Genomic DNA, 57030 nt, shown 5'->3' with positions numbered 1-57030 from the left:
GCGCGGCCTCATATGGAAGTGGGACCCCCGGCTCGTCCCCGTGATGTCCGACGCCCACGTCCAGGCCGTCGCCCGACGCATCGCCGGCCTCGCCGCCGACCACGACGGCAAGAACACCGGCCACCCGTACGAGATGTTCACCTATCTGCACGCGGTGGCCTACCACGACTTCTCGCACGGCGAGATCGACACCACCGACGAGCCGACCGTCAACGCGGTGCGCGGCGCGGTCGACGCGTTCGGTGCCGCCGCCCACACCTTCGACGTCACCCGGGAGAACGCCGACACCCTGCGCGAGGCGCTGTACGGCGTCGGCCCCGGCGGACGGCAGTACCAACTCGGCCTGATCCAGAAGATCCTGGCCACCATGGACCCGGACCACACCGCCACCCACAAGGACCGCTCCTGGGGCAACGCCGCCCTCGCCGCGCTCATCACGAGCTACCTGGGTGTCTACCCCGGCAACCAGGACACCGCCTTCCAGCGGGCGGTCACCGCCGACCCCCGCTACCGCGCCGTCTTCAAGGCCTTCGCGAACCACACCCACCTCAAGGGCACCGACAACGCGTGGGTGGTGCGCGACGCGCTCAGCGAGTACGGGCGGTTCGGTCAGATCGAGGCCCTGAAGGGCGAGATCGTGCCGGCCCTCGGCGGGCTGCTGGACCTCGTCACACGCAACTTCGGCGAAGGCGGCGAGCCCTGGGGCAAGGTCGTCACCTGGCTGATCGAGTTCGACGCCTGCAAGCCGTACAAGGTGTGCAAGGAGGACATCGAGCGCCGCCTCTTCCCGAACACCTACCGCTACGACAAGGGCGGGGTGGAGGTCCGCACCGCCCTCGACCGCAACACCGTCGACCAGCTGTACTACGCCGGCAAGCAGGTCAAGGCGCAGTTCCACCGGGTGCTCGGCACCGACGAGGCACTGGCCGGCGACACCAACACCACGCTCCACGTCGTGCTGTACGCCTCCCGCTCCGACTACCGGATCTACCAGCCGATCCTCACCGGCCTGAGCATCGACAACGGCGGGATGTACATCGAGCAGGGCGCGACCTTCTACACCTACCAGCGCCGGGTCCCCGAGGACTCCGCCCTCACGCTGGAGGAGCTCTTCCGCCACGAGTACACGCACTACCTCAACGGCCGCTGGGCGGTTCCCGGGCTCTTCGGCCAGGGCCCGTGGTACGAGGGCGACCGGACCACCGCGATGGACGAGGGCACGGCCGAGTTCTTCGACGGCGGCACCCGCGACGACGGCGTCAAGGTCCGCAAGTCCCTGGTCCGGGGCATCATCAACGACACCTCGGGCGGCGGCCCGCGGATGACCGTCGACCAACTGCTGCACGCCACCTACGCCGGGGACGGCTTCCGCTTCTACAACTACGCCGGCACGTTCTTCGAGTTCCTGTGGTCCGAACGCCCCTCGCTGCTGCGGGAGATGTACGGCTACGAGCGTGCCGACGACCCCGCGGGCTTCGACGCCTGGCGGGACCGGATGGGCAAGGACGCCGGCCTGCAGAGCGCCTACGACGCCTTCCTCGACCAGCAGATCGCCCATGTCGGCGACCTCTTCGTCCCGGACACGAAGTTCACCCCCGTCGGCTCGCTGAAGCTCGCCGGCGCCGCACAGGTCCGAAGCGCGTTCGCCGCCGCCACCTCCCACACCCCCAAGTGCAGGGACAACGGCGACCCGGCGTACGGCCGCTTCGTCTGCACCGGCAAGATCAGCGCCGACCTCACCGACCCCGGCAGCCCCGACAAGGTCTTCAAGGACATGTCCGAGGCCGTCGACGCCACCCTCCTCGACCGCACCGCGTCCGTCGCCGACAACTTCGCCGATATGAACTGCTCCTTCGGCGCGGTCACCGTCCGCTCGCGGGGCCGGTCCGGCACCGCGCACTACACCTGTGAGGGACCGCTGCGGCGGTGACGCGCGACGCGGCCGCGATGACGCGGTTCAGCCGTCCGGCATGTCGAGCCGCCGGGTCGTACCCGGCGCGATGCTGAACGACCGCTCCCGCAGCCGCACCCGCACCGCCGCCTGCTCGGACTCCGGCACCGCGATCCGCACCTGCTCGGCGCTGATGCGCAGGTCGATGTCCCAGTGGCGGCGGTAGCGGATGCGCACGTTGAACTTCGAGAGTTCGGGCAGCGGGGCCGGGTCGAGCCACAGGGCCCGGTCCCGGGTCTCCAGACCCGTAAGGCCCCGCTGGACCAGGTCCAGCGAGCCGGCCATCGCCCCCAGATGGATGCCCTCGGCCGTGCTGCCTCCGTGCAGGTCCGCGACGTCCCCGGTCAGCGCCTCCTCGCAGTACGTCCAGGCGTCCGGACGCTGCACCCGGGCCAGGACCCAGGCGTGGACCAGGGCGCTGAGGGTGGAGCCGTGGCTGGTGCGGTGCAGGTAGTAGTCGACGGTGGCGTGCCAGGTGTCGTCGTCCAGCGGATAGCCCAAGTGGCCGAAGACCGAGGCGAGTTCGGACGGCGAGAAGAGGTAGCCGAGCATCAGCACATCGGCCTGCTTGGAGGCCTGGTAGTGGTTGACGGTGTCGCCCTCGGCCTCCAGGATCCGGTCCAGCCGGCGGATGTCGCCGTACCGCTGCCGGTAGCCCTCCCAGTCCAGCTCGGCCAGGTCCGCGTAGCCGGCGAACTGGCTGATCACGCCCTGGTGGAAGGGCACATGGAGCAGCCGTGCGACGTCCTCCCAGCGCTCCGGCTCGTCCGGGGTGAGCTGGATGCGCTCGTAGAGCTGCCGCTGATGCGCCTCGGGCAGCGACCGGGACAGCTCCAGGGCGCGCAGCAGGACCCAGGCCGCGGTGACGTTGGTGTAGGCGTTGTCGTCGACGCCCGGCTCGGCGGCCCCCGGATAGCCGTCGTGGTACTCGTCGGGGCCGACCACGCCCCGGATGCGGTAGCGGCCGAGGTCGGTGTCCCAGGCCGCGGCGGCCGCCCAGAAGCGGGCGACCTGCAGCAGCATCTCGGCACCCTTGGTGTGCAGGAACTCCGTGTCGCCGCTGGCCTGTCCGTACTGCCAGACGTTGTAGGCGATCGCCGATCCGACGTGGTGCTGCAGACGGGAGTGGTCGGGCAGCCAGCGGCCGGAGCGCGGGTTGAGATGGAGCTGCTGGGTCTCCTCCCGGCCGTCGCCGGCGCTCTGCCACGGATACATCGCCCCCGCCCGGCCCGCCTCCTGCGCCGCGCGGCAGGCCGCGGGCAGCCGCCGGTAGCGGTAGTCGAGCAGCGCCCGGGAGACCTGGGGGAGGTGCAGGTTCAAGAACGGCAGCACGAACAGCTCGTCCCAGAAGACATGCCCGCGGTACGCCTCGCCGTGCAGGCCCCTCGCCGGCACCCCGACATCGAGTTCGGCGGTGTGCGGCGAGAGGGTCTGCAGCACATGGAAGAGGTGCAGCCGCAGGATCCGGCCCGCGTCCCCGGGCACCTCCAGCTTCGCCTGCCGCCACAGGTCCTCCCAGGCCCGCCGGTGCGAGGCCATCAGCTGCCGGAAGTGCGGGGCCCGCGCCACACAGTCGACGGCCGCGTGCCGGGGGCTTTCGATCGCCGGGTCGCGGGAGGTGTACAGCGCCACCGTCTTGTCGACGACCACCGTCGCCCCGGAGGTCACCGGCAGTGACAGGGTGTGGAAGGCCCGCAGTACCGCGATCCGGGTGCGCGGCGTTCCGCCCCGTCCGGGGGTGGCCCGGATGCGCGCGGCCAGCGCGATCTGGATGTCCGAGTCGGTGGTGCGGCAGCTCAGCCACACCGTGTCGGTCCGCTCGGCGCCGGTCTCCCAGCCCCGCAGATGCTGGTCGGCCAGCCCGCGGTAGCGCTCGACGCCGGTGTTGCGGACCGCGCCGTCGATGCCCGACTCCACCTCCACCGCGCCCGCCCAGCCGTCGGCGGTGAACGAGGTGCGCATCGCGGCCAGATGGGGCTCGCCCATGTGCACCAGGCGGCGCTGCTCCACGCGCAGCCGCCGGCCGGCCCCGTCCTCGTAGACCGACCAGCGGATCAGGGTGCCGTGCCGCAGGTCCAGGGTCTGCCGGTGCTCCGTCAGCTGCGGGTGGCCGGGCGTGAGCCAGGGCCCGGGAGGCGCGTCGGCGGGGCAGATGCGGTAGCGCAGCGGCAGCCAGTTGGGCAGGTTGACCATGTCCTCGTTCTCGACGGGCTGGCCCGCCACGGTGGAGGTGAGCCGGTTGTAGCAGCCGGCCGCGTAGGTGCCGGGGTAGTGCGCGGGCCCCGAGAGCACCTCGCTGGCCGCGCCGCGGGTGACGAAGTAGCCGTTGCCCAGGGCGCAGAGCGTCTCGCGCAGCCGTTCCGCGCCCGCGTCGTACCCCTCGTACGACCAGGTCCACGCGTTGCCACCGGTCGGCATCAGCCCTCCCCGCAGGTCAGCAGCTCGCCGGGATCGGTCACCACCACATCGGCGCCCCGGCGGCGCAGCGCGGCGGCGCCGTCCGCCCCGGGCGACCGGTGCACGCCCACCACCAGGCCGAACCCGCCGCGCCGGCCGGCCTCGACACCGGCCAGCGCGTCCTCCACCACGGCGGCATCCCCGGGCCGCACACCGAGGCGGCGCGCCGCTTCCAGGAAGAGCGCCGGGTCCGGCTTGCCCGGCAGCCCGAGCCGGCCCGCCTCCCGGCCGTCCACCACCGCCGCGAGCAGCGGGAGCAGCCCGGCCGCCGACAGCAGCTCGGTGGCGTGCCGGGACGCCGAGGCGGCGGCACACGGCATCCGCGCGTCCCGCAGCGCGTGCAGCAGGCGTACGGTGCCGGGCCAGACGGCGACGCCGCCTTCCCGCAGGCGCGCGGTGAACAGCTCGTCCTTGCGGGCCGCGACGGCCCGGACGGTGTCCGTCCCCGGCCCGTCGTCCGGGTCGCCGAGCGGCAGGTCCAGGCCCCTGGACGCCAGGAACGCGGCCGCGCCGTCCTGCCGCGACCGGCCGTCGACCAGGCGCAGGTACTCCTCCACCGGGTCGAAGGGGCGCCGGTCGCCCGCGGCCGCCAGACAGGGGTCGAAGGCCTCCTTCCAGGCCGCGGCATGCAGGCCCGCGGAGTCGGTGATGACCCCGTCGGTGTCGAAGACCACGGCCCGCAGTGAGCGCAGGCACGCGGCCAGGGACGGCGCACCGGTCATGGTGACGGTTCCGTTCGTCGGTGTGTCCATTCCATGGCACCACGGCTGATGGCCCGGGGCGCGGTCGCGTCCCTGGCGGGCGCACCGCGGCGGCGCGACGATGGAAGACACCACCGTGGCGATCGACGACACCTCGTGGCGACGGTGGGCACCACCGGAACCGGCGACCGGGAGGAAGGCGGTGGCGGAGATGGAGCGGTCCCTGGTCGTGGGCGTCGACGGCTCGGACTCGGCCCTGCGGGCGCTCGACTGGGCGGTGGACGAGGCGGCCCGCCGCAAGCTCCCGCTGGACGTGCTGCACGCCTCGGCCTGGGAACGCTTCGAGGGCACCGCGCAGGGCCCCGAACGCCCCGGTGAGCAGGTCCTCGCGGAGGGCGTCGTGCAGTCCGCCGCCGCACAGGCCCGCTGTCGCAACCCGGACCTCAAGGTCGTTGCGCAGGTGGTGGCGGACGACGCGGTCACGGCCCTGCTGCGGGCCGGTCACTATGCGTCGGTGCTGGTCCTGGGCTCGCGCGGGCACGGCGAGATCGCCGGTCTGCTGCTCGGCTCGGTCGGGATGGCGGTGGCGGCGCGGGCCCGGTGCCCGGTGATCGTGGTGCGCGGGGACGCGGCCGGGATGGCCGGGACGCACCGGTGCGTGCTCCTGGGCGTCGGAGACCCGGAGAAGGGGGCGGCCGTCCGTTTCGCCTTCGAGGAGGCCGAGGTCCGCGGCTGCCTGCTGAAGGCCGTACACGCCTGGCGCCGCCCCGCACACGAGACGGCCGACCCGCCGCTGCTGGCCGATCAGGCCCAGAGCCACCACGAGAAGCAGGCGGCGGCGCTGCTGGACGAGGCCCTGGAGGAGGCGGCCGGCGCGCATCCGTCCGTGCACGTGCGCCGCACCACCGTCGAGGGCCCCACCCACAAGGTGCTGGTGCACCGCGCCGCCGCCGCGGATCTGCTCGTCATCGGCGCGGGCCACCGCCACGGCCACTTCGGGTTGCCGCTCGGGCGGGTGGCGCACACCGCGCTGTGCCACGCCGACTGCCCCGTGGCGATCGTGCCGCAGCGGGCCTGACGCGGCACGGCCAGAGCTCTAGGCATGCATACGGAACGGAGCCAGCATCTCCCGCTCGGTGCGCCGCCGTACCCGGTCCGTCAGGACCGACAGCCGGTGCGAGACCATCGCCCGTACCGGCTGCGGCGACCGGATGCGCCGGGCCGTCGCGGGCAGCTCGGCGAGATCCTCGGTGAGCCGCTGGTGGGCGTCCTCCAGCCGGCCGCGCGGGGTGCTGCGCTCACCGCCGCGCATCATCGTCTCCAGCAGCGGCGTACTGTCCGCCGGGGCCGGCTCGTCGGCCAGGCCGATCACGTCGAGGCAGCCGGGGCGGCGGAAGATCTGCTTGCTCCCCGGGGAGGTGGCCTTCGCCGCCGACAGCTTCATCACCGGCCGGCCGTCGTAGGAGACGAGCTTGTACGCGGAGTCCAGGTAGGGCGCGTCGGCGCTCACCCCGACCCGGGTGCCGACCGCGAAGGCGTCGATCGGCGCCCCCGAGGACGTCAGGTCGTGCACGCCGTATTCGTCCAGTCCGCCGCTGGCGATGATCCGCACCTGCGGCAGGCCCGCGTTGTCGAGCATCGCCCGTGCGCGGCGGGACAGTCGTGCCAGGTCGCCGCTGTCCAGCCGGATCGCCGAGCCGTCCCCGCGGCCCAGCGCGGCGAGCACGCGGGCGGCCGCCGCGACCCCGGACGCGGTGTCGTAGGTGTCCACCAGGAACGTCACGGGCCCCGGATGGCAGAGCGCGAACGCGGTGAACGCGGTCTCCTCGTCCTCGAACGCCTCGATGTAGGAGTGCGCCATCGTGCCGACCGCGGGCAGATCCTCGGCGTGCGCCGCCGCGACGTTGCTGGTGCCCGCGAAACCGGCCATGGCGCCCAGCCGGGCCACCTGGTGGGCGACCGCGGTGCCGTGGGTGCGCCGTAGCGAGAAGTCCACGACCGGGTGGCCGCGCGCGGCGATCACACAGCGGGTGCACTTGGTCGCGAGGGCCGTCTGATGGCTGAGCTGATTGAGCACGAACGTCTCGACGAGCTGCGCCACGGGGAGCGGCGCGGTGATCTCCAGCAGGGGCTCGTTGGCCAGTACCACCCGGCCCTCCGGCACCAGCCGGGCCTCGCCGGTGAAGCGCAGGTCCAGCAGCGGGGCCAGGTCCGCCGACGGCCGCTGCAGGACCTCGGCGAACACTTCGACGTCCTCGCGGCTCACATGGAACCCGGCGAGGTAGTCCAGGACCGTCTCGGCGCCGGCGGCGACCAGGAAGCCCCGCTCCGGCGGTAGTTCCCGTACGAAGCAGCTGAAGGTCGCCGGCTGCTCCATGCCCTCCCGGAGGAACGACAGGGCCATGGTCACCTCGTACAGGTCGGTGATCGTCGCATCCGACATAGCCGACTCCTTCCACGGCCGTGGCACCGTCCGCCACGGCCCCGGCCTCACGCCATCGCATCCGTCCAGCCGTAGGCGACGCGGGTCTGCCGCCGCGGCGGGGCGGCACCGACGCCTTCGAGTTCCTCGTCCGCCACCCGCAGCAGCTGCCCGGCGAGGTCCCGCAGGGCCCGGCCGGCCGCGATCTCGTCACCGATCTCCGGGATGTCCCGGTCCTCGGGGCTGCACCGGGCCGTGCCGTGCCCGGTGAAGGTGGTGGTAGCGGTGGTGAGCACCGCCCGCGCCGTGGTCGTGCCGTCCTCCTCGACGAGGGTGAGACGGACGGGCCACTCGACTGTGTTCGCCATGGCTTACCCCAGCTTCCTCGTGCCCTCTGTCGTCATCATCCGCCTTCTCACTCGTACGGCACCACCGCCACCGGGCACGGAGCGTGATGGACCACCGCCTGTACGACATGGCCGATGCGCGGCGCCGGCAGCACCCGCCGGTGCCGTCGCCCGACGACCAGCAGCGCCGCGCCGGCCGTGTCGCGCAGCAGCGCCGGCGCCGCGCTCTCCATCTCCACCCGCGCGTCCACCCGCAGATCCGGGTACTTCTCCCGCCACGGCTGGAGCGTCTTCGCCAGCTCGTCCCGAGCCACCTGCGCCGCCTCCTCCGCGGCGTACGGCTCCACACCGCCCCCGCGGTTGTACGCGAACGACGGCAGATGCCGGCCGTGTACGGCGCGCAGCGGGACACCGCGTCGCACCGCGCTGTCGAAGGCGAACGCGAGCACCGCCTCGGAGGGCTTGCGCAGGCCGACGCCGACCACCACCGGACCCGCCGGCCCGGCCGTCGAGCCGCCCTGCCGGGTGCGCACCAGCACCGTGGGGCAGTCGGTGTGCGCCACCAGCTGCAGGCCGAGTTCGCCCAGGACATAGCGCGTCACCGGGCCCAGGTTCCGCGAACCGAGGACCAGCAGATCGGACTGCCCGGCGGCGTCCTTGAGGGCCTCGTAGGGGTCCTTGGCCACCAGGTCCCGCGTCACCGGCAGATCCGGGCAGCGGGCCCGGACGGCCGCCTCGGCCTCGTCCATCATCCGGTGGGGCCAGTAGTTCTGGTCTTCCTCCGTGAGGGGATGGGGCACCGGTTCCGGGGCGAGCAGCACCCAGGCGTGCAGCAGCCGCAGCCGCGCCTGCCGGGTGTGCGCCTCCTGCGCCGCCCACTGGACGGCGGACAAGGACTCCGGCGTACCGTCCACGCCGGCGGTGATGACGTCCTTCATCGGCTCGCTCCTCTCCTGCGCCGGCCATGGCCGGGCCGGTGTGCGCCGCTACCCCTCCAGCGTCCGCCCGGGTCCGCCCCGCGCGCACGGCGACCGGGAAGCGCGGCCTGCCGGGGCGCCGGGCCGCTCACCGCTCACACCCGCCCGTGTGCCCGCTGCGCCCGCCGGGACAGCGAGTCGATGACCACGGCCAGCAGCAGCACCCCGCCCGTGATCATGAACTGGACGGCGGTCTGGATGCCCATCAGCGCCACACCGGAGGCGATCGACTGGATGACAAGGACGCCGAGCAGCGCGGACCAGGTCCGGCCCCGGCCGCCGAACATGCTGGTGCCGCCGATGACCGCGGCGGCGATCGCGTCCATCAGCAAGATGCCCGAGCCCGAGGTCTGGGTGGCCGAGGTGACGCGCGAGGCCAGGAACAGCCCGCCGATCGCGGCCATCGTCCCGGACACCATGAACACCGAGATCCGCACCCGGTCCACATTGAGTCCGGTGCGGCGGGCGGCTTCGACGCTGCCGCCGAGCGCGAAGATCATCCGTCCGTAGCGGGTCCGGCGCAGCACCTGGTCGAGGCCGACCAGGAAGACCAGGAAGATCAGCAGCGCCAGCGGCAGCCCCTGGTACTGGTTGAGCACCCAGGCCGCGGCCAGGGAGATCACCGCCAGCACACCGGTGCGCACCGCGATCTCGCTCAGCGGCCGCACCGGGACCCCGGCGGCCCTGCGGCGCCGTACGTCCTGGTAGGAGGCGAGGAAGTACCCCGCGGTGCCGATCACCGCCAGGCCGTACGCGGCGGCGACATTGGTGAAGTAGAAGCTGGTCAGCATGGCGACCAGGCCCTTGTCGTCGAGGTTGACGGTGCCGCTGTAGCCGAGGATGTAGAGCATCAGCCCGTTCCAGCCCAGCAGACCCGCGAGGGTGACCACGAACGCGGGCACCCCGACCTTGGCGAAGAAGAACCCCTGCACGGCCCCGATCACCGTGCCGGCGAACACCGCGATCAGCAGGGCGATCGGTTCCGGCACGCCGTGCTGCACGTTCAGCACCGCGAAGGCGGCCGCCGCCAGCCCGCTCACCGAGCCGACGGACAGATCGATCTCACCGAGCAGCAGCACGAAGACGACGCCGATCGAGATCATCCCGATGCCCACGATGTCCACGCTCAGGTTGGACAGGTTGCGCGGCGAGAGGAAGTTCTTGTTGAGGCTCTCGAAGATGATCCACACCACCAGCAGTCCCAGGACGACCGGGACCGAGCCGAGCTCACCGGCGTGGAACCGGCGCCGGAGGATCTGCAGCGGGTTCGGTCCGCCGCCGCTGCCCGGCGGCCCGCCGTCCGGGCGGGCCGCCGGCTTCCCGCGTCGCGCCGCCTCCCAGAGGCGGCTCACCGCTCCGCCTCCCAGCCCTGCGCCTTGCGCCGGGTCACCGCGTTGTCGGTGGCCCCGGTGATGGAGGAGATGATCTGTTCGTGGGAGGTCGTACCCACGTCGAAGAAGCCGTTGTTGCGGCCGAGCCGCAGCACCGCGATCCAGTCCGCGACGGCCTTGACGTCCCCCAGGTTGTGGCTGATCAGCAGCACCCCGAGCCGGCGCTCACGCAGCTGCTCGACCAGGTCGAGGACCTGCGCGGTCTGTTCGATGCCCAGGGAGGCGGTGGGCTCGTCGAGCAGCACGAGCCGGGGCTCGCCGAGCATCGACCGGGAGATCGCGACGGTCTGCCGCTGGCCCCCGGACAGCGAGGCCACCGGGATGCGCACGTCGGGGAGCCGGATGGCGAGGGCCTGGAGCAGCTCCAGGGTGCGGCGCTCCATCTCCACCTCGTTGAGGATCCCGGCCCGGTGGAGCTCCCGGCCGAGGAAGACATTGCCGACCACGTCGAGGTTGTCGCAGAGCGCGAGGTCCTGGAAGACGGTGGCGATGCCCAGGTCCTGGGCCTCATGGGGCCGGGTGATCCGGACCGGGCGGCCGTCCCACTCGACGGTGCCGGTATCGGCCGGGTCGACCCCGGAGATCACCTTGATCAGTGTGGACTTGCCCGCCCCGTTGTCTCCGACCAGAGCGACCACCTGGCCGGCGCGCACCTCCAGCTCGACATCGGCCAGGGCCTGGACCGCGCCGTACCGTTTGAAGACCCCGCGCAGTGCCAGCAGGGGCGGTGCTGTCATGGGGTACCTGCCTTACCTGGTCAGCCCGGCCTTGGCGCACAGCAAGGCTGTCTAAGGACACACACAATCCACGTTACTGTCGATAAGGCAGCAAACCAGACAGCAGGGATCAGAACGTGATCGAAAGGCTGTATGACGGGTGCGGTAAGTGCCTCGTCGGGCTCCGCCGACTCTCCCGCAAGACCGACGCCACCTCATCCCCCGAGCGTCGGCGCGATCACGTCCTAGCAGTGACGAAGGAGTACGGCGGGCACATCATCGCGTGGGCCGACGACTGGGAAGTCAGCGGCGGAACCGACCCCATGACACGCCCCGCCTTCGGCCCCTGGCTCCGAGGCGAACGCGGCTCCGCTCAGTTCGAGCTGCGCGCCATCCAGCGCAGGAACCGGGACCAGGCGGCAAAGGCCCGTGCCGCTGGCCGCCCACACGGCAAACCCTCCTACGGCTACGAATACGTACGGTTGTCGCCCACCAGCGGAGTGGACCACGTCCGCCTGAGCCCTGACGCTGCTGCAACCCGCCGGAGTCTCGCCAAGCGCATCCTTGCCGACCCCGAGAGCGTCTCACCGTGGACCGAAGCGGCCAGGCTCACCCGTGCTGGCGTCTTGGCGCCCAGTGACCACGTGCGCGTCCTCCACGGAAGAGAGCCCAAAGGCACACCGTGGTACGGCTCCACAGTGACGCGGCTGCTCTTGAGCAAAGCAGCACTCGGCTACCTCATGCACAAGGGGGAGCCCGTTGTGGGCGACGACGGGCACCCTGTGCGGCTTCCTGGCGCCGATGGGCAGCCCGTAGAGCAGCTGTGGGACTACCCAACACACTTGCAACTGGTCGAGGTTCTCTCACGCCGTGCCCAGCCGGGCAAACGGCGCACCAAGGGAGTACGTCTGTTGTCGGGACGGGTGCTCTGTGGCGTCTGCGGCAACCTCATGAAGATCAACAGCAGTGGGACATTGGAAAAGGGGGACGTGCGGCGCCGGTACATATGTGAGGCGCGCCTGCGTGGCTACCCTAACGCTGACCACTGCCGACCTGCTCCGGGAATCACAGCATCGATGCTGGACGAAATTGTGACGCACTGATTCTTGGGCAACTGGGGCGAGTCCATGTTTATGGAGACGGTCTACGATCCGGGCATCACGTGCCGGGCGAGGACCGTACGCATTGACGCCGATCGATGGGCGCCGCAACAGAGAGAGTCGAGCCCGCCACGGATTCGACTCTCTCTCACGTTGAGCTAGCGCCGGCTGAGCAGAGCGTGACCAAGAGGAGGCTTTCAGGGCAGAAAAAGTGTCCTGGAGTCCTTCTTTGGTAGAGCGTCCGCCTGTCGAGCGGAGGGGCGCCGGTTCGATTCCGGCCGGGACCGCAAAGGCCACCTGCGGAGGGTCTCTGCCCGTTCCGCTAGGCCCTTTCGATGGTGCATTCCTCGTACGTGATGGTCACTTGTTCGGTAGCCGGGCTGGTGCTGCTGGCGTCCAGATCCACGCCCTGGAGTTGGCTAGCCCACGCGTTGGTGAGGTGGTAGCGGATCACAGGCTTCTTGTTGACGTCGTACTGGACGATGGTGACGTTCTGGCGGGCGGAATCGATGTCCCTTTGTTCGAGGGATGTATTGATCCATTCCGTGAACGCCCGGCTCTTGTCCATGCCGCGAGTGACCGTGATTTCGCCTGACTGTGGGTGTGGAGCGGGCTGCTTGCGGACGACAGGTTCGCCGGTGGCGCTGATCTGGCCTGTCTCCACTACGTCCAATTGCGACGTTGGAGGGGTGACGCTCTGAACTGTCTCCACTTGGAACTTACCCAGTTCAACGCTGAAGAGATTTGTGGAGTACACGTCGCCAATGGCCATGCCGTTGCTTCCTTACGGGGTGGTTGTGATGACTCGGCGGCTGGTTCGAATCGTGCGTGTAGTGCCCAAGCCAGCGCGTGAACATGCGCTCATCACCCGAATGAGGTGGAGCAGAAGCGATCGCCCATGCCCCATAAGCCCCGACCCCATGCAGTGTCCCGGGATGCCCCGAGCTGATCACGGGGGGGCGCTGTGAGGCTCACCGGCGCGAGGCCGAGCAGCACGGAGAGGAGTTTCCTTGTCCTGGTGAGCAGTGACCGACGGTCCCGACTCCCCAGCAACTGGCCCGTGCTACGTCTGTCCGTGCTGAAGCGGGACGGCTTCCAGTGCGTGGCCCTGCTGCGGGACACGGGGGCGCGCTGCACGGCACCGGCCACGGACGTGGACCACATCGTCCCGGGCGACGACCACGACCCGGCGAACCTTCAGGCTTTGTGCCGGTGGCATCACGCGCGGAAGTCGAGCGCGGAGGGCGCGGCGGCTCGGCGGAGGTGGGTGTCCAGGCGGAGGCCGACGGAGCGACATCCGGGGGATTTGAGGTAGGGGAGAGTGGGGACTGCACCGCTCGTGGGCGCCCCGTTCGTCAGGGTGCCGCTAGGGCGTGGGCGGTGCAGTCTCCTAGCTGGCTACAGATGGGCGCACATGGCGTACGAGCCCACGTCACCGTCTTCGGCGGCGATCCTCCAGCCGCTTCCGTCGGCCAGCGGGTGGTTGGCCGTGATGTTCACGATGGCAGTGCGGGGCATTCGTGTGTGTGCCGACTCGTTTACCTCGTAGCCGCCGCCGACAACGCGAGTTCCTACGGGGCACTTGGCGATGCTCTCGTCCCACTGATTACGGTCCCGTTTAGCTGCCGGCCCCTTCACGATGATGGGGTCCCCAGAGTCGGCCGCATGCACGGGGATGACGCTCGCCCCGGCGAGTACGCAGGCGCCGAGGACGATGGAGAGGCCGAGTGAGCGCTGAGCGCTGATCTTCTTCACACTGAAGGTAGCGAAGCGACGCATGAACCATCCATTCGCGTAGGAGGATTGCGGTACAAACGCACTGCCCATGCCGCAGGTCTGCATGTCTTCGGTCCCTCGTGTGAGGTATGCAGTATCGATCCCCCGCTTTGCTGTTCGGAGGTGCCCCATGCCTAGAAGGTCCCGCCCCGTTGTTCTGTCCCCGGTGCCCCCCGCTGCCGCGGGCCGGAGGTCGCTGCAAACGGAATCGTCGCGAGGCTGAGCGGCAATGGGGATGGTGCCCTCGCCCTGAATCGCGGCTCGGAATCTGTACGGGTTCCAAGGTCGTCAGTGGCACGGCTGAGGGGAAGGTGTCGGGCCAGGTGTCGTCGGTGACGCGGTGCGTCTCGCCGTGACGGCGGTCTGACGATGTGTCGATGCCCCGTCAATCCGGAGACTGACGGGGCATCGAAGCTGAATGTCGTGCGAGGCGCTAAGCCCTTCCGGCTTGGCCGGAGATTCCACGCGGCGCGTTACGCCTTGTCCATCACTTGGGGTGGGGCTGTGGTGTGGAAATGGCGGTACGGTGCCAGGTGCGCTGCCGTAGGCGCCAGCTATGCAACCGGGTCACTTTGTCCCGCGCCGACCGGTGCGGCGGAACTCCTGACGACCCCGCAAGCAGCTTCTCTACGCCACGGCCTTCTTCCAAGGTCCTGCGCAAGGACCTTCCTTATTCCCCTTGCCCAGGCAGGTCCTGATCCAGAGCTTACGCCCCTCTTTTATGTTGTGCCGAAAGAACTTCCTTACCCCATCCCCGCTGGCTACGAACTTGAAGTCGTAGCTGCTGTGGGAGCCCGCGGGGGCAACGTCAACTTCGAGCCAGGCGCTGTAGCCGTCCGCGCAGGAATCCTCGACCCAGAATTCGTCGCCATAGTGTCGAAACCTCCCCACGGCGTTATAGTAGCTCGGACCGTCTTGGCAGTCGCTGCTCCAGTCGACTACCGAAAGAGCCGAGTCCTCGCCAGCATATGCTGTCGTTGTGGAAATGTTCACTGCCGCGATGGCGGCAACTCCGACGGTAAGGAACCGTCGAAGCAATGTATTCGAACGCAATGCTTCCCCCTCTATACCCTTCGGGTTTCTGCCATAGGGGGCGCCGAAAGTCGACGGCGATGCAGGAATGCGTGCTGCGCTGAAGGCTCCCCCGAGGCCGTGTTGATCATATTAGTGCCAGCAGGGACAGTCCAATCTGTAAATCAGCCAGCCTATGGCCACCACGGTCCTACCCCGAGTCTTCGCGCTCGTGCCTCATCGACGGGAGGTGACACCATGCCGGGCCCTGTCCCGAAACGCAGTGACCAGCGCCGCAGGCGCAACGAGCCAGCCGGGCCGGCCCCGGTGAAGGCGGAGGCCGGTAAGACCCCGGCCGTTCCGCGGGCGTCCGGAGACTGGCACCCCATCGCGAAGCGGTGGTTCCAGAGCCTGAAGGACTCTGGGCAGGCCCAGTTCTACGAACAGTCCGACTGGCTCACGGCGGTGTACGTGGCGGAGGCCATGAGCCGGAACCTTGGCCAGTCCAAGTTCTCCGCCCAGCTCTTCCAGGGCGTGATGTCCGCAATGACGGACCTCCTGACCACAGAGGGCGCCCGGCGTCGAGCCCGCGTGGAATTGGAGCGCGAGGTCAGCGGGGAGGGCCCGGCGGAGGCGGCCCGCGTGACTCTCATGGATGCGTATCGGAAGGCGGCTGGCGGTGGTGGCACGACTTGAGCCCGTGCGCACGTGTCCGGACACCGTTCCGGACCCGACGCGGACCCTGGGCTGGGACGTGCTCCTGTGGACCTCCCGCTACCTCCTCCAGCCGGACGGCCCCGACGCGGGCCAGCCCTGGCGGTTCACCCCGGAACAGGTCCGGATCGTGCTCCGCTGGTTCGAGATCAACGGCGCCGGGGAGTTCACCCGGCGGCAGGGCGCCATTCGGCGCCTGAAGGGCTGGGGGAAGGACCCGTTCTTGGCGGCCCTGTGTGCCGTGGAGTTCGTGGGCCCCTGTCGGTTCGGCGGCTGGCGGGAAGACGGGACTCCCATCGTGGTGCCGCACCCGGCTCCGTGGGTCCAGGTCTGCGCCGTGTCGAAGGACCAGACCCGTAACACCATGCGGCTCTTCCCCGGCATGTTCTCTGCAGAGTGCATCGCGGAATTCGGTATCGACCTGGGCAAGGAGATCATCTACGCCCGCAGTGGGGCGGTGATTGAGGCCGTCACCAGTTCGCCCCGCGCGCTGGAGGGCGGCCGATTATCGCAGCGCCTTCGTGGTGATGAATGAGACCCACCGCTGGATTGCGTCCAACGGCGGCCACGAAATGGCGATGACCATCGCGGGCAACGTCGGTAAGAGCCGGGGTGGCGGCGCCCGGTCAATGGAGATCACCAACGCCCCCTTGCCGGGTGAGGACTCGGTGGCGGAGCAAACGTGGCACGCCTGGTCGAAGTTCGCGGAGAGCAAGAGTCGGGATTCCGGCATGTACTACGACTCCGTGGAGTCCCCGCCCGTGGACCCCTCCGACCCGGACCAGCTCCGGGCCGGCATCCTCGCGGCGCGAGGTGACGCGGACTGGCTGGATGTGGAGTGGATCGTCTCCACCATCTACTCCGGTCACATGCCCCGGAGCCGGTCCCAGCGCATGTTCTTGAACCAACTGGTGGCAGCAGAAGACCAGTTGATCTGTCCGGAAGACTGGGATAACTGCGCGGTTGACGACCGCCTGGAGGACAGCGACGCCATCACCTTGGGGTTTGACGGTGGGCGGACCGACGACGCCACGGCCCTGGTGGCCATCCGCGTACCGGATCGCCTGATAGTCCCCCTGGGCGTGTGGGAGAAGCCCGACGGCCCGGCCGGAGATGGCTGGCAGGTGGACCGAGCAACCGTGGACGGTGCGGTCCGTAACGCCATGGAGCGGTACGACGTACAGGCGTTCCACGCGGACGTAGCGCTCTGGGAGAGCTACGTGGATGCGTGGTCGGAGGACTACCGGGACCGCCTGGTGATCAAGGCCAGTCCCCAATCCGCGGTAGGCCGGGACATGCGCGGCGGCCTCCAGGAGCTGACCTTGGCCAATGAACGGCTGATGGCGGCGGTGGAGGACGGCCACGTCCGGCACCCGGGAGAAGCGGTTCCCCTGGGCCGCACGCTGCGCCGGCACGTGCTCAACGCCCGGCGTCGGCCGAACCGTTACGGCCTGTCGTTCGGCAAGCCGAACAGGGAGTCCGCCCACAAGGTGGACGCGTACGCGGCCACGTTGCTTGCTGACCTGGCGAGACATCGACTCATCGAGTCCGGCAAGACGCGGCCCTCCGAACGATCGGGGGCCGTGTACTTCTTCTGAGGCGTGTCCTATCGAGCAGACGCAGTGCCTCGGTTTCCCTCTCGCTGTAGGGCAAGAGGGAAACCCACTGTCGTTTCCTCACCCGAGAGAGGCGAGGAGGCTGGCGGCCAGGTCGAGGTCTACGTCGGCATCCGTGTCCAAGTTGACGCCAGCAGTGTTGATCTTTGTGTCGGTCGTGCTGCCACCGGTGGTGGTCACGGTCTTCGCGCCGATGTCGAGGAGGCTGCCGACGCTGACGCCGGCCTGGTTCTTGGACTTGAGGAGAGGGCCGTCGTCAGCAACCGCTGCCGGTCCTCCGAAGAGGACGAGGACAGTGGCGAGGGCTCCAGTACTGGCGGCAAGCCGGGTGCGCTTCATAAGTGGCTCCTTCAAGGGTGCGGACACTTCGATGAACTGTCCAACCCAAGAACGGTTAATCCGACATCACTCGGGCGTGGTTGATTCCCACTCTTGCGAGTGAGCGTCGCAACACCAACACCTCTTACTCGACGGTGACTTCGCCGAATGGGCCCCATGCCACACGGTGACGTGAAGATCGGGGAAGGCGGCAGCCTTTCGGTCAAGCAGCCTGGAGGGGCGGAGACGTTCCGCGTCGGGGAAGTCGGGCCCATCGCAGGGGAACACGCCCTGTTGGTTCGGCGCCGGGACGGCAGCGAGGCCCTTTCAGTCTGGAACGGCACCACGGCCGAAGGCCAGGCCCAGGCAGTTCGAGTAAAGGACGCCCAGGGCCACGAACTTCTTTCAGAGGACGTGGTGGCCGGTGGCCTGGCCCGCCCCCACCTGCCCATCGTGATGAGCCCGGCCCAGGCCGTCGATTGGCCGTCCACCAGCTCCACGTCCTGGACGGATCTTCAGGTGGCATGGCCGGAGGCCCAACACCCGCGCCTAGAGGTGTTCGCCCAGGCCGTGGGGAATGGCAACGGCGGGGATATCCGGATCACCGTGGACGGCCAGGTGGTGGCGTCCGGATCCACCGGAAAGCCTGTCCAGGCCACGTTCAAGATCCCCGGCTATGAGTTCGGGGCACACCCGGAAATCAAACTCCAGGCACGCGCCAAAGCGTCGTCCACCGTGTGGGCGTGCGTCCAGCGCATGTACGGCGTCGCGTCCTAGCTCCTGAGTCAGAAGCTCTCAGTAGTTCCACACGCGGCGCTTCGCGACACAACTGCCGTTCAGAGGCTGATGTCTCCGCGCAGTGACCTTGGATCTGCCCAAGTATCTCTGAGACTCAGATTACTAGAGCGCGTTCCACGGATGGTGACGGACTGGAGCGCCGCGCCCTCAAAAGATCGTCAATCACCCGTGTGTCCCTGTATCTACGTCCACAGCCGTACTAGGGTGAACGAGAACGTAAGCGGTGACCCGAGGCCTGCGCTCCCGCCAATGCATCATGATTCGTGCACGATTACATCCATGTTCTTTGTTGACGGGTATTCGCAGCAGGTAGCAGAGTGTATGCCGGAAACGTTAAGTCCCCTTACTCTAAGAGCAAGGGGACTTAGTGGGCCCAGCGTGCCACGACAGAACAGTTCGGGAGTCGACCTATCGTGGCTTTCCTCGCGCCGTCCCGTATGTACCAGTCGCTATCCTCGTAGGCTTCATTACGCCCCAAGCACGGATAGCGACAGTGTGAGGTTTAGTCGTAGAAAGCGACCCCGCCCTCACCCAGATTGGTCGAGATGAAGAACTCGGCCTTATTGTTGTCTCCGTCGACCAAATTCCCGATGTTCTTGAAGATGAAGCAGCCCTTTGAGAGGGAGTACGATCTCACCTTCTTTGAACCGTTGGGGTCGTACTCCCACAATGTGAAGGTGTTGGCGCCCTCAGGCTGACTGGTATGGCACGTCCTGAAGTCGCCGCCAGTAGAGAGGTGGTAGTTGGTGTAAAAATGAATTTCTTCGTCCCAGCGAGTGAACTCGCTGGAGCCGACGTAATCCCAACCCGCCGAGGCGTGCGCGGCACCCGAACCCGTGGCAATCAATGCCGAGGAAAAGAGTGCCACGCCCGCAGCCTTGAGTTTCTTCACATCGATCCTCATGTGTCGCTGATGTTCTGTCAGTTGATCACCCTAGCAGCAGGATTCGCGATGTAGATGGGGGATGTTCGCAGTCTATAGAGGTATTTGTGCATATTGGTCTACCTGGTTTTCCTTCGGGTTGAATCGGCAGTAGTGCACTGGATTGGCCTCGCGGCACCAAACAAGCTTGCTCCACATGACTTAATCCGGCTGCATCAGCCCTACAAGGCCCCGTCGGGCATACCGGCGGGGCTTGCGTATGCCAACAGGAGGACGGCTTGAGTAAGGCCGCAGACGTGATCTGCACGCGGCCTTCCACGCTGCGGCCGTCGCTGTTCCACTGATGTTCATGGAGAACCACGAGGGCAGTGACGAACTGATCACCCAGTACACCGCCTCGCTCCGGGATGCCTGCGAGGACATGCAGACGAAGCGGCAGTTATTCACGCCGTATGGTCGGCTTCTCCTGGACGAGATGTGTCAGTGGGCGGATCGCGAGAACCAGCAGCGAGAAGCGCGGGTCCCGTCGGTCGGCCTCGTCTTGGCGGCCGCGCTTGCTTGCCTGGCCGTGCTCGGCCTGTGGGCTGGGCTGGTGGCGTTCCTGTCGTATGCCGTTGGCTGATGGGGGAGCGGCCCGAAGATCTTCCTCGGTCGATCACCGCGCCTGGCCGAGCGTCGTTGGCGTGTAGGGGCCCTTGTCGAGGTGTTGACAGGGGCCCTCTTCGCTGGTCAGGCCGCTAGAGAGGGCGTACCGATGCCCCCTTGATCGATCATCGAGGGGACTCTCCCTCGTCATGTGCAGTGTGTGTTAGACCAGCCTTGGCGCAGGCGGACGCGTACTTCGGAGTGCAGATCTGGTCGAGCGTGTACAACCCGTGCTTGACCACGGTCTCCTTGATGTTCTTCGCGGTCACCGGGATGGGGGTGAGCAGCACGGCCGGGATGTCGCGGGTGGTCGGGCTGCTGACGCGTCGGGGGGCGATGTCCTTCAGATCCTTGCCGTGGGCCAGCGCCACGGCCATGGCGGCGGCGTTGTCGGCCTCGGGCCGGAAGGGCTTGAGGACGGTCATGGTCTGCTCGCCCGTGAGGACCCGCTGCACCGCGTCGAGCTGGGCGTCCTGCCCGGTGATCGGGGGCAGCGGAGCGACCTTCGCGGCCTTGAGCGCGGCGATGATGCCGGTGGCGAGCCCGTCGTTGGCCGAGTAGACGCCGTCGATGTTCCCGGGGCCGAGGGCTGCGATGGCGGCCGACATGTTGGCGTTCGCGGCCTCCTGGCGCCAGCCGGCCGTGTCGTACGCCTTGCCGATCCGCACCTTGCCCCGCAGGACCTCCAGCGCGCCCTGCTTGAACCAGGCGGAGTTGGGGTCGGTCTCCCCGCCGTTCATCATCACGATCTGGCCGGTGCGGGCCTTGTCGCCCATCGCCCGCAGCAGCGCCCGGGCCTGGAGCCGGCCGACCTGCGCGCCGTCGAAGGAGACATACGACGATATCGGTCCCTCCGCCAGCCGGTCGTAGGCGACGACGTGGACGCCGGCCCGGCGGGCCCGCTCGATCGGTGCCCGCAGCGATCGGGAGTCGACCGCGTCGAGGACCAGGACGTTGGCCCGCTTGGTGATCATCGCGGCCATCTGCGCCTGCTGGGTGGCGATGTCGTGATCGGCGCTGACGATGTCCACCTGGCACTCGGGGCACAGCTGGCGGATCTTCTTCGCCATCAGCGGCTTGTCGAAGTGGTAGAAGCGCCAGTTGTTGTCCGGGAGCAGCACGCCGATGCGCGGTGGTTCGCCGGACACCGGCCCGGACGGCTTGTCCACCTCGGCGGCCTTGCCGCAGGCCACCGGCCCGGCCAGCAGGCACACTCCGACCAGGACGACGGCGGCCTCGCGCAGACGGGTCTTCACCTCAGGGCACCTCCTCACCCTCCACCGCGCCGATCCGCTCCTCCGCCTGCAGGCTGATCTCGCTCCACACCTGCTTGCCGCCGCTCAGCGGCACCGAGCCCCAGGACAGCGACATCGCCGAGACCAGGAGCAGTCCGCGGCCGCCGGTGGACTCCCAGTTCACGCTCGCCGGCTTGACCGGCGCCCGGGGCGAGGTGTCGTTCACGGCGATCCGCAGCCGGTCGGCGGTCAGCGTCAGATCCAGCTGCACCTCGCCCTGCGTATGGGCGATGGCGTTGGTGACCAGCTCGGACACCACCAGCAGCGCCACGTCCAGTTCCTGGGTCACGCCCCACGAGCGCAGCGTGCGCCCGGTGAAGCGGCGGGCGTGCATGACGGCGTCGGGGAGCCGCCACACCGCCCACCGGGCCCGGGTCGGGCGGACGCGCATCCCGTCGTAGCGAAGGATCAGCACCGCCACATCGTCGTCGCGCCGCTTCGACCCGCCCAGCAGGTCGTCGGCGAGCCGCCCGGCATCGGCCGGATCGGCGGCACCGAGCGCCTCCCGTAGGCGGCGGATGCCGTCCTCCAGGGTGAGGGTGGAGGACTCGGCCAGCCCGTCCGTGAGCAGGACCAGGACGGTGCCGGGAGCCAGCCCGACCTCCGTCAGCGGATACTCCGCCTCCTCGGCGACCCCCAGTGGCGGCCCGCCCTCGACCGTCATGGCCTCGGTGCTGCCATCGGGGTAGCGCAGCAGCGGCGGCAGATGCCCGGCGCGCACGAACCAGGCGATGCCCTCCTCCATGTCCAGGTCCACATAGCAGCAGGTGGCGAAGAGGTCGGTCTCCATGCCGAGGAGCAGGCGGTTGGCGTGGGAGATCACCACGTCGGGCGGGTGCCCCTCGACCGCGTAGGCCCGGATGGCCGTGCGCATCTGGCCCATGATCGTGGCGGCCCCCGCGCTGTGCCCCTCCACATCGCCGATGACCAGTGCCACATGGCCGGCGGAGAGCGGAATGACGTCGTACCAGTCGCCGCCCACCTCCAGCCCCATCGTGGCGGGCAGATAGCGCACTGCGGCCACCGCGCCGGCCAGCTCCGGCAGCTTGCGGGGCAGCAGGCTGCGCTGCAGCATCGTGGCGAGCTCGTGGCCGGCGTCCAGGGCGTGGGCGCGGACCAGGGCCTGCCCCACCAGACCCGCGGTCGCGGTCAGCAGGGAGCGCTCCTCCGGTCCGAAGCGGTGCTCCGCCTCCCACCCGATCAGGCACACCCCCACGATCCGGCCCTCGGCCGGCAGCGGCAGGACGGCCAGACCACCGGGGCCGATACCCGCCAGGCCCGGTTCGAGTGCCGCGCCCGGGGGCCACAGGGCGACATGGCCGCCCCGCAGCACGCTCTCCAGGGTGGGCAGCGCGTGGCACGAGGCGTCGGGCCACTCGGAGCGCCATTCGGACTGCCAGGACGCGGGCCAGGATTCCGGTTCCGGCGGGTCGAGGACGGTGACCACCAGCCGGTCGGCCTCCAGCTCGGCGACCGCCATCCGGCTCGCGGCCAGCGGCGCCCGCAGCGTCGCGATCACCGCCCGGCTGACGTCCCGCAGGGTCGTCGCGCCGGCAAGCGCGGCCGACAGCCGCTGCACGATGGAGACCTCGTCGGCACTGGGGCGCAGGTACGAAGCGTCCGCGACCACCCCCAGCATCCGCTCCGGCACCCCGTCGGCGCCGGTCAGCACCCGGCAGCGCAGCGTCAGCCAGCGCAGTTCGCCGTTGGGCCGGCGGATCCGGAACGACAGCTGCTGGCCGGCGACCGGCACCTCGCCGGGCTCCACGATCGACATCAGCGCCGGTACGTCGTCCGGCACGGTCCGCTCCAGGAGCGTCTCCACATGCCGGTCGAACTCCGCGGCGCGGATACCGAACAGCTCCAGGACCTGGGTGTCCGCCTCGATCCGCCCGGTGTGCAGGACCAGCGTGAAGGCGCCGCCCCGGAGGGTGTCCAGCCCCGGGCCGAGCAGCGACCGCCGCTCCGTCCGGGCCAGCACCCGCGCCTCGATCGCCTCCAGACCCGCGGCCACCTGGTCGGCGTGCAGCTCCAGCAGATGGCGGCGGTCGGCGTCGAAGGCATCCGGTGCCTGCTCGACGACGACCAGGCAGCCCAGCCGCTTGGCGTCGCCGCCCAGTGGCAGCACCCCGAGCGAGACGGCGGCCGGCATGGTCCCGGTGCCGTTGCCGGGCTCCGCACCGGCGCTGTCCGCGGAGCCGGGCACGCCTTGCGCGGCGAGCTCCGCCGGGCTCAGCCACTGGGGGAGACCGGTGCGGAAGGCCGCCGCGACCGGGGAGTTGCCGGACAGGGGGTAGCTCGTCGGCAGTGTGTAGGGGACACCGGAGCCACCGACCATCTCGGCCAGCTGAAGATCGCCGTCCCCTTCGGCCGGCACATAGACGGCGGTCAGTTCGGCCCCGGAAGACCCAAGGACCCGCGCGGTCACTGCTTGCACCGCCTCCGTACACGGGAAGCCGTCGTCGTAAGCCACGGTCGCCGTATCCGCCCTCGGGGCCAGGGCGTCGACCCCGCCACCGCCTCATCGGATATGTCGTAATTTATCCCCTTCACCCCATGGTGCGGCATTCAAGGACGTGGGAGCCAGTCGGCGCGAAGCCGGCTCGCCCGCCCCGGTCAACCGGGGACCAGCACCGCCGCCCCGTGGACCCGGTCGCCGGCCAGGTCGGCGAGCGCCTCGGGGGCGCGGCTCAAGGGGTAGGGGCTGACGGTGACCTGGAGGCCGATCCGGGCGGCGGCCCGGAGGAACTCGCGGCCGTCCTCGCGGGTATTGGAGGTCACACTGCGCAGGTTCCGCTCGTAGAACAGATGGCGCTCGTAGATGAGCGCGGGGACGTCGGTGAGATGGATCCCGGCGACGGCCAGGGTGCCCGACCGGTCCAGCGCTTCGAGCGCCACCGGCACCAGATCGCCCACCGGCGCGAAGAGGATCGCCGAGTCCAGCGGCTCGGGCGGGCGCTCGTAGGCACCGGCGGCCGAGGACGCGCCCAGCGCGACGGCGAGTTCCCGGGCCTGCGCCGACCGGGTCAGCACATGGACCCTCGCCCCTTCGGACAGCGCGATCTGCGCGGCCAGATGCGCCGAGGCGCCGAACCCGTAGATGCCCAGCCGCCCGCCCGGCGGCAGCGCGCTGCGGCGCAGTGCCCGGTAGCCGATGATCCCGGCGCACAGCAGCGGCGCCAGCTCCGTGGCCCTCTGGTCGTCCGGCAGCGGATAGGCGTAGTCGGCGGGGACGAGGGCGGCCCCGGCGAAACCGCCGTCGGCGTCCCAGCCGGTGTAACGGGATGCCGGGCAGAGGTTCTCGCGGCCGGCGCGGCAGTACCGGCAGTCGCCGCAGGTGCCGCGCAGCCAGGCGCCGCCGGCCCGGTCGCCGACGCGGAAGCGGGTGACCGTGTCGCCCGCGGCGACCACCCGCCCGACGATCTCGTGCCCGGGCACCGTCGCCGGCCGGTGCGGGGCCAGATCGCCCTCCGCGAGATGCAGATCCGTACGGCACACCCCGCAGGCCTCCACCCTCAGCAGCAGGTCGTCGGGGCCGGGCTCGGGCGCGGGGCGCCGGACCGGGACCAGGGGGCCGGAGGAGATCGGACCGGGCTGCCGGACGGCCCAGCCGGAGACGGTGCCGGGGCCGGCGGCCGCTGCGGTGTCCCCGGCCGGAGTGTGATCAGCCGCGTGACCGGCCATACGTCCAGGATCGCCGCCGGCCGGGACGCGGACAAGCGGCAGCGGGCGCCACTGCCCGTCAGGAGTCGGAGGCCCGGCGGCCGCTGGTGGAGCCCGTACGGCCCCTCTGCACGATCGAGGTGAGTGCGGACAGCCTCCGCAGCAGCGTCGGGCGGGGGCGCTCGGGCGCGGACCCGGCCGCGGAGACGGCGTCGGACGCGGTGGGCGGCGACCCGCCCGGCGACCGGGCCGGCGGGGGTTCCGGGTTGCCCGGGTTCTGCGCCCGGTCCGGGTCGGTGTGCGCGGCCCGGTCCGGGTCGGTGTGCGCGGTCGGCGTGGTGGGCCTCGTCTTGGGCGCGGTGCGTGAGGCCTCGGCGCGTACGAGCGCGCCAAGGGCGGCGAAGATGTCGATGGGCATGCCGAGTCTCCTGCGGTGCGAGAGTCCTGAGAGCTGACGACGGCAGGCCGCGATCGCCCCGTGGGCCCCGTTGCGGGGTGGGGCGGGCGTGCGGCCGGGGTCGGATCAGCAGCGCAGGACGGTCACCCGCGTCGGCGCGGCGGCAGCGGCGGCCGTGGTGACGGCCCAGGACGAGGCGTCGCTCGGTGTGCAGACGCTCTCCGCCACGGCGGAATCCCGGATCGCCTTGCCGCCGGGCCCGGTCGGGACGGGGTGGCGCAGATGGCAGACCGAGGCCTCGCACATGCGCCTGAATCCGCTGCCCGGGTGCTTGTCGCCGATGCCGTGCGACGCCAGGAGCGGCGCCGGGGCGATGCAGGACCGCTCGGCCGGACCGGGTGCGGCGGGGGCGTCGGCACGGGTGAGGCAGCGGCCGGCCTCGGCGGCCTGTGCCTCGGAGGAGTCGGCGGTGAGCGCGGTGTGCACCAACGCCAGGAGTACGAGGAGCAGCAGCACGCGCCAGCCGCCAGTCGCCGCGGAGCGGCCGGTGCTGACGGTGTCGCGCATGCGGGTCTCCCAACGCTCTTCCAGGATGGGGTTCCCTGGAAGGGATCGGGGCACTCGGGAGAGACCGGAAAGAGGCCGTAATTCCACCCGTTTTGGCTAAGGCTTGGGCGTATACCCCTTAAATCGGATAAGTCTCCGTCGGTTCGCGGAGGCGCGTAAGCCTCCGTCAGTTCGTGGCGGTGGCACGGCCGAAGTAGTGCGAGAACCGCTCCAGCGGATCGCCGTCCGAGCTCCACGGCCAGGGCGTCCCCACGCCCCCGGTGGCGCGCAGCACGACTGCCGCATCGGCCGACCGGACGGACTTGATCAGCGCATACGCCAGCAGGTTCAGGTCGGCCAGGGCCGCCGCGTGGTGCAGGAACCCCGGGCTCGGCCAGTAGTGCGCCGCCTGGTCGAGCGCCCGGGTGGCGTCGGGGCGGCGCCAGATCTCGTTGGCGCCGAGGGCCGTCAGACCGCCGGGCGCGACCGACCGCAGATGGGTACGGACGAGCGCGGTGAGCTCCAGGCCCGCGGCGGGGGCGTCGGGCGGCATGACGGAGCGGACGCCGTCGAGCAGGTCCAGCACCAGGGCGCTGGAGCCGCACTCGTCCGGCGAGAGGTAGCCCAGGGCCTGGAGGTGGGCCTCCCGGTTCCAGGGGTCGCGCGCCTTGATCTCGCGCCAGATCGCCGACATCTCGCGGGAGGGGCGCCGCTCCAGGCGGAGCGTGGCCAGGTGCAGGGTCCAGGGAGTGGGGTCGGCGGGGAGCAGTTCGGCCGCCAGCAGCAGGGTCTCGCGGACCTCGTCCAGTCCGGCGGCGGAGCCCTGCTGCCGGGCCTGGAGCAGGTCCGACCAGGCGTGCAGCAGCAACGCGCCCTGGTGGTGCGGGTTGTGCTGCCGCCAGATGCCGGGCAGCGCCCGGCCCGCGGCACCGGCCAGCACCCGGAGGCGGTGGGCCTTGCGGTCCCAGTCCTCGCCGGCTTCGTCGAGCACGCCCGCCATCATGGCCATGACGGCGGTGTCGAGTGAGCCGCGGGACCAACAGGTCTCGACGCGCCGACGGACCTTGCCCAAATCGACGTCGTCGAGTTCGGGGACCAGATGGGGACGGCTGCCTTTGCGGCGTCTGAAGACGGGCATGTCCGCGGTGGCCCTTCCGGGGTGGGTCGTGGTGGGTGGAGGTACGGGCGCGAAGGCCCGCGAGGGCGGCGGCGTGCCAGGCACGCCGCCGCCCGTGAGAGGCGTCTCGTCCGGTCAGCGGGAGGAGACGGACACCTTCTCGGTGTTGCGGCCGAGCCGGTCGCGGAGCAGGGAGATCGCGACCACCACGACGGCCAGCAGCACCGACAGCAGCACCTGGATCCGGCCGCCGCCCGGGCTGTCGTCCGTGAGCATGTAGACCAGGACGAAGGAGATCATCGCGATGGTCGCCCAGGTCAGGTAGGGGAAGAGCCACATGCGGACGATCAGCTTGTCCGGGTTCTCGCGCAGGATGATGCCGCGCATCCGCAGCTGCGAGAAGCAGATGACCAGCCACACGAAGAGCGCGACCGCACCCGACGAGTTCAGCAGGAACTGGAAGACCGTGTCCGGCCACACGTAGTTGAAGCCGACGGCGACGAAGCCGAAGACGACGGAGACCAGGATCGCGGCCTGCGGGACGCCCCGTGAGTTGGTCCGGGCGAAGACCTTCGGCGCGTCGCCGCGCTGCCCGAGCGAGAACGCCATCCGGGAGGCGGTGTAGAGGCCGGAGTTGAGGCAGGAGAGCACGGCGGTCAGCACGATGACGTTCATGAACTGGCCGGCGTGCGGGATGCCGATGGAGTCCAGGGCCGCGACGTACGAGCCCTTCTTGGTGATCGAGGGGTCGTTCCAGGGCAGCAGCGAGACCACGACCAGGATCGAGCCGAGGTAGAAGACGCCGACTCGCCAGATGACGCTCTTGGTGGCCTTGGTGACCGCGCGCTGCGGGTCCTCGGACTCACCGGCGGCGAGGGTGACGATCTCGCTGCCCATGAAGGAGAAGACGACCATCAGGACACCGGTGAGGATCGCGCTGGGCCCGTTCGGCAGGAAGCCGCCGTGCGCGGTGAGGTTCGCGAAGCCGGAGGCGGGGTTGTCCGAGCCCGGCAGCAGGCCGAACATCGCCAGGCCGCCGAGCGCGATGAACGCGACGATGGCGACGACCTTGATGCCCGCGAACCAGAACTCGAACTCACCGAACGAGGCCACCGAGGCCAGGTTGGTGGCGGTGAGCACGACCATCACGATCAGCGCCCAGGCCCACTGCGGGACGGCCGGGACCCAGCTGGTGAGGATCGCGGCGCCGGCGGTCGCCTCCACGGCGAGCACCACGACCCAGAAGAACCAGTACAGCCAGCCGATGGAGAAGCCGGCCCAGCGGCCCAGCGCCCGGTCCGCGTAGGCGGAGAACGAGCCGGAGGTCGGGTTGGCGGCGGCCATCTCGCCGAGCATCCGCATCACGAAGACGACCAGCGCGCCCACCAGGGCGTACGACAGCAGGATGCCGGGGCCGGCCGCGGTGATGCCGGAGGCGGATCCCACGAAGAGACCGGCGCCGATGACCCCACCGACGGCGATCATGGACAGATGGCGGTTCTTGAGGCCGGAGTGCAGTCCTGATTGCCCCGGAGCCCCACCGTTGCCCGGGGGAGCGGGCGGAGCGGCCACGTGGCTGGAGGGAGGTGTAGTCATCTCGACATCCGTTGAGGGTTGGAGGGGTCATGCACGGGGTGCCTGCTGGGATCGCCTCGGTTTTGGACGCACGAAAGGGCCGGGTGCTGGCAGGTGGCGATCAAGGCCCTTACGGATTCGAAAGCGGCGACACGGGGCCGCGTCCTTCGGATGCCCGCGCGGGTGGGGGAGCGCTGGTCGCGCCTCCGCGCTGTTGCCCGTCCTCCTTATGAGAGGTGAGCCGCATCACGTCCGGATATGGATTTGCGTCAGCGTATGTGGTGGTGCGCACCGGCGTATTTGTGAGGCTCGACAAATTCGTCCTCGATGGCTGTGCGAGCGGCCAATGCACATTGCCCGATGTGTGGACTCGCGACCTGGTGCGGGCCGCTGGTCCGGCCGGACAACGGCGCCCGCGAAGCCTTGGCCGACCGGACAGATGCCTCCGACGGACCGCGCCCTAGCGTGAGTTGGGCCCACACCACCAGTGCTGTGCGACCACAGCGGGACGGGGGACGGAATGCCCGATGAACGGGACGCGGAAACCGACGCGATCGTGGTGATCGGGGCCACAACGCTGGCCCGCCGGGTCTGTGCCTCACTGCGGGAGGCCGGCCGCCCGGTCGGCCATCTCGCCGCACCGGACGACCAGGACCTGCGCCGGGCGCTCGCCGCCCGGCCGTCCGCGGTGGCCGTCCTGGTGGGCGACGACCTCCCCGCGCTGCGCTACGCGCTCGCCGTACGGCATGTCTGCGACACCGTCCGGATCGTCGTCACCGTCTTCGACCGGACGGTGGCCCAGCAGCTCCGGTCGCTGCTGTGCCACTGCGTGACCGTCTCACCCGCCGACCTCCTGGCACCGACGCTGGCCGGCCTGTGCGTGGACGCCGACGCCCTGGCCGTACGGCCCGAGGGACGCGGCGCGGTGGCGGTGCGCCGGCGGGAGGGACGGCTGGTGGAGACGGCGTGGCGGCCGAGCCCGGCCGCCCGGCGGCGGGGCCTGCTGGGCCGGCTGCGCGGACATCTGCACCCGCACGACGCGGACGCCCGCCTGCTGCTCATCGGGCTGCTGGGCATCGTGACCGTGCTCGCCCTGGACTGGCTGTGGCTGGTCGCCGCCCTCCACACGCCGGCCGCCACCGCCTTCCTGGAGGCCGCCCGGGTCGTCGCCGGGGTCGGGCCGGCCGCGCCGCACCCGGGCCATCCCGGGTACGAGGTGGTGTCCGGGGTGGCCATGCTGGTGACGGTGGGGTTCACCGCCGTGCTGACGGCGGGCATCGTCGACCGGCTGCTGGGCCCGCGGCTGGTCGGCGTCCTGGGACCGCGGGTGCTGCCGCGTTCCGGGCACGTGATCGTGGTCGGACTGGGGCAGGTGGGGCTGCGGCTGTGCCAGACGCTGCGGCAGCTGGGCGTCCCGGTGATCGGGGTCGAGCGGGAGCCGGCCGCCCCGAACCTGCGGCTCGCGCGGTCGATGGGGATACCCGTGGTGCTGGCGCACGGCGAGGACCGGGCGGTGCTCGCCCGGCTCGGCCTGGGGCGCGCCCGGGCGCTCGCCGCGGTCGGCTCCGACGAGCTGGACAACATCGCCGTCGCGGTCGCCGCCCACGCGGTGGCGCCGGACGTCCGGGTGGTGCTGCGGGCCGGCGAGGACGAGGCGAGCGCCGAGACCCGCTCGCTGCTCCCCCTCGGGCTGACCCGCGACATCACCAGGACCAGCGCGGCCTACGTGACCGCCCATCTGACCGCCGGCCCGGCGGGCACCGCGCCCCGCCACGTCGTCGCCGACACCGACTGCGACTATGTGGCCCTGCCCGGAGACGGCCTGGTGGGCCGGCCCGTCCCGGCGGGGGACGACTGCGGCCATGTGCATGGCGGCGAGGTGCCCGGGGCGTGGTCGCACAGTCCCGTGGTCCGTCCGCGGGCCGGGCGGGACTTCGCGGACATCCGCCAGGGTCTGTCCTAGTCCCCGGACGGCATGTTCTGCTCGGTCCAGATGACCTTGCCGGTCGGGGTGTAGCGGGTGCCCCAGCGCCCGGCGAGCTGCGCGATGATGAACAGCCCGCGCCCGCCCTCGTCGGTGGTCCGGGCGTGGCGCAGATGCGGTGCGGTGCTGCCGGCGTCGAAGACCTCGCAGATCAGGGCGTCCTGCCGGATGAGCCGCAGGGTGATCGGCCCGGTGCCGTGCCGGATGGCGTTGGTGACCAACTCGCTGACGATCAGCTCCGTGGTGAACTGCAGCTCCTCCAGGCCCCACGTCGACAGCTGCCGGCCGGCCAGCGACCGCGCCCGGCCGACCTCGGCCGGATCGGTGGCCAGATCCCAGGAGGCGACCTGGTGCCCGCCCAGCGCCCGGGTCCGGGCCAGGAGCAGCGCGGCGTCGTCGGACGGCGGGCCGGTCAGCAGCGCCTCGACCACCGTCCCGCCGATCTCCGCCAGCGCCGGTCCGGATGTCGCGAGCGCGGTGCTCAGCCGGGCCATCCCGACGCCGATGTCCCGGTCGCAGGTCTCGATGAGCCCGTTGGTGAAGAGGGCGATCAGACTGCCCTCGGCCAGCTCCAGCTCCCAGGACTCGAAGGGCAGCGTCCCCAGGCCGAGCGGCGGCCCGGCGGGCAGGTCGGGGAGGTCGACGGCGCCGTCGGGCCCCACGATCGCGGGCGGGAGGTGACCGGCCCGCGCCATGGCGCACCGCCTGCTGACCGGGTCGTACACGGCGTACAGGCAGGTCGCCCCCATGAAGGTCGCGGCCACGTTCGCGTTCTCGGTGTCCGCCGCCGGTTCGCCGCCCTGCGTCTTGACCAGCCCGATGACCAGGTCGTCCAGCCGGGCCAGCAGCTCGTCGGGCGGCAGGTCCAAGTTGGCCAGCGTACGGACGGCGGTACGCAGCCGGCCCATCGTCGCCGCGGCGTTGATGCCGTGCCCGACCACGTCCCCGACGACGAGGGCGACCCGGGCCCCGGACAGCGGGATCACATCGAACCAGTCGCCGCCCACCCCGCTCGGCGCGTCCGCGGGGAAGTACCACGACGCCACCTCCAGCGCGGAGCCGCCGGACAGCTCGTGCGGCAGCAGGTTCTGCTGCATCACCCGGGCCGCGGTCCGCTCGCGGGTGAAGCGCCGGGCGTTGTCGACGCAGACCGCGGCCCGGGCCACCAGCTCCTCGGCGAGGCGTACGTCGTCCGGGACGAACGGGCCCAGGCGCCGGGTGCGGAAGAAGGTGGCGGCGCCCAGTGTGACGCCCCGGGCCCGCACCGGCGCCACCATCACCGAGCGGAACCCGAATCTGCGGATCACCGCGGCCCGCGCCGGGTCCCCGGTGACCCAGGCGCTGTTGACGAAGTCCAGCTCCGGCTCCACCAGGGGCTCGCCCGTGAGCAGGCAGCGGGCGATCGGCGAGGAGGGCGAGCGCCGGACGGCTTCGCCCACGGCCAGGCCCGCCTCCGGGCAGCCCTCGTTGACCGACTGCTGCCCCGAGCGACGCATGGTGGGAAGGCTGTCGACCGGCCCGGGATTCGGCTCCTCGCCGTGCAGGACGCAGTCCAGCAGATCGACGGCGACGAAGTCGGCGAGTGCCGGCACCGCGACATCGGCCAGCTCCTGTGCGGTCCGGGTGACGTCCAGCGTGCTGCCGATCCGGACGCTGGCGTCGTTCAGCAGCGCCAGCCGCTCCTGCGCCCGCCAGCGCTCGGTGACGTCGATGACCATGTACCAGATGCCGATGCGCCCGCCGCGGGGGTCCGCCAGCCCGAAGAAGGACGCCGAGTAGGCGCGCTCCTGGGTGGGGTCCGCGTAGGTGGGGCTGCGGAACTCGTAGTCCATCACCGGTGTGCCGGTCGCCAGGACCCGCCGCATCCGCTCCTCGAACGCCTCGGCCTCCAGCCTCGGCAGCACCTGGCCCACTGTTCTGCCCAGTCGGAGCTCAAGGGGTATCAGGCGCTCCAGTACCCCGTTCACCCAGACGTAGCGCAGATCGGTGTCCAGTACGGCCATGCCGACCGGCGCATGCGCCAGAAACGGTTCGAGCATCAGCTGGTTCACCCCGCCGCCCGGCAGCCGCCACTCCTCCAGGGCGAGGACCGACCACCGCTCGCGGTCGGCTCCGTCGAGCACGGGGCTGACCTGCACCGCGAGCTGCAGCTCCCGGCCGTCCCGGTGGCGCGCGGCCACGGAGCCGCCCCAGCCGTCCTCCGTCCGGCACCACCGGGCCACGGCGGCCACCCGTGCCTCGTCGCCGGGCAGCGCCAGCAGCCGGGTCGCCGGGTGGTCGAGGACCTCCTCGGCCCGGTAGCCGAGCAGCCGCTCCGCCGCCCGGGTCCAGGAGACGATCCGGCCCCGCGCGTCCAGTTCCGCCGTGGCCGCCTTCGCGATGTCACACGCCCGACCGGACCCGCCCGGCGGCATATTCTCCGAGGTCATGATCGCCAGCCCGTCAGCTCAATGGGGCATATCGCTCAGTTTAGGAGCATCCCCCGCTAGGGGGACGGTCCGCGGAGGCCGAGGAGAAATCCCCTACCTGGCAGGCAGGGACATCCCCTACGCGGCAGGTGGTCGGACCGGCACCGATCCATGGCGACGGCCGCCGGCGGATCAGGTGGCGGGCGGCAGCCGCAGCTGGAGCATGGCCAGCAGCCGCTGGTCCGGCCGGCTCAGATCGAGACCGGTCAGCTCCTCGGCCCGGCGGATCCGGTAGCGCAGGGTGTTGGGGTGCACATGCAGCTCGGCGGCCGCGGCCCGTACATCGCCGAAGGCGTTCAGATAGGTCAGGACGGTCTCCGCCAACTGCCCCTGGTGGCGGCTGTCGTGGGCGACCAGGGCGGTCAACCGGGGGTCCCGCATGGCGGGGTGCGCGGAGAGCAGCGTCAGTACCTCGCTGACGAGCACCTCCGCCTGGATGTCGGGCAGTGCGGCGACGGTGGTGGCGAAGCCGACGCTCACCATCGCGTCGAGTATCCGGTCCGCCTCCCGGCGCGACGCGGGGACCTCCCCGAGCGCCGGCACGATGCGGCCGACCGAGCCGCGCAGCGACAGTCCCAGATGGCGGCGCGCGGCGTCGGTGATCTCCTGCCCCCAGACGCGCAGGGTGCCGAGGTCGATGCTGCGCGGCAGCTGAGGCAGCAGCACATAGATCCGCGCATCGCCCTGGGTGACCAGCGCGCTGCGGTGCCGGGCCGCGGTGTGGACCGAGACGAGGTTGCTGACCTCGGCACGGGCCAGCTCCGGCGGGGTGGCCTCGGTGGATCCGTAGGTGAAGCCCAGGACCGCGGCCGGCCGGGCCGGATCCAGCCCCAGATGGGATGCCAGCGGCTGCGGCCCCGTCGTGCCCTCCAGCAGCCCGGCCGCCAGTGTGTGGGTCAGTGTCAGGTCCGCCGACAGCTCCCGGCGACGGCGTACGAGATGGTGTGCGGCGACCCGGGCGGCGCCCACCAGCGCCTGGTCCGACTGCTCGGTCAGCGGCGTCGACCCCTCCTGGACCCAGATGATGCCCAGTTGCCGCTCCCCGGACCGGATGGACACCGCGAGCCGGCGGCGGATACCCAGCTCGGGGTGGCCGTCGATGTTGATCACGTCGTCGGAGGCGCGCAGCCGCTGGAAGACGCCCCACTCGCGCAGCCGCGAGAGGTACTGCTCCGGGCCGTGCCAGCCCAGGATGGACAACCGCCGCAGATCGTCGACCTCGTCGGAGTCGGTGGACCGCGAGTAGGCCAGCACGCGGTTGGCGGTGTCCTCGATGCTGACGATGCCGCCGGTGAGGACGGCGGTGGTCTGGGCGAGCGCGAAGAGGTCCCCTTCCTGGGCCTCCTCGCCGGGGCGCCCCGGGGGCGCGCTCTCCAGGGCCGCCCGGGCCAGCGCGTCCACCTGCTCCCAGCGCGCTTCGGTGCGTACGGACAGCAGTGCGACGCCGGCGTCGACGGCGGTCTCGCTCAGCGCGGCGGCCTGGCCGGGGGTGTCCATCTTGACCGCGACGGCGCCGGCCCCGTCCCGTCCGCCGGCCCGCAGTGCGGGGAACGCGGCGCGGCCCCGGGCGCCGATGGCGAGGACCAGCTCGCCGGGGCGGGCCATCGGCGGGTCCTCGGGGTCGAGCAGGGCGACGCTGCGGATCTCGACGTCCAGCCCGGCGGGCGCGGCCTGCAGCTCGACCAGGGGGTCGCCCAGTGCCATGAGCAGCTGGCGCAGGGTGATGCCCGTAGGGGGTGAGGGTGTCGCGGCGGCTGGATCCATGATCGGCGCCTCTGCTGGGTTCGGATGGCGTGGGTTCGGTGCACTGCCGGCCCTCGCGGATGCACTCTCGCTACGTCACGCCAAGCAGCCGATCGGCCAAAGGCTGAGCCGCAACCGCGCGAATGAGCCACGCCAACAGTACTGATGCTATCCGCCGGGCTGATCGCGGCCGCCCCATCATGGGCGCACCGCCGGGCGTGGGCGTACCGTCGGGCGGCGGGCGTTCCGCAGGGGTCCGGCGGTGTCCGCGCACCGGGCTCCTTCGTCTACAGTGTTGTAGACCGTACGGGGCGCGGTGGACGCCGCTCCGCCCCGAGGTGTGGCTGCGCCCCCGTCCACCCGTCGCCAGAAACGGATCCCATGAGCGCGATCAGTATCGGCCAAGCCGTCGTCCTCGGAGCCATCGAGGGGGTGACGGAGTTCCTGCCCATCTCCTCCACCGGCCACCTCAAGATCGCCGAGGGGCTCATGGGGATCCAGGTCGACGACCGGACCGTCGTCGGCTTCTCCGCCGTCATCCAGGTCGGCGCGATCGCCGCGGCACTGGTCTACTTCGGCAAGGACATCGTGCGCATCGTGGGCGCGTGGTTCCGCGGGCTGCGCGACCGCGAGGAGCGCTACCACCACGACTACAAGTTCGCCTGGTGGGTCATCTTCGCCACCCTCCCGATCGTCGTCGTCGGCCTGGCCGCCAAGCCCCTGATCGAGGGCCCGCTCGCCTCCCTGTGGGTGGTGGCCGGCTCGCTGATCGTCGGCAGCGGGGTGATGTGGGCGGCGGACCAGATGGGCCGGCACAAGCGCGGGGAGGACGACACCTCCCTCAAGGACGCCATGTGGGTCGGCTGCTCGCAGATCCTCGCCCTGCTCTTCCCCGGCTTCTCCCGCTCCGGCGCCACCATGTCCACCGCCCTCATCCTCGACCTGGAGCGCGTCGCGGCCACCCGCCTGTCCTTCTTCCTCGGCATCCCGGCCCTCACGGGAGCGGGCATCTACGAGCTGAAGGACGCCGTCGGCAGCGGCGCGGCCATCGCCCCGCTGGCCATCGGCACCGTCGTCTCCTTCCTCGTCGCCTACGGCTCGATCGCCTGGCTGCTGAAGTTCGTGGCCAAGCACTCCTTCAACTCCTTCGTGCTCTACCGGATCGTCGTCGGCGCGCTGCTGTTCGGGCTGCTGGGCATGGGCGTACTGCACTGACGGCCGCCGCGCCGGACCGGGATCGGGGCCTCGCCGGTGGTATGGGTGCATCACGACGCACCCGCCCGACGCGGGCGCCGCGCCCTGGAGGTGGCCTTGTCGAACCGGGACGGCTCGGATACGGGCCCGGACGCCGCGCACGCGGGCGTACTGGCCCGTCTGCGGGTGATGGAGGAAGCCGCCGAGCGCATCGGCACCACCCTGGACGAGCAGACGATCTGCGCCGAGCTGTCGCGGTTCGTGTGCCGGCATCTGTGCGACGCCGCCGCGGTGGACCTCCTCCCCGATGACGCCGCCGCGGCCCGGCCCCCGTCCCGGGAGCCGGCGCTGCGCCGGGTGGCGTCGGCGGGTCTGGTGAGGGTGCTCCAAGTGCAGCTGTCGGACGACGACGGCGGCGGGCCCGGCGGTGGGTCACCCGCCGCGCGGGCACTGGCGGAGGGGCGCCCGATCACCGCCACCGCCGCGCTGGCGAAGGGGATGTCCGCCGGGTCCGTGTCGGTGCCGCTGCTCGTGCAGGGCCGCCGTTACGGCGTGCTGCTCGCCCTCCGCGCGGGCGGCGGCTTCACCGATCACGAGACCGCCGCCATGCAGTACGCGGCTCGCCTGGCGGCCGTCCATCTCGTGCACGCCCGCCGCTACGCCTCGGCCCAGCGCACCGCGATGGACCTGCAACGGGCGCTGCTCGCCGAGCCGGGCCGGCCGCACCCCAACCTGGAGCTCGCCACCCGCTACCTCCCGTCCGGCACCAGCGCCCTGGTCGGCGGCGACTGGTTCGAAACGGTGCGGCTCCACTACGGGCGCACCCTGCTGGTCATGGGCGACGTCATGGGGCATGGGCTCGACGCCGCCGTCGACATGAACGCCTACCGCTCCCACCTGCGCTATGTCGCCTCGACGGACCTGCCGCCGCACCGCGTACTGCGCCAGCTCGACGCGGCGGTGTCCGAGGACGAGGCCCGCCGTCCGGCGACCTGCCTGCTGGCCCGGGTGGATCCGGCGCGCGGTCTCGCCGGCTTCGCCAGTGCCGGCCATCTCCCCCCGGTGGTCTTCCGCGGCGACGGCGGCGCCGACCTGGTGCGCGTCCCCGTCGGCCCGCCACTGGGCACGGGCGTGGGCGGCTATGAACTGATCACCCGCGGCCTCACACCGGACGACACCCTGCTGATGTTCACCGACGGCCTCATCGAGCGCCGCGGTGAGGACATCGACGACTCCCTGGCCCGGCTGGCCCGGCTGCGGCTGCCCGCGCGGGCCGGCGTGGCGGAGGTACTCGACGAGGTCCTGCTCCGCCTCGACGGACTGCACGCCGAGGACGATGTCGCGGTCCTCGCCGCACGGTTGCGCGAGCGCCCCGGGCCGGAGGCCGACCCCGAGGCGTGAGGCCACCGCTTCCTGACGCCGGGTCGGTGATTCGTCCGAGGGCGCCGAAGGGGCGGCCGCGGCACCGGGCCACGGCCGCCCCTGGGGCTTCGCCGGGTCAGGCGCCCGGTGGCAGCTGGGACGGGCGGCCCCGTCCCCGGGTGGCGCGATAGCCGGCGATGCCCGCGAGCGCGGCGAGCGCACCACCCGCGGCGGTCCAGATCCAGCGGTCGGACCACCGTCCGGAGGACCAGCCGCCGTCCGGCTCGCGCAGGGCCGCGGGCCGCGGCGACGAGGCGTCCTCGTCGTCCTTCGACGCCGCGGCCGCGGCACCCGGCACCAGGGGAGCCGCGAGCCTGCCGTCCACCGCGTGCGCGCCGCCCTGGTCGGCCACCGACGCCTCGACATCGGCGTGCACCGGCAGACCCAGGTCCTCCTGCGGAAGGTCGACGACCGTCAGGCGCACGTAATAGCTGCCCGGCAGCGGATCGTTCGCCCAGGGCTCCGCCCAGCCGCGCACCGTACGCAGCGTGCAGGACAGCTCCACCGATCCGGCGTCCTTGGCCGCCGCCCTGGTCTGGGCGCCGTACACGCACGCCTGGCGGCGGCGCAGCCCGTCGTAGACATCGAGCTGCCAGGTGGCCGCGCCGTGCCGGGCGGCTGCCGCCGGCAGCGTCACCTTGGCCTTGACCGTGGCGCGCTGCCGGGTGTCCACGGGCAGCACCCAGTAGAGGTAGTCGCCGGTGGAGGCGTCGGCCGTCGCCGGCTGGTCCGGCTTGATGGCGGTCGCCGTACGGAACGAGGTGCCCGCCTCGGTCGGAGCGGCCGCCTCCGCGCCCTCGCTCGCGCTCGGACTCGGCGTGGGGCTGTCGGCGACAGCCGTTCCCGCCAGGCCGAAGAGGCTCGCGCCGGCCAGTACGGCGCTGGTCAGTATGCGTACGGTGCGCATCAGTTGGTCCTCCAGACGGTCACGCGCCAACGGGAGATCCAGCCCCACAGGAGCCCGGCCAGCAGCCCGGCGAGAGCCAGTGAGACCAGCAGCCACCAGCCGTGGCCGAGGCCGAAGGAGGCCGTGTCGGAGGCGTCGCCGGGACCGTCCACCAGGTCGATGGACAGCTCCATCGGCAGGCCGGGGTCGGTCTTGACCGATGCGGGCGCCGAGAAGGAGTTGCTGACCTGCAGACAGACCGTCTCCGCCGCCGGGTCGCCGTCGTCACCGTCGGGGGTGTCCGGCGACTTGGGATAGCGCAGCCCGGACGAGATCACATCCGTACGGCCGTCACCGGCCTCCGCGCCGCGGACGATCTCCCGGCCGTGCACGGTCGAGGCCCGCAACAGGACCCCGTAGTCGTTGTTGACGGCGCGGTCGGCGGCGATGCTCACCGACGCCCGCAGCTCCTGGCCGGGCCGGACGTCCACCCGGTACCAGCGGTGCTCGGCGAACTTCTCGCGGTCGCTGTAGAGACCGGCCTTGAGCTTCGGCGCGGTGGCGCACTGCCGGGCGCCCTCCGTGGGCACCGGGGTGACCACCGGATCGGCGGCCCGGTCCACCAACTGGTGCACACGGTCGCGGAGTTCCTTGGTGTGCTGCACGGAGGTGTAGGTGCCGCCGGTGGCCTCCGCGATGCAGCTCAGCTGCTGACGGGTCTTGGCGTCCGGCAGCAGCCCGAGGGTGTCGACGGTGAGGTGGATGCCCTCGGCGGCGATGTCACGGGCCACCTGGCAGGGGTCGAGCGGGGCGCAGGTGTCCTCGCCGTCCGTGATGAGCACGATCCGGCGCGTCCCGTCACCGCCCTTGAGGTCCTTGGCCGCGCCCAGCAGCGCGGGGCCGATGGGGGTCCAGCCGGTGGGGGTGAGGGTGGCCACCGCGGTCTTGGCCTCGGTCCGGTCCAGCGGACCGACCGGGTAGAGCTGGCGGGTGTCCTTGCAGCCGACCTTCCGGTCCTCGCCGCGGTAGTTGGCGCCGAGCGTCCGTATGCCGAGCTGTACGTCCTCGGGCACCGCGTCCAGCACCTCGTTGAACGCCTGCTTCGCCGCGGCCATCCGGCTCTGTCCGTCGATGTCGCGGGCCCGCATCGAGCCGCTGACATCGAGCGTCAACTCGACTTTGGGGACCGGCTTCGCGGACGGCTCGTCGGCGACGGCGGGTGAGGGCGCGAGGGCGGCGGCCATGACGGCAAGCAGGCCGCACACCCCGACCGCCAACCGTTTTCTTGTGATCATCGCTGGATCGTATGGAGAAAACCACCTCGCTCCAAAACGGCCCCGGAACCGGCCGGCGAAGGCAAGACCGGCGTCGGCGGCCCTTCGTCGGAGTCGACCCCGCTGTCCCGGCTCCGGCCACCGGGACGGCGTCCGGGGCGAGTTCGTCCTGGGCGGCGTCAGGTCGGGGTGGCGGCCATCCGCCGTACCGCCTCGGTGAGCACCTCGGGGGAGGTCGCCAGATTGAGCCGTACGTGGCCGGCGCCGCCGGTGCCGAAGTCCGGACCGGGGCTGAGGGCCACTCTGCCGCGGGCGAGGAACGCCGCGGCGGGGTCGTCCCCGAGCCCCAGCCGGCGGCAGTCGAGCCAGGCGAGACAGGTCCCGGGGGCGGGGCGGTAGCGGACCGCGGGCAGCTGCTCCGCCAGCAGCTCGGCCAGCAGCCGGCGGTTGTCGTCGAGGCCGGCGCACAGCGCGTCGAGCCAGCCGCCGCCGTCCCGCAGCGCTGCGGTGTGGGCGATGACACCGAGGTGGCTGGGACCGTGACCGACCTCTTCGGGTACGCGTGCCAGGTCGTCGGCGGCGGCGGGCCCGGCGACGGCGAGCGCGGCCTTGACACCGGCCAGGTTCCAGGCCTTGGTCGCCGACATCAACGACAGCCCGCTCTCCGCTCCGGGCACGCTCAGATAAGGCACGAAGGCGGTGCCCGGGGCCACCACGGGAGCGTGGATCTCGTCGGCGACGACCCGTACTCCGTATCTGTCCGCCAGTGCCGCGACGGCGGCCAACTCCTCGGCGCTGTGCACGGTGCCGGTCGGGTTGTGCGGGCTGCACAGCAGATACGCGGCCCGGGCCCCACCCGTCGCGGCCTGCCGGAACGCGCCCTCCAGCGCGGCGAGGTCGATCCGCAGATCCGGTCCCAGCGGCGCCTCCACCACGCGTCGGTCCATATGCGCCACGAACGGGTAGAACGGCGGATACACCGGGCAGTTGACGATCACCGGGTCGCCCGCGCGGGTCACCACCTTCAGGACCTCGACGATGCCCAGCATCACGTCGGGCACGATCATCGTCCGCGGCACGGCCAGCCCCTGCCACCCCCAGCGCCGGCGGGCGAAGCCGGCCAGTGCCTCGGCGTACGCCGTCCCCGCCGGGTAGCCGGTGTCGCCGAGCCCGATCGCGTCCGTGATCGCCCGCACGACCGGTGCGGCCAGCGGCACATCCATCTCCGCCACCCACAAGGGCAGCACATCGGCCGGATGGGTGCGCCACTTTATGCTCGTACGCCGGCGCAGCTCTTCGAGGGAGAGCCGGCGCAGCGGATCGGTGCGGTCCGGGTCGTCGGGCGGGGTCGGCGCTCTTCGCTCCATGAAGCCAAAATAGGCGCGCGCGGCATCGTGGTGCAGCCCTCGCGCGGCGGTTGGTTGCCCTGTCTACAACGGCCTTCTTCGGTAGCGTGAAAAGGAGATATGGGCATGGCTCGCTGAGAGGGGAGCGGTAGCCATGGGCAGGCGGATCACGCTCGAAGAATTCCGGACCTACCGAGCCGTCGCAGACGCACAGCGGGCTGCGGCCCTCGCCGGGACGACCTCCCCGTTCACCATCGAAGTGCGCTTCCTCGGCGGGCTCACGGAGACCCAGGAGGCCGCGTTCGCCGCGGCCGCCGAACGCTGGACCGGCGTCATCGTCGGTGACCTGGAGACCGCGATCGTCGGCGACGATGTCATCGACGACCTGCTGATCGAGGCGGAGGGCGTGCCGATCGACGACGCGTTCGGCATCCTCGGGATGGCCGGCCCCACCGACATCCGGGGCGACGACGCCGCCGCGGGGGCGGGGCTCCCCGCCAAGGGCGTCATGCGGTTCGACACCGCGGACCTGGACCGTATGGAGGCCGACGGCACACTCAACGACGTCATCACCCACGAGATGGGCCATGTGCTGGGAATCGGCTCCATCTGGACCGATTTCGGTCTCCTGAAGGGATTTCCCGGCACCAATCCGACCTTTGTCGGTCCCGGAGCGATGCGGGAGTTCGGCACTCTGGTCGGATCGGAGAATTCCGAGCCGGTGCCGGTCGCGAACATCGGCGGTGAGGGCAGTGCGGGCAGCCATTGGCGTGAGGCGGTGTTCGGCGCCGAGCTGATGTCGCCGCAGATCGCCGCCGCCGGCAACGCCATGAGCCGGTTGACGGTGGCGAGCCTCGGAGACCTGGGTTACGAGGTCGACGTCGATGCCGCGGAGCCGTACGAGCTCCCGGACTTCCTCATGGCGGCGAGGTCGGGCAACGGCGCGCTGCACGCCACACGCGAGCGGGGCATGGTGCTGCCGACCCTGCCGACGCGCGTGCGCCCGGGGAGGCCGCAGCGGGCGAATCCCTAGCGGACGAGGCCGTAGCGGGCGACTGCCCAGCGGACGAGGCCGACCGACCGGCCCTTTGTTCGGGTGGCCGTGCGGAGTTCGGCGTGGACGGTTCAGGTGGCCGTGAGGACCAGCGCGGCCTGGTCGTCGGGGGTGGAGTCGCCCGCGAACGCGGTGACCGCGGCCGTGACGGCCTCGATGAGTGTGGCGGCCGTGGGGGAGGTGCGGCCGCGGAGTGCGGTGCGGCAGCGGACCGCGGCGAGGGCGTCGGCGAGGCGGTGCTCGTCGAAGAACTCCCCGTCGGAAGCGCGAGCCTCGGTGATGCCGTCGGTGACCAGCACCAGGCTGTCCCCCGGACGGAGATCGACCCGGCAGGAGGTCCCGTCGAAGTCCGGCGCGATGCCCAGGAGCAGGCCCGGCTCGGCGATCACCTCGACCGTGCCGTCGGCCCGGCGTATGAGCGGCGGAACATGGCCGGCGCGTATCAGGTCCAGCGTCAGGCCGGAGGCGGAGCGCCGTAGTTCGCCGTAGACGAGGGAGACGAAGTTGTCCTCGGTGGTGCTCTGGGCGAGCGCGCCGTTGATGGCGGCGACCACGGCGGCGGGGTCGGTGAGCAGCCGGGCGGCGGCTCGCGCGGTGTGGCGGACCATGCCGGTGGTGGTGGCGGCCGCCGCCCCGCGCCCGCAGACATCGCCGATCATGAACGCCCAGCGGTCGTCGGGCAGCGGGAAGACGTCGTAGAAGTCGCCGCCCACGTCGAGCCCTTCGCCGGCGGGGTGGTAGGACGCCGCGAGACCGGCGCCGGGTATCCGGGGCAGCGCGGGCGGCAGCAGACCGGCCTGCAGATCGCGGGCGAGCCGGACGCGGTCGGTGAACTGGTGGGCGTTGTCGGCGCTGGAAGCCGCCCGGCGGGCGAGCTCCTCGGCCAGGGCGATGACATGGCAGTCCAGGGGCCGGTCGGGGGTGGCCACCAGGGTCAGCACGCCGAAGGTGCGGCCGCGGGTGGTCAGCGGCACGCAGACGTATCGGGTGACGTCGAGGTCCTGGTCGGGTGCGTCGGAGCGGTCGGGGTTCGAGGCGGGTGCGCCGAGGTCGTCGAGGTCCGGGGTGGGGGCGCCGGGGGCGTCGAGGTCCTGGGTGGGCGCGCCGGCCTGGTCGGGCTCCGTGGGGGGAGCGCCGACCGGGTGGCGGTCGGTCTCCGTGGTGCCCGAGGCGAGGACCCGGGCGACCGCGTGGTCGATCTCGTCGCCGATGCCCGGGGAGGCGAGGTACTCCTCCGCGGCCCGGGACGCGGAGGCCACCGCGATCCGCCGGGTCCGGCCGTCCTCGACGACATGGACGGTGCACAGCGGCGCCAGCGCGGGCACGGTCAGCCGGGCCATGCACTGCAGGCAGTCGAAGTAGTGCGGCTCGCGCGTGATCGCGGTGCTGGCGTCGAGCACGAAGGCCAGGTCCTCGCGGGCGGCCTTCTCCCGTTCCTGGGCGGCGCGGCCGGCCTCCATGGCGCGGTGTCGTTGGATGGCCAGCGCGGTGATCCGGGCGAACGCGGCGCTGAGCGCCACGTCCTTGTCCGCGGGGACCTTGGGGGTGCGGTGGTACATCGCGAAGGTGCCCAGCAGCTCGTCGTCCGCGCCCAGGATCGGGGTGGACCAGCACGCCGCGAGCCCGGCCCGGCGCGCCAGGTCCTCGTAGCCCGCCCACCGGGGGTCGGTGGCGATATCGCTGACGATCACCGGGGCGCGCAGATAGGCGGCCGTGCCGCAGGAGCCCACGTTCGGGCCGGTGGCCACGCCGTCGATCGCTTCGTTGTAGAAGTCGGGCAGGCTGGGGCCGGTGCCGTGCCGCAGATGCCGGCCATCGGGGTCGGCGAGCAGCACCGAGACGATCAGTTCCGGGGCGAGGTCCTCGATCGCCCGCGCCATGTCGGTGAGGATCTCGCGGAGCGGGGCGTCGCGCGCGATCTGCTCCAGCAGGATGCGCTGCTCGGCGGCGAGCAACTGGGCGTGGTGGTACGGGGTGGTCTCCACCGCGATCACGATCACCCCGTCGACCCGGCCGACCGCGTCCCGCCGGGGCTCGTAGGTGAAGTCGAAGAACCCCTCCCGCTCCGCCCCTGGCGCACCGAGCACCAGCCGCCCGCCCCGGGCCCGGTACGCGGTACCAGTGGCGTACACGGCGTCGAGACGGTCCAGGACGCCCTGGGGTCCCAGCTCCGGATAGAGCTCGCCGACCGGCGCGCCGGTCAGTGTGCGCTCGCCGCCGAACACCTCGAAGAACGCCGGATTCGCCGCCTCCAGCACATGCTGCGGGCCGCACAGGGCAGCGAAGATCACCGGGGCCTGATCGAACAGGTCCTCGTACTCCTCGGTCCGGGTGTACGCGGTCGTGGACCGCGCAGTGACCGCTTCGAGGCGATCCGACGGTATGGACATCGCAGGCCGCCCTCTCTGGCATTCGCCGACCGCGCCGTCGAGTCCTCCCTTCACTCTTACACACGGCGGTGGCGAAGTGAGCGAGCCGGCCTCCCGGGCACTCATCCGCCAGGTGCGCCCGCGTGTCGGTGACATCTGAGCGGCATACGGAGGAGGGCCACGGCGGCGGTGCCCGGCATCCCCGCGCCGACGTGGCTGTCTCGTCGATGACCGACGGCAGCGGTACGACAGGAGCGCATGATGGCCACTTCCGCCCCCGGGGGCTCTTCGCCCTTGGCCGCAGCGCGCCATCGCTTTAGGGGATGGATGCTGGAAGGCCTGGCCGACATGGCCAAGCACCACCCGGGTCCGCACGCCGGGCCGCAGAGCGCCCACAAGGGGCAGCGGTGGTGGCGGGTGATGTGTCTGACCGGTGTGGACTACTTCTCCACTCTCGGTTATCAGCCGGGCATCGCCGCCCTGGCCGCCGGGGCGCTGTCGCCGATCGCCACCATCGTCCTGGTCATCGTGACGCTCGCCGGCGCGCTGCCGGTCTACCGGCGGGTGGCGAAGGAGAGCCCGCACGGCCAGGGCTCGATCGCGATGCTGGAGCGGCTGCTGTCCTTCTGGAAGGGCAAGCTGTTCGTGCTGACGCTGCTGGGGTTCGCCGCCACCGACTTCCTGATCACCATCACCCTCTCCGCGGCCGACGCAGCCACCCACCTGGTGGAGAACCCGCACGTCAACAGCGCCCTGCACAACCAGCAGATGGTCATCACGCTGATCCTGGTCGCCCTGCTCGGCGCGGTCTTCCTCAAGGGGTTCCTGGAGGCGATCGGGGTGGCGATCGTCCTTGTGGGCCTCTACCTCGCCCTCAACGCCGTCGTGGTCGTCGCCGGGCTGTGGCATGTGGTCACCGCGGCGCACGTCATTCCCGACTGGTCCCATCTGCTGACGACCGAGCACGGCAACGCCCTGGCCATGATCGGGGTGGCGCTGCTGGTCTTTCCGAAGCTGGCGCTGGGCCTGTCCGGCTTCGAGACCGGTGTGGCGGTGATGCCGCACATCGAGGGCGAGCCCGGCGATACCGAGGAGCGTCCTACGGGGCGGATCCGGGGCGCGAGGAAGCTGCTCACCACTTCCGCCGCGATCATGAGCGTCTTCCTGATCCTGACCAGCTTCATCACCACGCTGCTCATCCCCGCGGAGGCGTTCGAGCCCGGTGGACAAGCCAATGGGCGTGCGCTGGCCTACCTGGCCCATGAGTACCTGGGCTCGGCCTTCGGCACCGTCTACGACATCTCCACCATCGCCATCCTGTGGTTCGCCGGCGCCTCGGCCATGGCCGGGCTGCTGAACCTGATGCCGCAGTACCTGCCGCGCTACGGCATGGCGCCCCACTGGGCGCGAGCCGTACGCCCGATGGTGCTGGTGTTCACCCTCGTCGCGTTCCTGGTGACCTGGATCTTCGACGCCGATGTGGACGCCCAGGGCGGCGCCTACGCCACCGGTGTCCTGGTCCTGATCAGCTCCGCGGCGATCGCCGCGACCATCGCCGCGCGGCGGGCCCAGGAGCGCGGCTGGACGATCGGCTTCGCCGTCATCTCCGTGGTGTTCCTCTACACGACCATCGCGAACATCATCGAACGGCCCGACGGCGTCAAGATCGGCGCCTGCTTCATCGCCGGCATCATCCTGCTGTCCTTCCTCTCCCGCCTCGCCCGAGCCTTCGAACTGCGGGTGACCAGCGTGCTGCTCGACGAGATGGCCGACCGGTTCATCCGCGACATCGCCCATCGCAAGATCCGCCTGATCGCCAACGAACCCGACCAGCGCGATCTGGCCGAATACCGCGACAAGCTCCAGCAGATCCGCACCGACAACGACCTGCCGGCCGACGACGACTACATCTTCGTCGAGGTCACCATCGGCGACCCTTCCGAATTCGAGAGCGAACTGCGGGTGCGCGGGGAAGTGCTGCACGGCCGCTACCGCGTGCTCCGCCTGGAGAGCTCCACCGTCTCCAACGCCCTGGCCGCGCTGCTGCTGCACGTACGCGACGAGACCGGGCAGCGGCCGCACATCTACTTCGAGTGGACCGAGGGCAACCCCTTCGCCCAACTGCTGCGGTTCTTCCTCTTCGGCCAGGGCGAGGTCGCACCCGTCACCCGCGAGGTCCTCCGCGAGGCCGAACCCGACCGCTCCCGCCGCCCACGCGTCCACGTCGGCTGAGCGCGAGCACGCCCGCACGGCGGTCCCGGTCACCGGATCACCGGGTGAACGGCTGGATGGACTGGGCGTGCCGGAAGACGTTGCGCGGGTCCCAGTACTCCTTGGCCTCCTGCAGCCGCCGGTAGTTGTCGTCGCCGTAGTACAGGCGGTGCGAGGGCTGGCCCGAGGTGTTCCATTCGGGGTCGTCGAGGTCGGTGTCGGGGTAGTTGATGTAGCACCCGTCCGTCACCGGCGCCGGCTTCCCTTCGGCCGAGGCCTCGGCGGGCGCCAGTACCGGCACTCCGCCGGTGTCCTTGTAGACATCGCGGTAGAACTCCCGGATCCAGCGCAGGTGCGGCGCGGCGATGGACGGGTCGATTTCGGCGTCGTGGTGGTCGGCGACACCGTCCTTGTTGGAGTCCCGCTTCCAGCTCCAGTAGGTCTGGTACTGCAGCTTCAGCACGGAGCTGCGCTGATAGACCGCGGTGTCCTGGCTGTCGGGGAGGTTGATCGCGCCACCGTAGGAGTCGACCTGGAGCAGCGCCTGCGGATTCTTGTAGCCGTCGTCGCGGGTCAGAGCGCCGTAGATGGCGGTGAGCTGCGTCTCGGTGAAACCACGTGTCATATACGCCGACTTGTACTTGCCGCACTGGTTGTCACCGGAGCCGTTGAGGGTCTGAGTGGCCGTGAGCCAGGGCAGCCTTGTCGGTACGTGCAGTCCGCCCATGGGGGCGTGCTCGCCCATCCGCCGGTCCAGTGGTGTGGGGTCGACGCCCAGGTCCTTGGTGATCCAGCCGAGGAAGGCGTTCAGCCGCGCGACGCTGTCCGGCCGGGTGGCGTCGAGCTGGGTGATCAGGCCGATCTTGCCGTTGGAGTGGTGCGTCAGCTTCAGCAGCGTGAACATGTCGGTGAAGTCGCCGCGGAGGGACTCCGGCAGCTGCCGGGTGTTCTCGTACTCGAAGAACAGCCCGTAATTGCGCACCAGCGACTTGAAGCGGTCCGGCTCGCCCCTGAGCTTGTCCCAGGGCCAGGCGACGGCGTGCAGCAGGACTTCGCCCGGAGGCTTGGGCAGCCCCTTGAACCAGTAGCGGGTGACCACGCCGAAGTTGCCGCCGCCCCCGCCGGTGTGCGCCCACCACAGGTCCCGCAGCCGCTCGTCGGGGGAGTCCCGGCGGGCGACCACGACCTCCGCGTGCTGGCCGTCGCGGACGACGACGACCTCCACCGCGTACAGGTAGTCCACCGTCAGGCCGTGCTGCCGGGACAGCAGTCCGTACCCGCCCCCCGACACATGGCCGCCGGCGCCCACGGAGTAGCACGAACCGCCGGGGAGGGCGACGCCGAACGGTGCGTAGAGGTGGGTGGCGACATGCCAGTTGTTCGCGCCGGCCTCGACGCAGTACGCCCCCATCTCCTGGTCGAGATAGGCCCGGTCCATCTGCCCGAGGTCCACGATCACCCCGACATCGTCGCCGCAGACGAAGTTCTCGTAGCAGTGGCCGCCCGACCGGACCGTGATGCGCCGGTCGAGACTCTCGTCGGGGCGGTGGCTCGCCAGATACTTGTTGAGCGCGGCGACGGCCTCGTCCGTCGAGCCGACCACCGACACATAGTCAGGACTTGCGATGAAGCGCTGGTTGAAGCCTCGGCGCAGGGCCTCGTAGCGGGGGTCGCCCGGGCCCACCTCCGTACCGCACTCGGTTCCGGCCTTGGTCTGGTATGTAGTCATGGTGCTCTCCCTGAGATGGAGCGACGGCGCCGTACGACGACCTCGCGCGGAAGCTCTGCGTAACCAATGACTACTATCCGTGACCGCCATGGGTATGGGAATGCCCGGAACGTGTCCCTCCGCGTGTCTTGGGTTGACTGCCGCGCTTCCGCGTCAGTGAGCAACAGCCGGTGCGGCCGGTGGCGTGATCACCGGCAGCTGATCCGGGGGTCCCGGTACTGGTCCCGGACCTCGGGGCGTTGCCGGAAGCCGGCCGACTTGTAGGTGGCGACGGCGCCGACATCGGAGCTCGGAGTGCAGGCGAGCGCGCTCGACGAGCCCAGCTCCTGGAGTGCGGCCGCCGCGGCGAGGGAGATCGCCTCGCCGTAGCCCTGGCGGCGATGTTCCCGGTGCACGCCCATCGGTTCGAGCAATCCCGGTCTACCCCGACCGGCCGACCACACCGTCACCCCCGCCACCGCGTCGCCCCGTTCGTCGAACGCGAGCAGACACCGGGCGTCCGCGTACGGCGATCCGGTCGCCATCGCGTGCCGGCGCTCGTCCGTGAATGTCGACCCGTCGAACGCCGCCCGAACCACGGCGGCGAACATGTGCGCCCGCTCCGGCCCGACCACCTCGATCCGCACACCTGGGTCCCGCACCGGCTCCGTGAGGTCGCGGCGCAGCGGCGTCCACGGCTCATCCGCCTTCCAGCCGTCCTCGAACAGCAGGTCCTGGACCAGCGCACCCACCGGCGACTCGATGTTCACCTTGCCCTCGGGCAGCACACCGCGCTCCGGCGCGGTCACGTCGTCAACCAACCGCCGCGCCAGCTCCTCGTCCCGCCGAGCGTCCGGCGCGATCGTCAGCGCCACAGCTCGCCCACAGCCTCGCTCAGCCCGTCGATTGCCGGTTCGCCCAACGCGATCGCCATACCGCCGATCACACACCACCACCGAGCGTCCGCACCCGGTTTTCGACCGCCCCGCGTGGTGCGGGTGCGAGGACTCGGGAAGGCAGCCGATGAGCGAAGAGACACGACCTGGGCGTCCACGGCGGCCGCAGCACCGTGGTACGGCCCTGGCGGACAGACCCTAGCCTGGAGGAATGAGCGGTGACGTGGTCACGGTGTTCCTCTGCGGGGACGTGATGCTCGGTCGCGGCGTCGACCAGATCCTGCCGCACCCGGGCGACCCCGCGCTGCGGGAGGGCTATGCCCGCGACGCCCGCGACTACGTCGCGTTGGCCGAGGCGGTGAACGGCCCCATCCCCCGTCCGGTCGACTACTCCTGGCCGTGGGGGGAGGCGCTGGGGGTGCTGGACGAGGCCGCGCCCGCCGCACGCGTGATCAATCTGGAGACCAGCGTCACGCGCAGCGACGCCTTCGCCCCCGGCAAGGAAGTCCACTACCGGATGAACCCCGCGAACCTCCCCTGCCTGACCGCCGCCCGCCCCGACGTCTGCGTACTGGCCAACAACCACGTCCTGGACTTCGACCGCAGTGGACTGCAGGAGACGCTCGACACGCTGACGGGCGGCGGGCTGCGGACGGCGGGGGCGGGCAGGGACGCCGACGCGGCCCGGCGGCCGGCCGTCGTCCCCGTCGAAGGGGGCCGGCGCGTCCTGGTCTTCTCCTTCGGCCTGCCCTCCAGCGGCATTCACCGGACCTGGGCCGCGGGCGAGGACCGGAGCGGGGTCGCGTTCGTGGCCGGGCCGTCCCAGGCCGCCGCCTGGGAGTGGGCCGTCCGCGTCCAGCAGGCGAAGCGACCGGGGGACACGGTGGTGGCCTCGGTCCACTGGGGCCCCAACTGGAGCTACGGCGTCTCCCGCGCCGAGACCGCCTTCGCGCACACCCTCCTCGACGGCGGCGTGGACATCGTGCACGGGCACTCCGCGCACCACCCCCGCGGCCTGGAGGTGTACCGGGGAAAGCTCCTGATCCACGGGTGCGGCGACTTCATCGACGACTACGAGGGCATCACCGGCTACGAGCACTACCGGGACGATCTGCGGCTGCTCTACCTCGTGTCGGTGGAACCGGACACCGGCCGGCTCCAGGACGTACGCATCACCCCGCTCCAGGCCCACCAGATGAGGCTGCGGCACATCTCCTCCGAGGACTCCCGCTGGCTGCAAAGGCTCCTCGGCCGGATCGCCACCGGCTTCCAGGCGTGCGCCGCCTCCGAACCCGGGGGCACGCTGACGCTCCGGCCCGCGTGAGGCACGCGCTCTCTCCCCCGGGCCGGTGGGCGGTCAGACGTGCAGGGTCAGGGGCGGATGTGTGCCGTTCAGAAAGTGATCGCCGATGTCCCGGAGGCGGTGCGTGGGGGAGCCCTGCGCCGTCAGGACGCGCGCGTTGCGCCAGAACCTGTCGAACCCGGGGCCGTCGGCCAGGGCGTCGGCGCCGTCGGTGAGTTCCAGGATCCGGGTGGTGATGCGCATGGCGGACCGGCTGGTGACCGCCTCCGCCGCGGCGACCAGGACGGCGATGTCGGCGCGTTCCTCGACGCCGAGCTCGCGGCCCGCCACAAGGCCCCTCGCCAGGGCCTCCGTCGCCGGTTCCACCACCGCCGCTGCGGTGTGCGCGGCGGCCACCAACTCCCCGTAGGCGAGCAGGAGATAAGGATCACCATCCGGAAGCCCCTCGTACGTACCGCTGTCGGGACCCGAGGGCGGCCAGGTGCGCGGCGCGGCGCGGCTGAAGTCCCGCGCCTCGGCCAGCGCTCCTTCGGCGATCCCCAGGCCGACGTGGACGAGGGCGAGCCGGAGAGCCAGCGGGGCGAGCGCGGCGAAGGGGGAGACGTCGTGCTCGTCGCGCGGGACGGCGCCCAGAACCTGGTCCGGGGACGACACCGGGACGCCTTCGAAGCCGATGCTGCCCGCCCCGGTGAGCCGCTGCCCCAGGCGGTCGTGCGACGGATCGGCCGTCACACCGGGGTGCGCCGGGTCCACGAGCACCACCAGCGACTCACCGGTCTCGGTGCACACCGCGCCGAGCACCAGCCGGTCGGCGACGGCGACACCCGCGGCGAACGCCCGGCGGCCGTTGAGGAGATACCCGCCGGAGGTCGGTGTCAGGGTCAGCTCCGGGCCGGTCTCCGTCCCCGAGTCCGCCTCCGTCCCCGGAACGCCGATGTCCCCGCCCCAGAGCCACTGCTCCTCGGCCGCCCGGTGTTCGAGTGCGGCGGCCCGCTCCGGGGTGCCGAAGAACCGGGCGCTCCACGACAGAGCGTAGTGCCGCCCGAGGAGTTCGCCGATGGAGCTGTCGGCCGCCGCGATCTCACGGATGACCGCGCAGGCGGTCCGCAGGTCGGTGCCTCCTTGCGTCGGGCCGGGCGGCATCAGCAGGGCCGGCAGACCGGCTTCGCGCACCCGTTGGAGCTCGTCGAACGGCGGCTTGCCCGCGCGGTCGCGGAGGAGCGCGTCGACGGCGAGATCGTCCGCCACCTCACGGGCGACCAGCGGCCATATCCCGTCCTGCGAAGGCTCGTTGGCCGGCGGGGCGACGGGACACGCTGCGGACCTCTTCGACATGACGCCGTTCACCGTCCCCTCTCGGATCCAGTTTCCCTAGTTTTCCCACTGGATTGATAGGGAAAGAATGCGTCCGGACTCCGCGCGCAGCAAGGGCCGTTCAAAGGGTGGACAGCGCGGTCTTGAACTCCGGACAGCCCATAGGGCATTTCCGGTGGGGGAGACGCTTCCTTGGGGGCGGTGGGGAGCTCCCGGGGGCGACGAGTCTCCTAGGGGTTCGTCCAGGAGTCGGGGTCCTCGGCCAGTGCCGAGACCGGGCCGGGCAGTTCGGCCGCTGCGACATCGGCCAGGGACACCCCGTCCAGGATCTGGCGGACGTTGGCGCGCAGCGCGATCCACAGCGGCAGCAGCGACTCGGCCGGCCCGCTGTAGGACAACTCCGGCGGGCGGACCCCGCGTACGGACACCAGTGGTCCGTCGACGACACGGATCACATCCGCGATGCTGATGGACTCCGCGGACCGGGCCAGCCGATAGCCCCCGTTGCCACCGCGCTGGCTGAGGACCAGTCCGCCCCGGCGCATGTCGTTGAGGATGCCTTCGAGGAACTTGTGCGGAATGTCCTGGGCGTCGGCGATGGCCTCCGCCTTGAGCGGTCCCGCGTCCCGGGCGTCAGCGAGTTGCAGCGCGGCGCGCACCGCATAGTCCGCTCTGGCTGAAATCCGCATGCCTGCATTATTCCGCAGCGGCGGTGCGGGCTCTCGCCCCGGCCACCCCCGGCCGCCGTCCCGGCCACAGCCCCTTGACGTGGCTCGACGGCGGCTCGACACTCGGGACGGGAACCCTAGCGAACGGGTGGGAAATCATGGGGCGTGCAGGGGCGGCAGACGACCGCGCGGTCCGCGCCTTTCGGCCGCTTCCCCCGCTGACGTCACGCCGGCACATCGATCTCCTGCGCGTCTGCAGCGCGGCAGATCCCCTTCGCTGAGGCGGTCGCGGCCGCTCCGCGCCGCCCCTCGTTCCCCGCCGCACCCCCCTCCGTAGCCGGGCCCGCGCCGACGGCGCGTCCGCCCGCCGCCCGAGGCGCATCCGCCCGTACGCCCGCACCTCCGCCGGTCCGCGCGCCCGCACCCCGTCGTACGCCCGCGCACCGGCCCCGGACCCCAGGGAGCCGCATGTCCGCCACGTCTGCCGTGTCCGCCGCAACCCAGAACTCCGCCACATCTCAGCGCTCCGTCAGCTCCCCCGACGGCGTACCGCCCCTGCGCGGCAGGATCGGATGCGATGCGCGCAGCGGCCACTACGCCGTGCCGCACCGCTACCGCCTGCACCTGACGCCGTCGTGTCCGTACTGTCTGAGCATCGCCATCACCCACAGCCTGCTGGAACTCGGCGACACCCTCCCGGTGACGCTGCTGCCCGCGGTCCCCGACGCTCCGGACGGCGGATACGCCGCGCTGCGCCCGTTGTACGAGGCCAGCTCGCACCAGCACCCCGGACCGGCCGCGGCGCCGGTGCTCAGCGACGGATGGACGGGGCGGATCGTCAGCACGCACACCCCCGACATCCTGCGGGACCTGGCCGAACGGTTCGGCGCCCAGGGGCCCGTGCTCCATCCGCCCGAGGCCCGCAGCGGCATCGAGGCGATCGGGCGGCTCTGCGCGCGGGACGTCAACGAGGCCGCACAGCGCGCCGGCCGGGTCGGCGTCGGCAGCCCGGCCTACGGGGTCGCGCTGGCGACGCTCCTGCGGGCGCTGGACTCGCTGGAGCAGCTGCTGGCCGACCGGGAGTACGTACTGGGTGATGAACTCACCGCCGCGGACGTCCAGTTGTGGGTGACGCTGGTGCAGCTCGACACCGTGCACCGCTGGCATCTGGACGCCGCCGCGGTACACCGCATCGCCGGCCACCGCCGGCTGTGGTCGTATGCGCGCCGGCTGGCGGCCCTGCCCGCCTTCGGCTCCCACCTCGACCTGGACGGTATCGCCCGCCGGCATCACGCGCGCTGCCAGGGGCGGGAGGCCGCCGGTGCGGCGGTGCAGATCCTGGACTGGACGGCGGCGCATACCCCCGGGCGGGGGGCGCCCTGCTCCCGCTGACGGCCTCGGGCGCGTACGGCTGTCGGCGGGTAATGGCGCGATAATGGCTGTTCGATAGAATGATGCCATGCATTCGTCGCAGCAACCGCCGCAGCCGTCCGTCCACCGCGTCGTCGTGCTGGCCCTCGACGGTGTGTACCCGTTCGAGCTGGGCATAGCGAACCGCGTCTTCGGCGAGGCGAGGCACCTGTACGAGGTGGTCACCTGCACCGTCGACGGCCTGCCGGTGCGGACCGGTGCGGACTTCTCGGTCACCCCCGACCACGGGCCCGAGGCCCTGGAGAGCGCCGACACGGTCGTCGTCCCGCCCTATGACCACAGCCTGCTCTCCGACCGGCTCACGCCGGCCATGGCCGCCGCAATGGCCCGCATCCGCCCCGGTACCCGGCTGGTGTCGATCTGCACGGGCGCGTTCCTGTTCGGGGCGGCGGGCCTGCTCGACGGGCGCACCGCCACCACCCACTGGGTCCTCGCGGACACCTTCCGCCGGCTCTTCCCGCACGTCACCCTCGACCCCGACGTGCTGTTCATCGACGACGGGGACATCCTCACCTCGGCCGGAGCCGTCTCGGGGGTGGACCTCTGCCTCCACCTCGTCCGCAAGGACCACGGCAGCGAGCTCGCCAACCACATCGCGCGCCGCTGTGTCATACCCCCCTGGCGGGACGGCGGTCAGGCCCAGTACATCGAGCAGCCGATGCCCGAGCCGGGCGCGACCGGCACCGCCGCCACCCGCGAGTGGGCCCTGGAGCGTCTCGACCGGCCCCTCACCCTCGCCGACCTCGCGGCGCACGCCGAGATGAGCCCCCGTACCTTCGCCCGCCGCTTCACCGAGGAGGCCGGCACCAGCCCGGGCCGCTGGGTGATCCAGCAGCGCGTCCATCAGGCCCGCCGGCTGCTGGAGACCACCGACCTGTCCGTCGAGCGGATCGCCCACGAAGTCGGCTTCGGCGGCGCGATCTCGCTCCGTCAGCATCTGCACTCGGTGATCGGCGTCTCCCCGCTGGCCTACCGGCGGGCGTTCCAGGCGACCAGTGACGTATGAGCGGCACGTGAGCGCGGCGCGGACGTGGCACGATCTCCGCATGGCACGATCCCATCGAATGCTGACCATCTTGCCATTGTCGCCTGACGCGGAGGCCGCGAGTCTGGGGGTATGACCGACTCGACGGCGCACCGCGCCACATCTCCCACCATGCGTGCCATCAGCCAAGACGCCCACGGCGCCCCCGAGGTCCTCACCGAGGTCGAGCTTGTGCGACCCACCCCGGACGTCGGCGAGGTCCTCATCGCCGTCCACGCGGCCGGCGTCAACCCCACCGACTGGAAGCACCGCGCGGGCGGCCTGTTCCTGGGGTCGCCGCCGTTCGTCCTCGGCTGGGACGTCTCCGGCGTCGTCGAGGCCGTGGGTCTCGGTGTCACCCTCTTCAAGCCGGGTGACGAGGTCTTCGGCATGCTGCCCTACCCCTACGGTGTCGGCTCGCACGCCGAATACGTCACCGGCCCCGCGCGGGCCTTCGTCCGCAAGCCGTCCGCCATCGGCCACATCGAGGCGGGCGCCATCCCGCTCGCCGCCCTCACGGCCCATCAGGCGCTGGTCGACCTCGCGGACGTCCGGCCCGGGCAGCGGGTGCTGATCCATGCGGCCGCCGGCGGCGTCGGCCACCTCGCGGTACAGATCGCCAAGGCCCGAGGCGCCCATGTCATCGGGACCGCCAGCGCCGCCAAGCACGACCTGCTGCGGGAGCTGGGCGCGGACGAGCTCATCGACTACCGCACCACCGACTTCGCCGAGGTCGTCGGCGAGGTCGACGTGGTCCTGGACACCCTCGCCGGCGACATCCGCAGCCGCTCCCTCGACGTGCTGCGCCCGGGCGGCATCGTCGTCTCCATCGTGGCCCCCGCCACCGAGGAGGAGACCAAGAAGGCGGCCGAGTTGGGAGTCCGGTTGGAGATGATGATCGTCGAGGCCGACCAGGCGGGCATGCGGGCGGTCGCCGACCTCGTCGAGGCCGGCACGCTGCGCGTCCACGTCGACGCGGCACTGCCGCTCTCGGAAGCCGCCAAGGCGCATGCGCTGGGCGAGACGAACCGCACCACCGGCAAGCTCGTCCTCACCGTGCGGTGATCCCCCGCCGCACCGGCTGACGCTCCGTGAGCCCGGCCTCCCACCGCCCCGACACCAGGTGGAGAACACGACATTCGCGGGGTGGGTGATGGTGGTGTGATTCGCCCGGAATGGCCGAATTCTCGGGTGGTCGGGCTCTCGGAGCACGTGCAGGATGCAGATGCGGAAGGCGGGCGCGGACTCGGTGCGCGGCCGTGTCATCGACAGGGGGAATGTTCCATGCATCAGGTCCGTAGCACGATCAGGAAGACGGTGGCGGCGGTCGCCGCGCTCGCCGGCGGCGCGCTGTTGACGCTCGGTGTGAGTGTGCCCGCCGCGCACGCGGCCGGCGCGGCGGGGGAGTACCAGGGATGCCCGTCCGGGTATGTGTGCCTCTACCCGAACGCGGGGTGGAACGGCGGCCACCCCACCTACAAGTGGTACACCTACGGTGCCCACAACATCAGCAACCAGTTCGGCGTCAAGAGGCTCTTCAACAACCAGACCGGCGGCGCCATCGCCCGTAACTGCACCGGCTCCCACGGCACCGGCTGCCAGGGCGTCCAACGCGCCGGTACGTACGCCGACTACGACTACACCCCGTACAACTCCGTTCGGCTCGCGGCCCACTGACCTCCCCGTCCGCGGGGTCGCCGCCACCCTCGCCGGGCCGGTGCCATCGGGCCACCTGCCGCCCCGGCTCCGCCGGCGAGGGCGCGGGCCGGTGGTGCCCTAGCGCACGCGGAACGAGGTCAGGACCTGCCGGGCGTGCGCCGACCAACGGGCCGCGTCCGCAGGGGAGGTGAGCCTGGAGAGGTGTGTCTCCATCGCACCGACCGTTTTGGCCGCCTCCTCGTCGTCGCCCTCGGACGCCAGCCAGGACGCCAGCGCCAGATGGGCCTTGGCCCAGTCCTCCAGGTGCCCGGTCCGGCCGCGTTCGAGCACGAGCGTACGGCCGTGCTCGACGGCGAGACGGAATCCCCGATCCGCGGCGCCGCTTCTGCCGCAGCGCATCGACGCGACCCCCATCAGCAGCGCCGTCTGCACGCACGCCTCGTGCGCCGCGTCCTGCGGATACCGGTCCGCCAGCCACACGAGGCTCCCGCACATGCCCTCCAGGATTCCGGAGATCTGCTCGGGCGCGGTGGCCCACGCCGTCCCCGACTGCAGATCCGCGCGGCGCCGCTCGAAGGTCGCCAGCAGCCGGGGGACGGCCCTGCGCTTGACCGACCTGACCTCCACGATGTCGGCGAACCACGCTTCCAGGCCACCCAG

47 protein-coding genes and 1 tRNA gene (2 of these 48 only partly in view) are annotated in these 57030 nt (G+C 71.3%); 19 read left to right on the top strand and 29 right to left on the bottom strand.

Annotated elements, in window-relative coordinates; translation table 11 throughout:
* A protein-coding gene (locus tag WAB15_RS05360; RefSeq protein WP_407285505.1) for a collagenase crosses the window boundary here: on the top strand, positions 1–1930 show its 3' portion. Its footprint begins 395 nt before the window's first position; only the last 1930 of its 2325 coding nucleotides appear in the window; the start codon falls outside the window, past its left edge; it ends in the stop codon at positions 1928–1930.
* A gap of 27 nt (positions 1931–1957) precedes the next feature.
* Here WAB15_RS05360 and WAB15_RS05355 read toward each other — a convergent pair whose 3' ends face one another.
* Together WAB15_RS05355 and WAB15_RS05350 are read right to left on the bottom strand one after the other, a co-directional pair.
* On the bottom strand, positions 1958–4369 hold the full coding sequence (locus WAB15_RS05355) for a glycoside hydrolase family 65 protein (RefSeq protein WP_407285504.1): 2412 nt from the start codon (positions 4367–4369) through the stop codon (positions 1958–1960).
* Entirely contained in the window at positions 4369–5130 is a 762-nt protein-coding gene (locus WAB15_RS05350) for an HAD family hydrolase (protein ID WP_407289173.1), read from the bottom strand. Before WAB15_RS05350 ends, WAB15_RS05355 begins: the two co-directional genes overlap by 1 nt.
* Positions 5131–5320: 190 nt before the next feature.
* On the opposite strand from WAB15_RS05350, the gene WAB15_RS05345 reads away from it, so the two are divergent.
* A complete protein-coding gene (locus tag WAB15_RS05345) occupies positions 5321–6187 on the top strand; it encodes a universal stress protein (protein WP_407289172.1) in 867 nt (288 codons plus the stop codon).
* An 18-nt stretch (positions 6188–6205) separates the two neighbouring features.
* On the opposite strand, the gene WAB15_RS05340 is transcribed toward WAB15_RS05345, so the two are convergent.
* From WAB15_RS05340 to WAB15_RS05320, 5 genes are all read right to left on the bottom strand, one after another.
* Positions 6206–7552 carry a nicotinate phosphoribosyltransferase gene (locus WAB15_RS05340; protein ID WP_399147494.1) on the bottom strand — a complete coding sequence of 449 codons (1347 nt, stop codon included), beginning with the start codon at positions 7550–7552 and terminating at the stop codon, positions 6206–6208.
* 47 nt (positions 7553–7599) lie between these two features.
* Entirely contained in the window at positions 7600–7899 is a 300-nt protein-coding gene (locus WAB15_RS05335) for a dsRBD fold-containing protein (protein WP_384435099.1), read from the bottom strand.
* A gap of 47 nt (positions 7900–7946) precedes the next feature.
* Positions 7947–8816: a universal stress protein gene (locus WAB15_RS05330; protein WP_399147495.1), complete on the bottom strand. Its 870-nt coding sequence runs from the start codon at positions 8814–8816 to the stop codon at positions 7947–7949.
* A gap of 134 nt (positions 8817–8950) precedes the next feature.
* Positions 8951–10207 (bottom strand): sugar ABC transporter permease, encoded by a 1257-nt coding sequence (locus tag WAB15_RS05325; RefSeq protein ID WP_399147496.1) that lies wholly within the window; start codon positions 10205–10207, stop codon positions 8951–8953.
* Positions 10204–10983, bottom strand: coding sequence for an ATP-binding cassette domain-containing protein (locus WAB15_RS05320; protein ID WP_399147497.1), 780 nt, complete (start codon positions 10981–10983; stop codon positions 10204–10206). The genes WAB15_RS05325 and WAB15_RS05320 overlap by 4 nt, the downstream gene beginning before the upstream one ends.
* 116 nt (positions 10984–11099) lie before the next feature.
* Here WAB15_RS05320 and WAB15_RS05315 point away from each other — a divergent pair, with 116 nt between their 5' ends.
* Both WAB15_RS05315 and WAB15_RS05310 read left to right on the top strand, forming a co-directional pair.
* Positions 11100–12065: a recombinase zinc beta ribbon domain-containing protein gene (locus WAB15_RS05315; RefSeq protein ID WP_407285503.1), complete on the top strand. Its 966-nt coding sequence runs from the start codon at positions 11100–11102 to the stop codon at positions 12063–12065.
* Positions 12066–12275: 210 nt separating this feature from the next.
* Positions 12276–12349: transfer RNA gene (locus WAB15_RS05310), tRNA-Asp, on the top strand.
* A gap of 35 nt (positions 12350–12384) precedes the next feature.
* Here the strand turns inward: WAB15_RS05310 and WAB15_RS05305 are convergent.
* Together WAB15_RS05305 and WAB15_RS05300 are read right to left on the bottom strand one after the other, a co-directional pair.
* Positions 12385–12834 (bottom strand): phage tail protein, encoded by a 450-nt coding sequence (locus tag WAB15_RS05305; RefSeq protein ID WP_407285502.1) that lies wholly within the window; start codon positions 12832–12834, stop codon positions 12385–12387.
* 626 nt (positions 12835–13460) lie between these two features.
* Positions 13461–13841, bottom strand: coding sequence for a hypothetical protein (locus WAB15_RS05300; protein WP_399147499.1), 381 nt, complete (start codon positions 13839–13841; stop codon positions 13461–13463).
* A 1266-nt stretch (positions 13842–15107) separates the two neighbouring features.
* On the opposite strand from WAB15_RS05300, the gene WAB15_RS05295 reads away from it, so the two are divergent.
* The 3 genes from WAB15_RS05295 to WAB15_RS05285 are packed head-to-tail and all read left to right on the top strand — an operon-like array spanning position 15108 to position 17161.
* Entirely contained in the window at positions 15108–15545 is a 438-nt protein-coding gene (locus WAB15_RS05295; RefSeq protein WP_407285501.1) for a hypothetical protein, read from the top strand.
* Between the two features lie 4 nt (positions 15546–15549).
* Positions 15550–16098 carry a hypothetical protein gene (locus tag WAB15_RS05290; RefSeq protein ID WP_407285500.1) on the top strand — a complete coding sequence of 183 codons (549 nt, stop codon included), beginning with the start codon at positions 15550–15552 and terminating at the stop codon, positions 16096–16098.
* Positions 16091–17161 carry a terminase gene (locus WAB15_RS05285; RefSeq protein ID WP_407285499.1) on the top strand — a complete coding sequence of 357 codons (1071 nt, stop codon included), beginning with the start codon at positions 16091–16093 and terminating at the stop codon, positions 17159–17161. The genes WAB15_RS05290 and WAB15_RS05285 overlap by 8 nt, the downstream gene beginning before the upstream one ends.
* A 78-nt stretch (positions 17162–17239) precedes the next feature.
* Here WAB15_RS05285 and WAB15_RS05280 read toward each other — a convergent pair whose 3' ends face one another.
* Complete coding sequence (locus tag WAB15_RS05280) at positions 17240–17518, bottom strand: hypothetical protein (protein ID WP_407285498.1); 279 nt, start codon at positions 17516–17518, stop codon at positions 17240–17242.
* Positions 17519–17674: 156 nt separating this feature from the next.
* Here WAB15_RS05280 and WAB15_RS05275 point away from each other — a divergent pair, with 156 nt between their 5' ends.
* Positions 17675–18274, top strand: coding sequence for a hypothetical protein (locus WAB15_RS05275; RefSeq protein ID WP_407285497.1), 600 nt, complete (start codon positions 17675–17677; stop codon positions 18272–18274).
* Positions 18275–18797: 523 nt separating this feature from the next.
* Here WAB15_RS05275 and WAB15_RS05270 read toward each other — a convergent pair.
* Positions 18798–19199 carry a hypothetical protein gene (locus tag WAB15_RS05270; protein ID WP_407285496.1) on the bottom strand — a complete coding sequence of 134 codons (402 nt, stop codon included), beginning with the start codon at positions 19197–19199 and terminating at the stop codon, positions 18798–18800.
* A gap of 328 nt (positions 19200–19527) precedes the next feature.
* Between WAB15_RS05270 and WAB15_RS05265 the strand changes: the two genes are divergently transcribed.
* Positions 19528–19800 carry a hypothetical protein gene (locus WAB15_RS05265; RefSeq protein WP_407285495.1) on the top strand — a complete coding sequence of 91 codons (273 nt, stop codon included), beginning with the start codon at positions 19528–19530 and terminating at the stop codon, positions 19798–19800.
* Between the two features lie 148 nt (positions 19801–19948).
* Here the strand turns inward: WAB15_RS05265 and WAB15_RS05260 are convergent, their stop codons facing one another.
* The 7 genes from WAB15_RS05260 to WAB15_RS05230 all read right to left on the bottom strand — a co-directional run bounded on the left by WAB15_RS05260 (position 19949) and on the right by WAB15_RS05230 (position 28437).
* Positions 19949–21079 carry a sugar ABC transporter substrate-binding protein gene (locus tag WAB15_RS05260; RefSeq protein ID WP_407285494.1) on the bottom strand — a complete coding sequence of 377 codons (1131 nt, stop codon included), beginning with the start codon at positions 21077–21079 and terminating at the stop codon, positions 19949–19951.
* 1 nt (position 21080) lies between these two features.
* Positions 21081–23456: a SpoIIE family protein phosphatase gene (locus WAB15_RS05255; RefSeq protein ID WP_407289171.1), complete on the bottom strand. Its 2376-nt coding sequence runs from the start codon at positions 23454–23456 to the stop codon at positions 21081–21083.
* Positions 23457–23734: 278 nt separating this feature from the next.
* Positions 23735–24802 (bottom strand): zinc-dependent alcohol dehydrogenase family protein, encoded by a 1068-nt coding sequence (locus WAB15_RS05250; RefSeq protein ID WP_407285493.1) that lies wholly within the window; start codon positions 24800–24802, stop codon positions 23735–23737.
* A gap of 58 nt (positions 24803–24860) precedes the next feature.
* The gene (locus WAB15_RS05245; RefSeq protein WP_407285492.1) at positions 24861–25199 is read right to left on the bottom strand and encodes a hypothetical protein; all 339 of its coding nucleotides are present in this window, start codon (positions 25197–25199) and stop codon (positions 24861–24863) included.
* Positions 25200–25304: 105 nt separating this feature from the next.
* A complete protein-coding gene (locus WAB15_RS05240; RefSeq protein WP_399144544.1) occupies positions 25305–25745 on the bottom strand; it encodes a hypothetical protein in 441 nt (146 codons plus the stop codon).
* 166 nt (positions 25746–25911) lie between these two features.
* Positions 25912–26862 carry a hypothetical protein gene (locus WAB15_RS05235; RefSeq protein WP_407285491.1) on the bottom strand — a complete coding sequence of 317 codons (951 nt, stop codon included), beginning with the start codon at positions 26860–26862 and terminating at the stop codon, positions 25912–25914.
* A gap of 114 nt (positions 26863–26976) precedes the next feature.
* Positions 26977–28437: an amino acid permease gene (locus WAB15_RS05230; protein ID WP_399144546.1), complete on the bottom strand. Its 1461-nt coding sequence runs from the start codon at positions 28435–28437 to the stop codon at positions 26977–26979.
* Positions 28438–28936: 499 nt separating this feature from the next.
* On the opposite strand from WAB15_RS05230, the gene WAB15_RS05225 reads away from it, so the two are divergent.
* Positions 28937–30379 carry an NAD-binding protein gene (locus tag WAB15_RS05225; RefSeq protein ID WP_407285490.1) on the top strand — a complete coding sequence of 481 codons (1443 nt, stop codon included), beginning with the start codon at positions 28937–28939 and terminating at the stop codon, positions 30377–30379.
* Here the strand turns inward: WAB15_RS05225 and WAB15_RS05220 are convergent.
* Positions 30376–32829 carry a SpoIIE family protein phosphatase gene (locus WAB15_RS05220; protein WP_407285489.1) on the bottom strand — a complete coding sequence of 818 codons (2454 nt, stop codon included), beginning with the start codon at positions 32827–32829 and terminating at the stop codon, positions 30376–30378. The genes WAB15_RS05225 and WAB15_RS05220 overlap by 4 nt on opposite strands.
* A gap of 171 nt (positions 32830–33000) precedes the next feature.
* Positions 33001–34632, bottom strand: a complete 1632-nt coding sequence (locus WAB15_RS05215) for a PucR family transcriptional regulator (RefSeq protein ID WP_399144549.1) — start codon at positions 34630–34632, stop codon at positions 33001–33003.
* 360 nt (positions 34633–34992) lie between these two features.
* Between WAB15_RS05215 and WAB15_RS05210 the strand changes: the two genes are divergently transcribed.
* Together WAB15_RS05210 and WAB15_RS05205 are read left to right on the top strand one after the other, a co-directional pair.
* On the top strand, positions 34993–35826 hold the full coding sequence (locus WAB15_RS05210; RefSeq protein WP_399144550.1) for an undecaprenyl-diphosphate phosphatase: 834 nt from the start codon (positions 34993–34995) through the stop codon (positions 35824–35826).
* A 168-nt stretch (positions 35827–35994) separates the two neighbouring features.
* Complete coding sequence (locus WAB15_RS05205) at positions 35995–37206, top strand: PP2C family protein-serine/threonine phosphatase (RefSeq protein ID WP_407289170.1); 1212 nt, start codon at positions 35995–35997, stop codon at positions 37204–37206.
* 97 nt (positions 37207–37303) lie between these two features.
* Here the strand turns inward: WAB15_RS05205 and WAB15_RS05200 are convergent, their stop codons facing one another.
* The 3 genes from WAB15_RS05200 to WAB15_RS05190 all read right to left on the bottom strand — a co-directional run bounded on the left by WAB15_RS05200 (position 37304) and on the right by WAB15_RS05190 (position 40754).
* Complete coding sequence (locus tag WAB15_RS05200; RefSeq protein ID WP_407285488.1) at positions 37304–38134, bottom strand: hypothetical protein; 831 nt, start codon at positions 38132–38134, stop codon at positions 37304–37306.
* Positions 38134–39408, bottom strand: a complete 1275-nt coding sequence (locus tag WAB15_RS05195; protein WP_407285487.1) for a VWA domain-containing protein — start codon at positions 39406–39408, stop codon at positions 38134–38136. Before WAB15_RS05195 ends, WAB15_RS05200 begins: the two co-directional genes overlap by 1 nt.
* A 158-nt stretch (positions 39409–39566) precedes the next feature.
* Positions 39567–40754: a MalY/PatB family protein gene (locus tag WAB15_RS05190; RefSeq protein ID WP_407285486.1), complete on the bottom strand. Its 1188-nt coding sequence runs from the start codon at positions 40752–40754 to the stop codon at positions 39567–39569.
* Between the two features lie 133 nt (positions 40755–40887).
* Between WAB15_RS05190 and WAB15_RS05185 the strand changes: the two genes are divergently transcribed.
* Positions 40888–41766, top strand: coding sequence for a leishmanolysin-related zinc metalloendopeptidase (locus WAB15_RS05185; RefSeq protein WP_407285485.1), 879 nt, complete (start codon positions 40888–40890; stop codon positions 41764–41766).
* A gap of 92 nt (positions 41767–41858) precedes the next feature.
* Here WAB15_RS05185 and WAB15_RS05180 read toward each other — a convergent pair whose 3' ends face one another.
* Entirely contained in the window at positions 41859–44177 is a 2319-nt protein-coding gene (locus WAB15_RS05180; RefSeq protein WP_407285484.1) for a SpoIIE family protein phosphatase, read from the bottom strand.
* Positions 44178–44417: 240 nt separating this feature from the next.
* On the opposite strand from WAB15_RS05180, the gene WAB15_RS05175 reads away from it, so the two are divergent.
* Positions 44418–46388 (top strand): amino acid transporter, encoded by a 1971-nt coding sequence (locus tag WAB15_RS05175; RefSeq protein WP_407289169.1) that lies wholly within the window; start codon positions 44418–44420, stop codon positions 46386–46388.
* A gap of 37 nt (positions 46389–46425) precedes the next feature.
* Here WAB15_RS05175 and WAB15_RS05170 read toward each other — a convergent pair whose 3' ends face one another.
* Positions 46426–48096, bottom strand: coding sequence for an FAD-dependent oxidoreductase (locus WAB15_RS05170; RefSeq protein ID WP_407285483.1), 1671 nt, complete (start codon positions 48094–48096; stop codon positions 46426–46428).
* Between the two features lie 188 nt (positions 48097–48284).
* A complete protein-coding gene (locus WAB15_RS05165) occupies positions 48285–49166 on the bottom strand; it encodes a GNAT family N-acetyltransferase (RefSeq protein WP_407289168.1) in 882 nt (293 codons plus the stop codon).
* A gap of 16 nt (positions 49167–49182) precedes the next feature.
* Here WAB15_RS05165 and WAB15_RS05160 point away from each other — a divergent pair, with 16 nt between their 5' ends.
* On the top strand, positions 49183–50295 hold the full coding sequence (locus WAB15_RS05160; protein ID WP_399144559.1) for a CapA family protein: 1113 nt from the start codon (positions 49183–49185) through the stop codon (positions 50293–50295).
* 33 nt (positions 50296–50328) lie between these two features.
* On the opposite strand, the gene WAB15_RS05155 is transcribed toward WAB15_RS05160, so the two are convergent.
* Positions 50329–51609, bottom strand: coding sequence for an acyl-CoA dehydrogenase (locus WAB15_RS05155; RefSeq protein WP_407285482.1), 1281 nt, complete (start codon positions 51607–51609; stop codon positions 50329–50331).
* Between the two features lie 209 nt (positions 51610–51818).
* A complete protein-coding gene (locus WAB15_RS05150; RefSeq protein ID WP_399144561.1) occupies positions 51819–52277 on the bottom strand; it encodes an RrF2 family transcriptional regulator in 459 nt (152 codons plus the stop codon).
* 447 nt (positions 52278–52724) lie between these two features.
* On the opposite strand from WAB15_RS05150, the gene WAB15_RS05145 reads away from it, so the two are divergent.
* The 4 genes from WAB15_RS05145 (at position 52725) to WAB15_RS05130 (ending at position 56388) form a co-directional block, all read left to right on the top strand.
* On the top strand, positions 52725–53648 hold the full coding sequence (locus WAB15_RS05145) for a glutathione S-transferase C-terminal domain-containing protein (RefSeq protein WP_399144562.1): 924 nt from the start codon (positions 52725–52727) through the stop codon (positions 53646–53648).
* A 67-nt stretch (positions 53649–53715) separates the two neighbouring features.
* Entirely contained in the window at positions 53716–54693 is a 978-nt protein-coding gene (locus WAB15_RS05140) for a GlxA family transcriptional regulator (protein ID WP_407285481.1), read from the top strand.
* Between the two features lie 111 nt (positions 54694–54804).
* Positions 54805–55776, top strand: coding sequence for an NADP-dependent oxidoreductase (locus WAB15_RS05135; protein WP_407285480.1), 972 nt, complete (start codon positions 54805–54807; stop codon positions 55774–55776).
* Positions 55777–55995: 219 nt separating this feature from the next.
* Positions 55996–56388 carry a hypothetical protein gene (locus WAB15_RS05130; protein WP_407285479.1) on the top strand — a complete coding sequence of 131 codons (393 nt, stop codon included), beginning with the start codon at positions 55996–55998 and terminating at the stop codon, positions 56386–56388.
* 99 nt (positions 56389–56487) lie between these two features.
* Here the strand turns inward: WAB15_RS05130 and WAB15_RS05125 are convergent, their stop codons facing one another.
* On the bottom strand, positions 56488–57030 hold the final stretch of the coding sequence (locus WAB15_RS05125; RefSeq protein ID WP_407285478.1) for a protein kinase domain-containing protein. Its footprint extends 2976 nt past the window's final position; the window shows 543 of its 3519 coding nt (coding positions 2977–3519); the start codon falls outside the window, past its right edge; its stop codon occupies positions 56488–56490.

The organism is Streptomyces sirii, assembly GCF_045690365.1.
GTDB lineage: Bacteria > Actinomycetota > Actinomycetes > Streptomycetales > Streptomycetaceae > Streptomyces > Streptomyces sirii.
This window is presented reverse-complemented; position numbering and strand designations above follow the sequence as displayed.

Coding starts and splice junctions, on each gene's coding strand:
- WAB15_RS05130 (WP_407285479.1), top strand. CDS start 55,996: ATGCATCAGGTCCGTAGCACGATCAGGAAGACGGTGGCGGCGGTCGCC.
- WAB15_RS05270 (WP_407285496.1), bottom strand. CDS start 19,199: ATGAGGATCGATGTGAAGAAACTCAAGGCTGCGGGCGTGGCACTCTTT.
- WAB15_RS05320 (WP_399147497.1), bottom strand. CDS start 10,983: ATGACAGCACCGCCCCTGCTGGCACTGCGCGGGGTCTTCAAACGGTAC.
- WAB15_RS05240 (WP_399144544.1), bottom strand. CDS start 25,745: ATGCGCGACACCGTCAGCACCGGCCGCTCCGCGGCGACTGGCGGCTGG.
- WAB15_RS05185 (WP_407285485.1), top strand. CDS start 40,888: ATGGGCAGGCGGATCACGCTCGAAGAATTCCGGACCTACCGAGCCGTC.
- WAB15_RS05225 (WP_407285490.1), top strand. CDS start 28,937: ATGCCCGATGAACGGGACGCGGAAACCGACGCGATCGTGGTGATCGGG.
- WAB15_RS05300 (WP_399147499.1), bottom strand. CDS start 13,841: ATGCGTCGCTTCGCTACCTTCAGTGTGAAGAAGATCAGCGCTCAGCGC.
- WAB15_RS05210 (WP_399144550.1), top strand. CDS start 34,993: ATGAGCGCGATCAGTATCGGCCAAGCCGTCGTCCTCGGAGCCATCGAG.
- WAB15_RS05135 (WP_407285480.1), top strand. CDS start 54,805: ATGACCGACTCGACGGCGCACCGCGCCACATCTCCCACCATGCGTGCC.
- WAB15_RS05205 (WP_407289170.1), top strand. CDS start 35,995: ATGGAGGAAGCCGCCGAGCGCATCGGCACCACCCTGGACGAGCAGACG.
- WAB15_RS05170 (WP_407285483.1), bottom strand. CDS start 48,096: ATGACTACATACCAGACCAAGGCCGGAACCGAGTGCGGTACGGAGGTG.
- WAB15_RS05200 (WP_407285488.1), bottom strand. CDS start 38,134: ATGCGCACCGTACGCATACTGACCAGCGCCGTACTGGCCGGCGCGAGC.
- WAB15_RS05255 (WP_407289171.1), bottom strand. CDS start 23,456: ATGGTCGGTGGCTCCGGTGTCCCCTACACACTGCCGACGAGCTACCCC.
- WAB15_RS05215 (WP_399144549.1), bottom strand. CDS start 34,632: ATGGATCCAGCCGCCGCGACACCCTCACCCCCTACGGGCATCACCCTG.
- WAB15_RS05345 (WP_407289172.1), top strand. CDS start 5,321: ATGGAGCGGTCCCTGGTCGTGGGCGTCGACGGCTCGGACTCGGCCCTG.
- WAB15_RS05175 (WP_407289169.1), top strand. CDS start 44,418: ATGGCCACTTCCGCCCCCGGGGGCTCTTCGCCCTTGGCCGCAGCGCGC.
- WAB15_RS05275 (WP_407285497.1), top strand. CDS start 17,675: ATGCCACACGGTGACGTGAAGATCGGGGAAGGCGGCAGCCTTTCGGTC.
- WAB15_RS05195 (WP_407285487.1), bottom strand. CDS start 39,408: ATGATCACAAGAAAACGGTTGGCGGTCGGGGTGTGCGGCCTGCTTGCC.
- WAB15_RS05245 (WP_407285492.1), bottom strand. CDS start 25,199: ATGCCCATCGACATCTTCGCCGCCCTTGGCGCGCTCGTACGCGCCGAG.
- WAB15_RS05145 (WP_399144562.1), top strand. CDS start 52,725: ATGTCCGCCACGTCTGCCGTGTCCGCCGCAACCCAGAACTCCGCCACA.
- WAB15_RS05280 (WP_407285498.1), bottom strand. CDS start 17,518: ATGAAGCGCACCCGGCTTGCCGCCAGTACTGGAGCCCTCGCCACTGTC.
- WAB15_RS05285 (WP_407285499.1), top strand. CDS start 16,091: ATGAATGAGACCCACCGCTGGATTGCGTCCAACGGCGGCCACGAAATG.
- WAB15_RS05160 (WP_399144559.1), top strand. CDS start 49,183: ATGAGCGGTGACGTGGTCACGGTGTTCCTCTGCGGGGACGTGATGCTC.
- WAB15_RS05180 (WP_407285484.1), bottom strand. CDS start 44,177: ATGTCCATACCGTCGGATCGCCTCGAAGCGGTCACTGCGCGGTCCACG.
- WAB15_RS05330 (WP_399147495.1), bottom strand. CDS start 8,816: ATGAAGGACGTCATCACCGCCGGCGTGGACGGTACGCCGGAGTCCTTG.
- WAB15_RS05355 (WP_407285504.1), bottom strand. CDS start 4,369: ATGCCGACCGGTGGCAACGCGTGGACCTGGTCGTACGAGGGGTACGAC.
- WAB15_RS05335 (WP_384435099.1), bottom strand. CDS start 7,899: ATGGCGAACACAGTCGAGTGGCCCGTCCGTCTCACCCTCGTCGAGGAG.
- WAB15_RS05350 (WP_407289173.1), bottom strand. CDS start 5,130: ATGACCGGTGCGCCGTCCCTGGCCGCGTGCCTGCGCTCACTGCGGGCC.
- WAB15_RS05235 (WP_407285491.1), bottom strand. CDS start 26,862: ATGCCCGTCTTCAGACGCCGCAAAGGCAGCCGTCCCCATCTGGTCCCC.
- WAB15_RS05155 (WP_407285482.1), bottom strand. CDS start 51,609: ATGTCGAAGAGGTCCGCAGCGTGTCCCGTCGCCCCGCCGGCCAACGAG.
- WAB15_RS05190 (WP_407285486.1), bottom strand. CDS start 40,754: ATGGAGCGAAGAGCGCCGACCCCGCCCGACGACCCGGACCGCACCGAT.
- WAB15_RS05265 (WP_407285495.1), top strand. CDS start 19,528: ATGGAGAACCACGAGGGCAGTGACGAACTGATCACCCAGTACACCGCC.
- WAB15_RS05295 (WP_407285501.1), top strand. CDS start 15,108: ATGCCGGGCCCTGTCCCGAAACGCAGTGACCAGCGCCGCAGGCGCAAC.
- WAB15_RS05230 (WP_399144546.1), bottom strand. CDS start 28,437: ATGACTACACCTCCCTCCAGCCACGTGGCCGCTCCGCCCGCTCCCCCG.
- WAB15_RS05305 (WP_407285502.1), bottom strand. CDS start 12,834: ATGGCCATTGGCGACGTGTACTCCACAAATCTCTTCAGCGTTGAACTG.
- WAB15_RS05340 (WP_399147494.1), bottom strand. CDS start 7,552: ATGTCGGATGCGACGATCACCGACCTGTACGAGGTGACCATGGCCCTG.
- WAB15_RS05150 (WP_399144561.1), bottom strand. CDS start 52,277: ATGCGGATTTCAGCCAGAGCGGACTATGCGGTGCGCGCCGCGCTGCAA.
- WAB15_RS05250 (WP_407285493.1), bottom strand. CDS start 24,802: ATGGCCGGTCACGCGGCTGATCACACTCCGGCCGGGGACACCGCAGCG.
- WAB15_RS05140 (WP_407285481.1), top strand. CDS start 53,716: ATGCATTCGTCGCAGCAACCGCCGCAGCCGTCCGTCCACCGCGTCGTC.
- WAB15_RS05220 (WP_407285489.1), bottom strand. CDS start 32,829: ATGACCTCGGAGAATATGCCGCCGGGCGGGTCCGGTCGGGCGTGTGAC.